Origin of the sequence: Streptomyces sp. NPDC001922 (assembly GCF_042891165.1) — a bacterium.
Taxonomy (GTDB): domain Bacteria; phylum Actinomycetota; class Actinomycetes; order Streptomycetales; family Streptomycetaceae; genus Streptomyces.
On sequence record NZ_JBIASV010000004.1, the window covers coordinates 1 to 57,367 of the forward strand.

Genomic DNA, 57,367 nt, shown 5'->3' on the forward strand with positions numbered 1-57,367 from the left:
TGTCGTTCACCACCCCCCATCCCCAACCACACCCGCGGTGGGGGGGGGGGTGGGTGGGGGGGGGGGGGCCCCCGCGGGGGGGGGGGGGGGCCGCGCCCCCCCCCCCGGGGGGGGGCCCCCCCCCCCGGGGGGGCGGGCCCCACGGCGAAGCGGAACCGGGTTACAGACCGGCGGCGGCGCGCAGCGCGTCGACGCGGTCGGTGCGCTCCCAGGTGAAGTCCGGCAGCTCACGGCCGAAGTGGCCGTACGCGGCGGTCTGGGCGTAGATCGGCCGCAGCAGGTCCAGGTCGCGGATGATGGCGGCCGGACGGAGGTCGAAGACCTCGCTGATGGCCTGCTCGATCTTCTCCACCTCGACCTGGGCGGTGCCGAAGGTCTCCACGAAGAGACCCACCGGCTCGGCCTTGCCGATCGCGTAGGCGACCTGAACCTCGCAGCGCGAGGCCAGCCCGGCGGCGACGACGTTCTTGGCGACCCAGCGCATCGCGTACGCGGCCGAGCGGTCCACCTTGGACGGGTCCTTGCCGGAGAAGGCACCGCCACCGTGACGGGACATGCCGCCGTAGGTGTCGATGATGATCTTCCGCCCGGTCAGACCGGCGTCGCCCATCGGGCCGCCGATCTCGAACCGCCCGGTCGGGTTGACCAGCAGGCGGTAGTTGTCGGTGTCGAGCTTGATGCCGTCCTCGAGGAGCTGGTTGAGGACGTGCTCCACGACGAACTCGCGGATGTCGGGTGCGAGCAGCGAGTCCAGGTCGATGTCGGAGGCGTGCTGGGAGGAGACCACGACGGTGTCCAGCCGCACGGCCTTGTCGCCGTTGTACTCGATGGTGACCTGGGTCTTGCCGTCCGGGCGCAGGTACGGGATGGTGCCGTTCTTGCGGACCTCGGAGAGCCGGCGGGACAGCCGGTGCGCCAGGTTGATCGGCAGCGGCATCAGCTCAGGCGTCTCGTCGCAGGCGTAGCCGAACATCAGGCCCTGGTCGCCGGCGCCCTGCTTGTCGAGCTCGTCCTCGTCGCCCTCGACGCGCTTCTCGTACGCGGTGTCGACACCCTGCGCGATGTCCGGGGACTGGGCACCGATGGACACCGACACTCCGCAGGAGGCTCCGTCGAAGCCCTTCTTGGAGGAGTCGTAGCCGATCTCGAGGATCTTGTTCCGCACGAGTGAGGCGATCGGCGCGTAGGCCTTCGTGGTCACCTCACCGGCGACGTGCACCAGACCGGTGGTGATCAGCGTCTCGACGGCGACCCGGGACGTCGGGTCCTCCTTGAGGAGGGCGTCGAGGATCGTGTCGCTGATCTGGTCAGCGATCTTGTCGGGGTGGCCCTCGGTCACGGACTCCGAGGTGAACAGGCGGCGGGACACATCGCTCCCTGGGGTTGCAGCGGCTGCTGTCTCATCATGACCGGACCCGTCCGGGAGCTGCGCCCGACGCGGATCCGCGGACCAGTCTATCCGGCGCTTCCGCCGGGCGGACATGGCATCTCGCTCCGTGGGCGTCCGGTGACCTGCGACACAGCTCCGGCAGGAGATGTGCGCCACGCCCTGGGGGGTGCAGATGTCGGGCGTGTCGGCCAGGATCCGGCTCCCGGCGGGGCGAAAGGGAACATATCAGCGAAAGCGTCGGCTCACCAGGTCCCACACGGTGTCGGCCAGCGCCTCCTTGGGCCCCTGCGGCACCGGCGTCTCGGTTCCGTCGGCGGCCAGGACCACGGCCTCGTTCTCCTCCGAGCCGAAGGTCCGACCCTCCCCGACCTCATTGACGACCAGCAGGTCACAGCCCTTTCGGGCCAGCTTGGCGCGCCCGTTGGCGAGGACGTCGTCGGTCTCGGCGGCGAAGCCCACGATCACCTGGCCGGACCGCGCCCGGTCCGCGGAGATCTCGGCCAGCACATCGGGATTGCGGACCAGTCCGATCGGCTCGGGCTCCTGCCCGTCCTTCTTCTTGATCTTGCCGGTGGCGTACTGCGACGGGCGGAAATCGGCCACCGCGGCGGCCATCACCACGGCGTCGGCGTCGGCGGCCGCCTTCAGCACCGCCTCCCGGAGCTGCACGGCGGTGCCCACCCGGACCACCTCGGCACCCGCCGGGTCCGGCAGGCCGGTGTCGGCGGCGACCAGGGTGACCCGCGCTCCGCGGGCGACGGCGGTGCGAGCCAGCGCGTAGCCCTGCTTGCCGGAGGAGCGGTTACCGAGGAAGCGCACCGGGTCGAGCGGCTCGCGGGTGCCGCCGGCGCTGACGACCACATGCCGTCCGGCCAGGTCGGCGGTCACCTCGGCCGCGCCGCGGGCCAGCACCCGGCGGCAGGTCTCGAAGATCTCGCCGGGGTCGGGCAGCCGGCCCTTGCCGGTGTCCACACCGGTCAGCCGGCCGACGGCGGGCTCGATGACGACGGCGCCGCGGCGGCGGAGCGTCGCGACGTTCTCCCGGGTGGCCGGGTGCTCCCACATCTCGGTGTGCATCGCCGGGGCGAAGACCACCGGACATCGGGCGGTGAGGAGGGTGTTGGTGAGCAGGTCGTCGGCGAGGCCGTGGGCGGCCTTGGCGAGCATGTCGGCGGTGGCGGGGGCGACCACGACGAGGTCGGCGGCCTGGCCGATCCGGACGTGGGGCACCTCGTGGACGGTCTCCCACACCTCGCTGGAGACGGGGTTGCCGGAGAGCGCGGACCAGGTGGCCTCGCCCACGAAGTTCAGGGCCGAGCCGGTCGGCACGACCCGTACGTCATGGCCGGTTTCGGTCAGTCGGCGCAGCAGCTCGCACGCCTTGTAGGCGGCGATTCCGCCGCTGACCCCCAGCACGACCTTCGGCTTGTCCATCCTCGCCTCTCCCGCTGCCTGGCGCCGTCCGCACGCTCCGCGTCGGCGACGCCCCTGTGACACACCACAGGCCCGGCAGTGCGCTCCCCCAGCTGACGCTGGAAACCGCTCCCTGCCGGGCCTGTGTTTCTGAAGTTCTTGGTGCTTACTGCGCCGGGCCCTCGATGGCCTCGGAGGTCAGCAGACCCGCGTTGATCTCGCGCAGCGCGATCGAGAGCGGCTTCTCGTGCACGTGGGTGTCCACGAGCGGGCCGACGTACTCGAGCAGGCCCTCGCCGAGCTGCGAGTAGTAGGCGTTGATCTGGCGGGCACGCTTGGCCGCGTAGATCACGAGGCTGTACTTCGAGTCGGTCGCCTCGAGCAGCTCATCGATCGGCGGGTTGATGATGCCCTCGGGCGCGGTGATGGAAGAGGACACGCTCTACCTTCCGAAAGGGTGGAAAAGATCAAACAACTTGCATCAAGGCTAGCAGCTCACGGGAGACGTCCTCGACCGAGGTGTTCACCAGGGTCGTATCGAACTCCGACTCCGCGGCGAGCTCGACCTTGGCGGCCTCCAGCCGGCGCTCGATGACCTCGGGGGCCTCGGTGCCCCGGCCGGTGAGCCGGCGGACCAGCTCGTCCCAGCTCGGCGGCGCCAGGAAGACCAGCTGGGCCTCGGGCATGGATTCGCGGACCAGCCGGGCACCCTGGAGGTCGATCTCCAGGAGCACCGGCTCACCCGCCTCCAGGCGGTCGAGCACGGCCCTGCGAGGGGTCCCGTAGCGGTTGCCTGCGAACTCGGCCCACTCCAGCAGTTCGCCGTTGGCGATCAGCTTGTCGAACTCTCCGTCGTCGACGAAGAAGTACTGGACACCGTCCTGCTCGCCGGGGCGCGGCTTGCGGGTGGTGGCCGAGACCGAGAGCCAGACCTCGGGGTGGGCCTTGCGCATGTGCGCGACGACCGTGCTCTTGCCGACCCCGGAGGGGCCGGAGAGCACGGTCAGCCGCGGGTGTCTGACCGGGGATGCGGGGGTCGCCCCCCGGGAGACGTCAGTACTCATGCAGCGATTATCCAGGTTCTCAGGGGTGCCTGAGAACGTCAGGCGGCGCCGCCGCCGAACTCGCGCTCCAGGGAGGCGATCTGGTTGGAGCCGAGACCGCGCACCCGGCGGCTCTCGGAGATGCCGAGCCGCTCCATGATCTGCTTGGCGCGGACCTTGCCCACGCCCGGCAGGGACTCGAGGAGCGCGGAGACCTTCATCTTGCCGATGACATCGTTCTCCTGGCCCTGCTTGATGACCTCGTGCAGGGAGGCGCCGGAGTGCTTGAGTCGATTCTTGACCTCGGCCCGCTCCCGGCGAGCCGCGGCGGCCTTTTCGAGCGCGGCTGCGCGCTGTTCAGGGGTAAGGGGCGGAAGAGCCACGCCTACGTCACCTCGGATGTCGAACTGTCGGATACGGACCGGTGAGGAACCTAGTCGCCCCACACCTGCGGAGCAACGAGCAACGCGCTTGCACGTTCGCCCCCGACGGAGACTAGCGGTCCGGACCGCTCCAGTCAGCGAGAACTTACGAAAAGTCCTGGTCAGCCTCGCTTGACTTGGACAATTCGGGCAAATCACCACTCGTTTCGGCCGAATTGTTCAACAGAGTCGGTGGCCCGTCGCCGCTATCCGGCCCCGACAGCCGCTCTGACCTCGTCCGAAAAGCGTTCCGCGGCCTCTCGCAGACCCGCCGCGCCGGGCCCCTGGCGGAGCACTCCGCGGGAGACGCTGGGCACCACGTTGCGCACCGCCGCGCCGAAGACTCCGGGGAGATCGGCGGGGGTCGCGCCCTGGGCGCCGATGCCGGGGGCCAGCAGCGGACCGTTCACCGCCAGGTCGGCACCGGCGTCGCCGAGGGTGGCGCCCACGACGGCGCCCACCGAGCCGAGCGGCTCGGCGCCGGCGTTCTCCCGGGCAATGTGGTCCAGCATCACCTGTGCGAGTGAACCGCCGGTGCTCGCGGTTGCCCGCTGCACCTCCGCGCCCTCCGGATTGGAGGTCAGCGCGAGGACGAACACGCCGGTGCCGCTCGCCCGGGCGGCGTCCAGGGCCGGGCGCAGCGAGCCGAAGCCGAGGTACGGGCTGACCGTCACCGCGTCCGAGAACAGCGGGCTCGCCGGGTCGAGGTAGGTGGCGGCGTACGCGGCCATGGTCGAGCCGATGTCGCCGCGCTTGGCGTCCATGAGGACCAGCGCGCCCGCGGCCCGGGCGTCCGCGACGGCCCGCTCCAGGACGGCGATGCCGCGGGAGCCGAACCGCTCGAAGAACGCGGACTGCGGCTTGAGGACCGCGACCCGGTCGGCGAGGGCCTCGACGACCGTGTGCGTGAAGCGCTCCAGGCCGGCGATGTCGTCGCCCAGGCCCCAGTCGGTGAGCAGCGAGGCGTGCGGGTCGATGCCGACGCAGAGCGGCCCACGGGTGTCCATGGCGCGGCGCAGCCGGGCGCCGAAGGGCTCGGAGGGATTGGTGGTCATCAGGCGGTCGCCTCACGGGTCTCGGCGCCGACGGCGTCGGCGAGCGTGGCGTAGGGGCTGGCGGCGAGGCGGGCGGCGAGCCCGCGGTGGATCTCCCGGCACCAGAAGGGGCCCTCGTAGATGAACGCGCTGTAGCCCTGGACGAGGGTGGCTCCGGCGAGGATGCGCTCCCAGACGTCGTCGGCGGTGGTGACGCCGCCGACGCCGATCAGAGTGATCCGGTCGCCGACCCGGGCGTACAGCCGGCGCAGCACCTCCAGGGAGCGGGCCTTCACCGGGGCGCCGGACAGCCCGCCGGCGCCGATCCGCTCGATCTCCTGCGCGGAGGTGGCCAGGCCCAGGCCCTCGCGGGCGATGGTGGTGTTGGTGGCGATGATGCCGTCGAGGCCGAGCTCCAGGGCGAGGTCGGCGACGGCGTCGACGTCCTCGTCGGCCAGGTCCGGAGCGATCTTGACGAGCAGCGGGACCCGGCGGTCGGTGACGGTGCGGTCGGCGGCCTCGCGCACCGCGGAGAGCAGCGGGCGCAGGTGGTCGACGGCCTGGAGGTTGCGGAGTCCGGGGGTGTTCGGCGACGAGACGTTGACGACCAGGTAGTCGGCGTGCGCGGCGAGGCGCTCGGTGGAGGTCACGTAGTCGGCGACGGCCTCGTCCTCGGGGACGACCTTGGTCTTGCCGATGTTGACGCCGACGGTCGTCGGGAAGACCGGGTTGCGGGCCGCGAGGCGGTCGGCCACCGCCGCCGACCCGTCGTTGTTGAAGCCCATCCGGTTGATCAGGGCACGGTCCGGGACCAGCCGGAAGAGGCGCTGCTTCGGGTTGCCGGGCTGGGGCTGCGCGGTGACCGTGCCGATCTCGACGTGGTCGAAGCCGAGCATCGCCATGCCGTCGATGGCCACGGCGTTCTTGTCGAAGCCGGCGGCCAGCCCGAACGGGCCGTGCATCCGCCGACCGAGGGCCGTGGTGCGCAGCGCCCGGTGGCGCGGGGCGAGCACGGCGGCCACGAAGGTGCGCAGCACCGGGATGCCGGCGACGCGCCGGATCCAGCCGAAGGCCAGGTGGTGGGCGCGCTCGGGGTCCATCCGCCGGAAGAGCAGATCGAAGAGGAGACGGTACATGGGGTGCTTTCTGCGCGGGGCCGGGGTCTCCTGCGGAGCCCGCCGGGGGTCGGTACGGGTGAGGGCACCGGGAGAGGGGGACACCGGCCGGTGTCCCCCTCTCCCGGTGCCGGGGCCGCTCGCTCGGATCATGCCGGGCTCACGGGACCCGGTGCCGCGCCACGCCGGGGCGGCGTCGGTCGTGGCTCCGCCACAACGTCCGCCGCCGCCTTGCGCTGTGCGGCACCGGGGCCCGCTCACCGTCCGGCCCGATCCGAACGACAGGCCCTAGACCTCGCGGGCCGCGGTGAGGTGTTCCGCGTGCTCCTGGAGGGAGCGGACGCCGACGTCTCCGCGGCTGAGCGCCTCGATGCCCTGGACCGCGGCGGCCAGCGCCTGCACGGTGGTCAGGCAGGGCACCCCGCGGGCCACGGCCGCCGTCCGGATGTCGTAGCCGTCGAGGCGGCCGCCGGTGCCGTACGGGGTGTTGACGATCAGGTCCACCTGCCCGTCGTGGATGAGCTGGACGATGGTCCGCTCGCCCTCCGGGCCCTCGCCCTCGCTCTGCTTGCGCACGACGGTGGCGTTGATGCCGTTGCGCTTGAGGACCTCGGCGGTGCCGGAGGTGGCGAGCAGCTCGAAGCCCATGGCGACCAGCTCGCGCGCCGGGAAGATCATCGAGCGCTTGTCGCGGTTGGCGACCGAGACGAACGCCCGCCCCTTGGTGGGCAGCGCGCCGTACGCCCCGGCCTGCGACTTGGCGTACGCCGTGCCGAAGACCGTGTCGATGCCCATGACCTCGCCGGTGGAGCGCATCTCCGGGCCGAGGACGGTGTCCACACCGCGGCCCGAGGCGTCCCGGAAGCGGCTCCACGGCATCACGGCCTCCTTGACGGAGATCGGGGCGTCCAGCGGCAGCGTGCCGCCGTCCCCGGCCGTCGGGAGCAGGCCCTCGGAGCGCAGCTCGGCGATGGTCGCGCCCAGCGAGATCCGGGCGGCGGCCTTGGCCAGCGGCACGGCCGTGGCCTTGGAGGTGAAGGGCACGGTGCGGGAGGCGCGCGGGTTGGCCTCGAGGACGTAGAGGATGTCCCCGGCCATGGCGAACTGGATGTTGATCAGTCCGCGGACGCCGACGCCCTTGGCGATGGCCTCGGTGGAGGCGCGGAGCCGCTTGATGTCGAAGCCGCCGAGGGTGATCGGGGGCAGCGCGCAGGCCGAGTCGCCGGAGTGGATACCGGCCTCCTCGATGTGCTCCATGACGCCGCCGAGGTAGAGCTCGTGGCCGTCGTAGAGGGCGTCCACGTCGATCTCGATGGCGTCGTCGAGGAACCGGTCGATGAGGACCGGGTGCTCGGAGATCAGTCCGGCGTGCCGCTCCAGGTACTCGGCCAGCGAGGGCTCGTCGTAGACGATCTCCATGCCGCGGCCGCCGAGCACGTAGGACGGGCGGACCATGACCGGGTAGCCGATCTCGGCGGCGATCTTCTCGGCCTCGTCGAAGGAGAACGCCGTGCCGTACTTCGGCGCGGGCAGCCCGGCCTCGGTGAGCACCCGGCCGAAGGCGCCTCGGTCCTCGGCGGCGTGGATGGCCTCGGGCGAGGTGCCGACGATCGGTACGCCGTTGTCCTTGAGCGCCTGGGCGAGACCCAGCGGGGTCTGGCCGCCGAGCTGGACGACGACGCCCGCGACCGGACCGGCCTGCTGCTCGGCGTGGACGATCTCCAGGACGTCCTCCAGGGTGAGCGGCTCGAAGTACAGCCGGTCGGAGGTGTCGTAGTCGGTGGAGACGGTCTCCGGGTTGCAGTTGACCATCACGGTCTCGTAGCCGGCGTCGCTCAGCGCGAAGGAGGCGTGGACGCAGGAGTAGTCGAACTCGATGCCCTGGCCGATGCGGTTGGGGCCCGAGCCGAGGATGATCACGGCGGGCTTCCCGCGCGGCGCGACCTCGGACTCCTCGTCGTAGGACGAGTAGAAGTACGGAGTCTTCGCGGCGAATTCGGCGGCGCAGGTGTCGACCGTCTTGTAGACGGGACGGACGCCGAGGGCGTGCCGGACCTCGCGGACGACGTCCTCGCGCAGCGAGCGGAGGCCGGCGATCTGCGCGTCGGAGAAGCCGTGCCGCTTGGCGTCGGCGAGCAGCTCGGGACCGAGCTTGTCGGCCGCCGCGATGTCGTCCGCGATCTCCTTGATCAGGAAGAGCTGGTCGACGAACCACGGGTCGATCTTCGTGGCGTCGAAGACCTCCTGCGGGGTGGCACCGGCCCGGATGGCCTGCATGACGGTGTTGATCCGGCCGTCGGTCGGCACCTCGGAGGCGAGCAGCAGCGCGCCCTTGTCCCCCGGGTCACCGGTGAACGCGAACTGGCTGCCCTTCTTCTCCAGCGAGCGCAGCGCCTTCTGCAGCGCCTCGGGGAAGTTCCGGCCGATGGCCATGGCCTCGCCCACCGACTTCATGGTGGTGGTGAGGGTGGCGTCGGCGGCGGGGAACTTCTCGAACGCGAACCGCGGCACCTTGACGACGACGTAGTCGAGCGTGGGCTCGAAGGACGCCGGGGTCTTCTCGGTGATGTCGTTGGGGATCTCGTCGAGGGTGTAGCCGACAGCGAGCCGGGCTGCGATCTTCGCGATCGGGAAGCCGGTGGCCTTGGAGGCCAGCGCGGAGGACCGGGAGACGCGCGGGTTCATCTCGATGACGATGACCCGGCCGTCCTCGGGGTTGACCGCGAACTGGATGTTGCAGCCGCCGGTGTCGACGCCGACCTCGCGGATGACGGCGATGCCGATGTCCCGCAGGATCTGGTACTCGCGGTCGGTCAGCGTCATCGCCGGGGCGACGGTGATCGAGTCACCGGTGTGCACGCCCATCGGGTCGAAGTTCTCGATGGAGCAGACGACCACGACGTTGTCGTGCTTGTCGCGCATCAGCTCCAGCTCGTACTCCTTCCAGCCGAGGATGGACTCCTCCAGGAGCACCTCGGTGGTGGGCGAGAGCGTCAGGCCCTGGCCGGCGATCCGGCGCAGCTCCTCCTCGTCGTGGGCGAAGCCGGAGCCGGCACCGCCCATGGTGAAGGAGGGGCGGACCACGACCGGGTAGCCGCCGAGCGTGTCGACGCCCGCGAGGACGTCGTCCATGCTGTGGCAGATGACCGAGCGGGCGGACTCGCCGTGGCCGATCTTGGCGTTGACGGCCTCGACGACCTCCTTGAACAGGTCGCGGTCCTCGCCCTTGTTGATCGCCTCGACGTTGGCGCCGATCAGCTCGACGCCGTACTTCTCGAGGGTGCCCGCCTCGTGCAGGGAGATGGCGGTGTTGAGCGCGGTCTGGCCGCCGAGGGTGGGCAGGAGCGCGTCGGGGCGCTCCTTGGCGATGATCTTCTCGACGTAGTCCGGGGTGATCGGCTCGACGTACGTGGCGTCGGCGATCTCCGGGTCGGTCATGATCGTCGCGGGGTTGGAGTTGACCAGGATGACGCGCAGGCCCTCGGACTTGAGGACGCGGCAGGCCTGGGTGCCGGAGTAGTCGAACTCGGCGGCCTGGCCGATGACGATCGGGCCGGAGCCGATGACCAGGACGGACTGGATGTCGGTGCGCTTAGGCACGCTGGCCCTCCATCAGGCTGACGAAGCGGTCGAACAGGTAGGCGGCGTCGTGCGGACCTGCGGCTGCTTCGGGGTGGTACTGGACGCTGAACGCGGGCTGGTCGAGGAGCTGGAGCCCCTCGACGACCTGGTCGTTGAGGCAGACGTGGCTGACCTGGGCCCGGCCGTAGGGGGTGTCGGAGTCGCGGTCCAGCGGGGCGTCGACGGCGAAACCGTGGTTGTGCGCGGTGACCTCGACCTTGCCGGTCGTGCGGTCCTGCACGGGCTGGTTGATGCCCCGGTGGCCGTACTTCAGCTTGAAGGTGCCGAAGCCGAGCGCGCGGCCGAGGATCTGGTTGCCGAAGCAGATGCCGAAGAGCGGGGTCTTCCGCTCCAGCACGCCCCGCATCACGGAGACCGGGTGGTCGGCGGTGGCCGGGTCACCGGGGCCGTTGGAGAAGAACACGCCGTCCGGCTGGACCGCGTAGATGTCCTCGACCGTGGCGGTGGCCGGCAGGACGTGCACCTCGATGCCGCGCTCGGCCATCCGCTGCGGGGTCATGCCCTTGATGCCGAGGTCGACCGCGGCGACGGTGAAGCGCTTGGTGCCGACCGCCGGGACGACGTACGTCTCGGTGGTGGCGACCTCGGCGCTGAGGTCCGCGCCCTTCATCTGCGGCGCGGCCTGCACCCGGGCGAGCAGCGCCGCGTCGTCGGCGGACTCCAGCGCCGGGCCGGAGAAGATGCCGACCCGCATCGCGCCGCGCTCCCGCAGGTGCCGGGTGAGGGCGCGGGTGTCGATGCCGCTGATGCCGACGACGCCCTGGGCGGTGAGCTCCTCGTCCAGGGTGCGGACGGAGCGCCAGTTGGAGGGGATCCGGGCGGGGTCGCGCACGACGTAGCCGGAGACCCAGATCCGCGCGGACTCGGCGTCCTCGTCGTTGACGCCGGTGTTGCCGACGTGCGGGGCGGTCATGACGACGACCTGGCGGTGGTACGACGGGTCGGTCAGGGTCTCCTGGTAGCCGGTCATGCCGGTGGAGAAGACGGCCTCGCCGAAGGTCTCCCCCACGGCGCCGTAGGCACTGCCGCGGAAGGTACGGCCGTCCTCCAGGACGAGTACGGCGGGGGTCCTGTCCCCCCGGGTGGAGGTGGTCATCGTGCGCCTTCCTGGTGGTGCGGTTCGGCGACGCCGGTGTCGCCGGAGAGTTCGTTCAGGGCTTCGACCCAGGCCGGGTGCTCGGCGGCGTGGTCGGAGCGGAAGCCGGAGTCGATCAGGGTGTCCGCGTGCTGCCAGGTGATCACCAGCAGCCCGCCCTCGGTGAGGACCTTGCCCGCGATGCCCTTGTCGAGCCGGGCGCCGCGCAGCGCGGCCACCGGGACGAAGAAGTCCTGGGCGCCGGGGCGGACCACGGACAGGCCCTCGGGGTGCAGGGCCAGCTCGGCCCGGCTGCGGACGCCCAGGCCGTGGGCGACGATCCGGTCGAGCCACTGCCCGGCGGTGGTGCTGCCGTGGTAGCGCCCGCTGAGGGTGCGCAGCGGCTCCCCGGCGGCGTCGGGTGCGGCCGGGAGCGCGGGGAGGCCGGACTGGAGCAGCCGGCGCCACTTCCAGCCCTCGCGCATCAGCCAGTAGACGAAGGCGATGAAGATCAGCAGGCCGACGACCCAGCCGATGCGCGCCGCCCAGTCGGTCACTTCCTGGGACTTCCGTTCGGCCGCGAGATCCGCGGCCAGAAGGGTCAGAGGTGTCACGCCAGCTTCCCGTCCACGACCGTCGCCCGGCCCCGCAGGAAGGTGTGGGTGACGCGCCCCGGCAGCTCACGGCCCTCGTACGGGGTGTTGCGGCTGCGGGAGGCGAAGCCCGCGGGGTCCACCTCACCACGGTAAGCCGGATCGACCAGCGTCAGGTTGGCGGGCTCCCCCTCGGCGACCGGACGGCCGTGCCCCTGGAGGCGGCCGATCTCCGCCGGGCGGAACGACATCCGGTCGGCGACCTGGGCCCAGTCGAGCAGTCCGGTCTCGACCATGGTGTGCTGCACGACGGAGAGCGCGGTCTCCAGGCCGACCATGCCCATGGCGGCGGCACCCCACTCGCAGTCCTTGTCCTCGTGCGGGTGCGGGGCGTGGTCGGTGGCGACGCAGTCGATCGTGCCGTCGGCGAGGGCCTCGCGCAGGGCGTGGACGTCGGCCTCGGTGCGCAGCGGCGGGTTCACCTTGTAGACGGGGTTGTAGGACCGGACCAGCTCGTCGGTGAGGAGCAGGTGGTGCGGGGTGACCTCGGCGGTCACGTTCCAGCCCTTGGACTTGGCCCAGCGGACGATCTCCACCGAGCCCGCCGTGGAGAGGTGGCAGATGTGCACCCGGGAGCCGACGTGCGCGGCGAGCAGCACGTCGCGGGCGATGATCGACTCCTCGGCGACGGCCGGCCAGCCGCCGAGCCCCAGCTCCGCGGAGACCACGCCCTCGTTCATCTGGGCGCCCTCGGTCAGCCGGGGCTCCTGGGCGTGCTGGGCGACGACGCCGTCGAAGGCCTTCACGTACTCCAGCGCCCGGCGCATGATCACCGCGTCGTCCACGCACTTGCCGTCGTCGGAGAAGACCCGGACGCCGGCCGCGGACTCGTGCATGGCGCCGAGCTCGGCGAGCTGCTTGCCCTCCAGGCCCACGGTGACGGCGCCGACGGGCTGGACGTCGCAGTAGCCGGACTCCCGGCCGAGCCGCCAGACCTGCTCGACGACGCCGGCGGTGTCGGCGACCGGGAAGGTGTTGGCCATGGCGTGGACGGCGGTGAAGCCGCCGACGGCCGCGGCGCGGGTGCCGGTGGCGACGGTCTCGGAGTCCTCACGGCCGGGCTCGCGGAGGTGGGTGTGCAGGTCGACGAGGCCGGGCAGCAGCACCTTCCCGGCGGCGTCGATCACGGTGACGTCCTCGCCGTCGGCGGTCAGGCCGGTGCCGACGGCCGCGATGACGCCGTCGGCGATGATCACGTCCTGCGGCTCGCCTCCGAGGATCTTCGCGCCGCGAATCAGGGTCTTGCTCATGGTTACTTGCTCTCCTCGGGGCGGGACTGCGGGGTGCTGACGGCCGGCTCGGAGCCGCCCAGCAGCAGGTAGAGGACGGCCATCCGGATGCTGACGCCGTTGGCGACCTGCTCGACGGCGGTGCAGCGCACGGAGTCCGCGACCTCGGCGGTGATCTCCATGCCACGGTTCATCGGGCCGGGGTGCATCACGATGGCGTGGTCGGGCATCCGCGCCATCCGGTCGGCGTCGAGGCCGTAGCGGCGGGAGTACTCGCGCTCGGTGGGGAAGAACGCGGCGTTCATCCGCTCGCGCTGGACGCGCAGCATCATCACCGCGTCGGACTTCGGGAGCACCGCGTCCAGGTCGTAGCTGATCTCGCAGGGCCAGCTGCCGACGCCGATCGGCACCAGGGTGGGCGGCGCGACCAGGGTCACCTCGGCGCCCAGGGTGTGCAGCAGATGGACGTTGGAGCGGGCGACCCGGCTGTGCAGGACGTCGCCGACGATCGTGATGCGGCGGCCGGCCAGGTCGCGGCCGGTGCCGTCCCCGGGGCCGCGGTGGTGGGTCGGGCCGCCGTCCGGGGCGCCGGCCAGGTGGCGGCGCATGGTGAAGGCGTCCAGCAGGGCCTGGGTGGGGTGTTCGTGGGTGCCGTCGCCGGCGTTGACCACGGAGCCGTTGATCCAGCCGGAGGTGGCCAGCCGGTGCGGGGCGCCGGAGGCGTGGTGGCGGATGACCACGGCGTCCGCGCCCATCGCCTCCAGGGTGAGCGCGGTGTCCTTCAGCGACTCGCCCTTGGAGACCGAGGACCCCTTGGCGGAGAAGTTGATGACATCGGCGGAGAGGCGCTTGGCGGCGGCCTCGAACGAGATGCGGGTGCGGGTCGAGTCCTCGAAGAAGAGGTTCACGACGGTACGGCCGCGCAGCGTCGGCAGCTTCTTGATCGGCCGGTCGGCGACCCGGGCCATCTCCTCGGCCGTGTCGAGGATCAGCACGGCGTCGTCGCGCGAGAGGTCGGCGGCCGAGACGAGGTGACCGGGGTTCCGGGGGCTCTCCCCGGGAAGGTGCAGCATCCGGAGTCTCCGTGGGTGAGGGAGGTGAACGGGGGTGCGCACGGGCAGCGGTCCGGAGTCCCGCCCGGAATCCGCCGTGCCGGGGGGGGCAGGAGGACGTACGGGAGGGACGGCGGGCGCTACTGCCCGTCGGCGGCCGGAGCGGTGGCCTCGGCGTCCGCGGGCGCGGCGGGCCGGACGCCGAGGAGCACGCTGTCGCGGCCGTCCTCCTCGGTGAGCTGGACCTTGACCGTCTCGCGCAGCGATGTCGGGAGGTTCTTGCCGACGTAGTCGGCACGGATGGGGAGTTCACGGTGGCCGCGGTCGACCAGGACGGCGAGCTGCACGCCGCGGGGGCGGCCGATGTCGCCGAGCGCGTCGAGCGCGGCGCGGATCGTCCGGCCGGAGAACAGCACGTCGTCGACGAGGACGACCAGCCGGCCGTCGATGTCGTCACCGGGGATCTCGGTGCGGGCGAGAGCACGGGCCGGGCGCAGCCGCAGGTCGTCCCGGTACATGGTGATGTCCAGGGAGCCGACGGGAACGGCGCGGCCGGTGATCGATTCGAGCTTGGCCGCGAGCCGGCGGGCGAGGAAGACGCCGCGGGTCGGGATGCCGAGCAGCACCACGTCGTCGGCGCCCTTGGCGCGTTCGACGATCTCGTGGGCGATGCGGGTGAGAACCCGCGCGATGTCCGGGGCCTCCAGCACGGGGCGTGCCGGTTCCACGGTCTTGGGGCCGAGTGCGTCCATACGAAACGGACCTCCTTCTCCGCCTCACGGGACGGACTTTAAAGGACGTCGAAATTACGCCGCCCACGGTACCAGGGCCGAGGAACAGGCTGGGAGGCGGCCTCCCGGAGCCGGCCCGGATCGTGCCCGGACCCCGCCCGAGCTGCGGCCCGGACCATTCGGCTTGACGAGTGAGATTACGCTGCGTAACCTCACAGTGAGTTACCAGCCTTCGTCCGGGGAGCTATATGTCCAGCGAATACGCCAAACAGCTCGGGGCCAAGCTTCGCGCCATCCGCACCCAGCAGGGGCTCTCCCTGCACGGTGTCGAGGAGAAGTCTCAGGGCCGCTGGAAGGCCGTCGTCGTCGGTTCCTACGAGCGCGGCGACCGCGCGGTGACCGTGCAGCGCCTCGCCGAGCTGGCGGACTTCTACGGGGTGCCGGTGCAGGAGCTGCTGCCGGGAACCACGCCGGGTGGTGCCGCCGAGCCGCCGCCGAAGCTGGTACTGGACCTGGAGCGCCTGGCCCACGTGCCGGCCGAGAAGGCGGGCCCGCTGCAGCGCTACGCCGCCACGATCCAGAGCCAGCGAGGCGACTACAACGGCAAGGTCCTCTCGATCCGTCAGGACGACCTGCGCACGCTTGCCGTCATCTACGACCAGTCCCCCTCGGTGCTGACCGAGCAGCTCATCAGCTGGGGTGTGCTCGACGCCGACGCACGGCGTGCGGTGCAGCACGAGGACGCCTGACCCTCGTCGATCACCGACCGGGCCCGCACGGGCCCGCCCAGCACCTCAGCAGAAACGTGCCGCCGCCGCGGGCGGAAACCTTCCGGGTCCCGCTCCGGCGGCGGTTTCGTTTTTCCGGGGCGGTGACGGCTCTCGCTGTTCCGGGGCGGTGACGGCTCTCGCTGCTGGTGCGCCTGCCGGCGGTTCACCTGGCTGCACCGCCCGCCGCCGACATGCGTCCGGGCCCGGAGCGCAGTGCGCTCCGGGCCCGGTGACGGCCGTACGGCGGCGGGGCTACGCCCTGCGCAGCGACGGCTTGAGCTCCTTGAGACGGCCCAGCAGGCCGTTCACGAAGGCCGGGGAGTCATCGGTGGAGAACTCCTTGGCGAGCTGCACCGCCTCGTCGATCACCACCGCGTCCGGGACCTCGTCCTCCCAGATGAGCTCGTGGGCGCCGAGCCGCAGAATGTTGCGGTCCACCACGGGCATCCGGTCGAGCGTCCAGCCGACCGCATAGGTGGCGATCAGTTCGTCGATCCGGTCCGCGTGCTCCGCGTACCCCTCGACCAGCTGCATCGTGTACTCGTTGACCGGCGGCTGCCGGTCGTCGGTCCGGGCCAGCCGCATCCAGTCCGCGAGCACGGTCTGCACGGACGTACCGCGCTGGTCGGACTCGAACAGAATCTGGAAGGCCCGCTTGCGGGCCTTGTTCCGGGCCGCCACGGTTACTTGTTCACCCGGCCGAGGTAATCGCCGGAACGGGTGTCGACCTTGATCTTCTCACCGGAGGTGATGAAGAGCGGGACGGCGATCTCGTAGCCGGTCTCCAGGCGGGCCGGCTTGCTGCCGCCGGTGGAGCGGTCACCCTGCACACCGGGCTCGGTGTACTCGATCACGAGCTCGACCGAGGCCGGGAGCTCGATGTAGAGCGGGGAGCCCTCGTACATGGCGACGACGGCCTCGAAGCCCTCGAGCAGGAAGCGGGCGGCGTCGCCCACGACCTCCGGCGTGATCTGGATCTGGTCGTAGGTCTCCGTGTCCATGAACACGAAGTCGCTGCCGTCCTTGTACGAGAACTGCATGCCGCGCTTGTCGACGTTGGCCGTTTCGACCTTCACGCCGGCGTTGAAGGTCTTGTCGACCACCTTGCCGGAGAGCACGTGCTTCAGCTTGGTGCGGACGAAGGCAGGGCCCTTGCCGGGCTTGACGTGCTGGAACTCGACAACGGACCAGAGCTGGCCCCCGTCGAGCTTGAGCACCATGCCGTTCTTGAGGTCGTTCGTGGATGCCACGGTTGCGGAATCTCCTGGACTGAAGCTGGTGGAACCAAAGGTGCGCGCCAGAACCCCGGGGCTCAGAGCGCGAGCAGCTCTTTGGTCGTGATGGTGAGTAGCTCGGGTCCGCCGTCCGCCTCGGGGCGGACGACGAGCGTGTCGTCGATCCGGACACCGCCCCGGCCCGGGAGGTGGACCCCCGGTTCGACGGTGACCGGCACACAAGCGTCCAGTTTACCCATGGCCGCGGGCGACAGCTCAGGGTCCTCATGGTTTTCCAGTCCCACGCCGTGTCCGGTCGACGGGGCGAGGTGCTCACCGTAACCGGCCGCGAGCAGCATCTGCCGGGCCGCGTGGTCGACCTCGCAGTACGCGGCACCGGGCGCGAGCGCCTCCCGTCCGGCCCGCTGAGCGGCGAAGACGAGGTCGTACAGCTCGATCTGCCAGGTCGCGGGGGTGCTGCCGATGACGAACGTCCGGCCCAGCTCACTGCGGTAGCCGCGGTAGTTCGCACCGAGGCAGACACAGAGGAAGTCGCCCTCCTCGACGCGCCGGTCGGTGGGCAGGTGCCCGGCCGCGCCGGCATGCGGCCCGGTGGCGACGGACGTGGGAAAGGCCGGGCCGTCGGCACCGTGGTCGACCAGCCGGCGCTCCAGCTCCAGGGCGAGGTGCCGCTCGGTGCGTCCCACCAGGATCGACTCCAGCAGCTCCCCCAGCGCCTGGTCGGCGATCTCCGCGCCGATCCGCAGACAGGCGATCTCCTCGTCGTCCTTGATCAGTCGCTGCTGCTCCACGGCGGTGCCCAGATCGGTCAGCCGGAGCCGGGGTGCCACCGCCGCCAGGGCACGGTGCCGCGCCACGGTGAGGTGGTGCTCCTCCAGTGCGAGGGTCTCGGCACCCGCCGCGGCGGCGAGCCGTGCGGCGGCGACGGCGGCGTCCTCGCCGGGAGCGGGGAGCACGAGCAGACGCAGGTCCTCGGTGACGCGGCCCTCGGCGGGGTCGCCGGAGGGCGTGTCCGGGCAGAGCAGCACGTCTTCGTCGGGGCCCAGCAGCAGAGCCGCGGCGTGCGGTGCCCCACCGGCGAGATACCGCACGTTGGGGGGACGGGAGACGAGCACGGCGGCCCGGCCGACAGCGCACCGGTCGCGCAGCTTCGAACGCCTGGCCGCGTGCACATCCGACATGGTTCGAGCGTACGAGGAGACGGTGGTCCCGGCCGCTCCGGTGCGTCCGGACGGGCGGCACGGCGGCACGGAGGCCGCCCGGCCGGAGGAGGCGGAGCGGGGCGGGGCCGGCCCCGCGGAGCGCAGCAGGCGGCATGGGCCGTCAGGTACGGGACCGTGCGGGCGGGGCCGTACGGACGGTGCCGGCCCGGCCGGGCTCCCGTCGCGTGCCGGCGGTGTCCGGGCCGCACCGAGCCCGGGGAGGACGGACCGGCCCCGTCCCCCTCGCCGCGGGCTACCAGGTCGGCGGGCTGGCGAGGCTCCGGGACAGGACGTCGTCGAGCAGGCGGGCCGTCGTGGGGACGTCGAGCTGGGAGTTGTCGATGATGGGCAGCCCCGAGCCGTACCAGCCGGCCATCTTGCCGTGGATCATGGCCACCTCCTCGTCGGAGAGCCGGCGGTTGCCGGTGCGCTCGGCGTTCCGCTCCAGGACGATCTCCAGGCCCGGCAGCAGGACGACCGGCAGGAGCCCGGGCCCCACATGCCGCTTCCAGCCCCCGAGGCCCACCGTGGGGCGGTCCGGGAAGACCGCGTCGTCGAGGATGCAGGAGATGCCGTTGGCGAGGAAGTTCCGGGCCGCGAAGCCGCAGGTGCGGCGGGCGAGACGGTACTGCGCCTCGGAGTTGTCGTTCCATCCGGACTGCGGGTCGGCGAAGCCGGAGCGGACCCATTCCCGGACGTCGTCGAGGCTGATGTGCGCGGTCGGCACCCGGCGGGTGTCCGCCCAGTGGCGGGCCACCGTCGTCTTCCCGGCGCCGGCCGGACCTATGAGGAGGACCGCGACGGGCGCATGGGTCACATCGGCGACGGCGCTGCCGGCCGCCGGGCCGGGTATCGGCACCGGGGCACCGGCGGGGAGCTGGATGTGCCCGGTGCTCTCGGGCGGCGGCACGGAGGCGTGCCGGGCCGGCGCCCCGGGTACCGGAGCGGGGGCCGCGGGCGGCTGCGGGACGGGCCCGCCGCCCGGCCAGCCCGGCTGCGGACCGGGCGCCGGATGGGGCGGCACCGGTTGCGGCGGAACGGGCGGCCCCTGCTCGGGGTGGGGCTGACCCGGGTGCGGGACGCCGGGGTGGTGCGCACCCGGGTGCGCGGGCGCGGCGCGCTCGTGGCCCTGACCCGGAGGAACCGGCCCCCAGCCGGCCGGCGGGTGGGATCCGTGGGGCGGCGGCAGCGGAGCCCCCATCGTGTGCTGCATCCGCTGACTCTCCGTCTCGTGCAGGCAACTGGCGCGTGGTCGAGCGGCCTTGCGGACCGCCCGGCCGGAACGCCGGGCGCGCGGCACCCGGTGGATCCGGCCGGACGGACCGTGAACTGGTCGCCGATGCCCCCGGTTTCGACCGGAAGCATCAGAACCGTACCCTCCCCGGCCGCTCGCCGGGTGAACGGCCGAGGAGCCACGGGAGTGCCCGGACCTGCGGTCGGTCCGCAGAAGAGAGCTTCCTGCCGCCGGACGGACGTGCCGTCAGCCGGACACTTCCTCCGCCAGCGCGCGCAGCGCCAGCCGGTACGAGCCGATCCCGAAACCCGCGACGGTTCCCGAGGCGACGGCCGCGACGACGGAGGTGTGCCGGAACTCCTCGCGCGCGTACGGGTTCGAGATGTGCACCTCGATGAGCGGGGCGGTGCGCTGCGCCGCCGCGTCCCGCATCGCGTACGAATAGTGCGTGAAGGCGCCGGGGTTGAGCACCACGGGGACCGAGCCGTCCGCGGCCTCGTGCAGCCACCGGACCATCTCGCCCTCGTCGTTGGTCTCCCGCACCTCGACCGCGAAGCCCAGTTCCTTGCCGAGCCGCGAGCACTCCTCGACCAGCCCGGCGTAGGAGGTGGCGCCGTAGACGTCGGGCTCGCGGGAGCCCAGCCGGCCCAGGTTCGGGCCGTTGAGCACCAGTACCCGCCGGGTCACTTGGAGACCTCCGCGTAGGCGGCGGCCAGGACGGCCGGGTCCGGGCCCTCCAGGACGGTCGGCTTGCCGAGGCCGTCGAGGACGATGAAGCGCAGCAGGTCCCCGCGGGACTTCTTGTCGACCTTCATGGTCTCCAGCAGCTTGGGCCACTGGTCGCCGCGGTAGGCCAGCGGCAGCCCGACGGACTCCAGGACGGTGCGGTGCCGGTCGGCCGTGGCGTCGTCCAGGCGTCCGGCGAGACGGCCCAGCTCGGCCGCGAACACCATGCCGATGGAGACCGCCGCCCCGTGCCGCCAGTTGTAGCGCTCGTTCTTCTCGATCGCGTGCGCCAGGGTGTGGCCGTAGTTGAGGATCTCCCGGAGGCCGGACTCCTTGAGGTCGGAGGAGACCACGTCGGCCTTGACCCGGATGGACCGCTCGATGAGTTCGGCGGCGTGCCGGCCCTCGGGCGTACGGGCCGCGGCCGGGTCCTCCTCGATCAGGTCCAGGATCACCGGATCCGCGATGAACCCGGCCTTGATGATCTCGGCGAGCCCGCTGATGTAGTCGTTGACGGGCAGCGAGTCGAGGCTGGCGAGGTCGCACAGCACGCCGGACGGCGGGTGGAAGGCGCCGACGAGGTTCTTGCCCTCGGCGGTGTTGATGCCGGTCTTGCCGCCGACGGCGGCGTCGACCATGCCCAGCACCGTGGTCGGCACGGCGACCCAGCGCACCCCGCGCAGCCAGGTGGCCGCGACGAAGCCCGCGAGGTCGGTGGTGGCCCCGCCGCCGACGCCGACGATCACATCGGTGCGGGTGAAGCCGGTCTGGCCGAGCGCCTTCCAGCAGTACGCTGCGACCTCGACGGTCTTGGACTCCTCGGCGTTGGGCAGCTGGATGGCGATGGCCTCGTAGCCCTGGTTCGCCAGGTCCTCGCGCAGCGCCTCGCCGGTGGCCGCCAGCGCCTCGGGGTGCAGCACCGCGACCCGCTTGGCGCCGCGTCCGATGAGCCCGGGGAGCTCGCCGAGCAGCTGACGGCCGACCAGCACCTCGTAGGGGTCCGTCCCCGCGGTGCCGCCGACCTGGATACGCGTGGGGGTCTCGCTCATGCCTTCTTCTCCTGGCTGGGGGTCCGGGGAGTGCCCTCCGCGGGGTGCCGCAACTCCAGTGCGTCGAGCACCGCTTCGGCGACCTCCTCGGGGGTGCGGTCGTCCGTGCCCACGACCACGCGGGCGACTTCGGTGTAGAGCGGCCGGCGCCGCTCCATCAGCTCGCGCCAGGTCTGCCGCGGATTGACGGCGAGCAGCGGACGGGGGGCGTTGAGGCCGACGCGCTTGACGGCCTCGCTCACCCCCACGTCGAGGAAGACGACGGGCAGCCCGGTGAGCAGGGCGCGGGTGCCCTCGTCCAGGACGGCGCCGCCGCCCAGTGCGAGGACGCCGCGGTGTTCGGCCACGGCCGTGCTCACGGCCGTCCGCTCCAGGGCGCGGAAGTGCGGCTCTCCGTTGTCGATGAAGATCTCCGGGATGGCGCGGCCGGCGGTCCGTTCGATGTCGTCGTCGGTGTCGCGGTAGCCGAGCCCGAGCCGGTCCGCGAGGAGCCGGCCGACGGTGGACTTCCCGACGCCCATGGGGCCGACCAGGACGACGGCCGGGCCCGGCGCCGCGGTCCCGCTCACCGGATCGCCAGGTGGTCGAGGAAGTTCTGCACGTTGCGGCGGGTCTCGGTCACCGAGTCGCCGCCGAACTTCTCCGCCACCGCGTCGGCCAGGACCAGGGCCACCATCGCCTCGGCGACGATGCCCGCCGCCGGGACGGCGCAGACGTCCGAGCGTTGGTGGTGGGCCTGGGTGGCCTCACCGGTGGCGACGTCGACGGTGGCCAGCGCCCGCGGCACGGTGGCGATCGGCTTCATCGCCGCCCGGACCCGCAGCAGTTCGCCGGTGGTCAGACCGCCCTCGGTGCCGCCGGAGCGGCCGGTGGTGCGCCGGATGCCGTCCTCGGTGCCGACGATCTCGTCGTGGGCCTGGGAGCCGGGGACGCGCGCCAGGTCGAAGCCGTCGCCGACCTCGACGCCCTTGATGGCCTGGATGCCCATCAGCGCGCCGGCCAGCCGGGCGTCGAGCCGGCGGTCCCAGTGCACGTGCGAGCCCAGGCCGACGGGAACGCCGTAGGCCAGCACCTCGACGACGCCGCCGAGGGTGTCACCGTCCTTGTGGGCCTGGTCGATCTCGGCGACCATCGCCTCGCTGGCGGCCGCGTCGAGGCAGCGCACCGGGTCGGCGTCCAGCTTCTCCACGTCGGCGGGGACCGGCAGCACGCCGTACGGGGCCTTGGCCGCGGCCAGCTCCACCACGTGGCTGACGATCTCGATGCCCGCGGTCTCCTTGAGGTAGGACCGGGCGACCGTGCCGAGGGCGACGCGGGCGGCGGTCTCCCGGGCGGAGGCCCGCTCCAGGATGGGCCGCGCCTCGTCGAAGCCGTACTTCTGCATGCCCGCCAGGTCGGCGTGGCCGGGACGGGGCCGGGTGAGCGGGGCGTTGCGGGCCAGCTCCGCGAGCTCGGCGGGGTCGACCGGGTCGGCCGCCATCACCTTCTCCCACTTGGGCCACTCGGTGTTGCCCACCATGACCGCGACCGGGGAACCGAGGGTGAGGCCGTGCCGGACACCGCCGATGAAGGTGACCTCGTCGCGCTCGAACTTCATCCGCGCGCCGCGCCCATAGCCGAGCCGCCGCCGGGCCAGCGCGTCCGCCACCATCTCCGTGGTGATCGGTACGCCGGCGGGGAGACCCTCCAGCGTCGCGACGAGTGCGGGGCCGTGCGACTCCCCCGCGGTCAGCCAGCGCAACCTGCTCAACGATGCTCCTCATGCCCGTGCCTCGGTGTGCGGCGCGGCCCGGGGCGGCTCACTCAGCGTGGCTGGTGGTAACCGGTCCCCGGTACGCCACCTCCGATCCTCCCACGTCGGCGGCCAGGGGCCGGACGCCGGTCCACCAGGCGGACCGCGGGTGACCACCGACGGCGGCCCGCACCCGGCACGGCGGAGGCGGAGCGGTTCAGTCCGCCGGGCTCTCCGGCCGGGCGGCGAGGGCCCGCTCCCCGGCGGCGCGCATCGCGGCCAGCGGCGCCGGCACGTGGCCGGTCATCCGCTGGACCTGGAGAACGGCCTGGTGGACGAGGAGGTCCAGGCCGCCGACGACCTCGCCGCCGCGGGCCGACCAGGCAGCGGCGAGCGCGGTCGGCCACGGCTCGTAGAGCACGTCGAACAGGGTGCCGGGACGGTCGGGGACGGCCGCGGCCAGCGCGTCGGTGGTACCGGCCGGGGTGGTGGCCACGACCAGCGGCGCGCCGAGGCCCTCGGCCGCCCGGGACCAGTCCGCCGTCCGCAGGTCCACGCCGAGCCGCTCGCCCCAGCGCCGCATCTCGGCCGCCCGGGCCTCGCTGCGCACATACGCGGTGACCTCGCCGAGGCAGATCCGGGAGAGCGCCGCGAGCGCGGAGGAGGCGGTGGCCCCGGCGCCGAGCACCGACGCCCGCTCCACCTTCTCCACCCCGTGTTCGCGCAGCGCCGCCAGCATCCCGGGGATGTCGGTGTTGTCGCCGTGCCGTCGGCCGTCCGCGCCGAAGACCACGGTGTTGACGGCCTCGACGGAGGCGGCCGTCTCACTGATGTCGTCCAGCAGCGGGATGACCACCCGCTTGAGCGGCATGGTCAGGGACAGCCCGGCCCAGTCGCCCTCCGGGAGCTCGTCCAGGAAGGCGGCCAGCCCGAGCTCGGCCACCTCGAAGCGGTCGTACGTCCAGCCGTCGAGGCCCAGGGCCTCGTAGGCGGCGCGGTGCAGGACCGGGGAGAGCGAGTGCGCGACCGGCGAGCCGAGGACCGCGGCGCGCCGGCCCGCCGGACGGTCAGCCACGGCCGGCCGCCTTGTCCTCGCGCCGGCTCTGGTTGAACTCCTCGACCAGCCGGTTGTGTTCCTCCAGCGTGCTGGCGAACTTCGTCTTCCCCTTGATGGCGACGAAGTAGTACCAGTCGCCGGACTCGGGGTTGAGCGCCGCGTTCAGGGCCTCGATCCCGGGGTTCCCGATCGGACCGGGCGTCAGGCCCTTGTAGAAGTAGGTGTTGTACGGGTCGTCGTACCTGCGGAGCTCCGCGGGGTCCAGGTCGAGCTTGCTCTGGCCCTTCAGGTAGTTGTAGGTGGAGTCGAACTCCAGACGCCCGTTGGTCTCGGTGTTGCCCGGCTTCAGCCGGTTGTAGACCACGCGCGACATCTTGCGGAAGTCGGCGTCGGTCTTGCCCTCGGCCTGGACCAGGCTGGCCACGGTGACGACGTCCAGCGGCGACTTGAGCCCCAGCTTCCGGGCGTCGCCCGCCAGGTCGTGCTTGGCGTACTCCTTCTTGGCGCGGCCCACCATCTGCCGCAGCACGTCCACCGGCTTGGTGCCCTCGGCCGCGCTGTACCGGGAGGGGTAGAGGAAGCCCTCGAGGGGGTCCTTGATGTCCGGGTCGTCGTCGGCCCACTCGGGGAGCCCGAGCTGGTCGGCCTGCTTCGCGGCGACCTTCTTGGTGGTTCCGGCCGGCACGTCGAGCTTCTTGTCGATGGCCGCGTAGATCGCGGGGGCCCGGCTGCCCTCGGGGACGATGAGCGCGTTGAAGCTCGCCGGGTCCGTCATCATCTTCACGGCTTCCGCGCCGGACATCTTCTTGTGCAGCACGTAGACGCCCGGCTGGATGTGATTGCCCTTGGGGTTCTCCCCCTGCGCCTCGACGAAGGCGCCGGCGCTCTTCACGACACCCGCCTTCTGCAGGATACTGCCCATCTCCTGGCCGAGCGCGCCCTCCGGGATCTCGACCTGCACCGTGCCGGTGCCCTGGCCCGAGTAGTCCGGTGCCGGGCCGAAGTGCTCCTGCCAGAAGTCGTAGCCCAGATAGCCGACGCCGCCGAGGACGCCCACCAGGATCACCCCGGTGAGCAGGCAGGCCGTCCCGCTGCGGCGTTTGGGACGGTCACGGCGGTCGGCGTCGTCGGAGTCCGCCTCAGCGGGCTCGTCGTCGCCCTCGACGTACCGGCCCCGGCCGCGCTCCCGGCCCTCCTGCCCGGCGAAGAACGGGTGCTCCTCCCGCGGCTCGGGCGCCGGCTCGGCGTCCGAGCCGGGCTCCGCCCCGGTGTCCGGCCCCGGGCCGTCGGCGTGCTGCGGCTCGAGCGACTGGGTCTCGAAGGGCTGGGTCTCGTGCGGCTGTCCCGGGTACTGCTGAGGCCCGCCGTACGGCTCCTCCGGGTACGGCCCGCCGGGGTGCCCCGGCTCCGCGTACGGCGGCTGCCCCGGGTGGCCGGGCTGCTGCGGCGGCGGGTAGCCGCCGGGGGTGCCGTAGAGGTCGGGGCGCTCGCCCGGGTACGGGCCGGACGGCGCGGGGCCGTACGGGTCGCCCTGGTCGCCGCCGTAGGCCATGCCCGTCGTCCGCGACGGGTCCCAGCCGTACTGCTGCTGGCCGTACTGCTGCTGCCCCGCGCCCTGACCGTACTGCTGCGCGCCGTCGTCCCACTGCGGCTGCTGCTGGTAGTGCTGCCCGCCGTCGTACGGCCCCGGGGCACCGCCCTGGGGCTGCTGCCCGTTCCACCCGTCCCCGTACAGCGGGTCGTCGGGGTGCCAGGGTTCGGAGCCTGGGCCCCGGCCGTACTCAGTCATCGATCCCCTTGCGCCGCGAGACGGCTCCCGGTGCGCCTTCTGCGCGGGCGTCCGGTCCGCCTCTTATCCGTGGCGGCCATGGAGCGCCGCCGCGTCGCGCGGAACGTTACCGTATCGCGATCAGATGACCACTTCGACGCCCTCCCCCGGGGCTTCACCCGAGGTCCGTTCGGTCTCCAGCGCGTTCTGCAGGATGATCACAGCGGCGGCCTGGTCGACCACCTTGCGGCCCTTCTTGGAGCTGACGCCCGAGGCCCGGAGCCCCTGGGCGGCCGTCACCGTGGTCATCCGCTCGTCCACCAGGCGGACCGCCACCGGGGCGATCCGCCGTGCCAGGTCCTGGGCGAAGGCCCTGACCTTGGCGGCGGCCGGGCCCTCCCCGCCGCTGAGCGAACGGGGAAGGCCCACCACGACCTCGATCGGCTCGTACTCCTCGACGATCGCCGCGAGCCGCCGCTGCGCCGCCGGGATGTCGCGCCCCGGAACGGTCTCCACCGGGGTGGCGAGGACCCCGTCGGGGTCGCACGAGGCGACCCCGATCCGGGCGTCCCCGACATCGACGGCGATCCGCCTGCCGCGGCGCATGGCCCGAGTCTCCGTCATGCCGCTTCCGCCACCCGTCCCGTCAGGCCTTCTCGGCGACGAGGCGCTCGACGGCGGCCACGGCGTCGTCGACGGCGGCCGGGTTCTGTCCGCCGCCCTGGGCCACGTCGTCCTTGCCGCCGCCACCGCCACCGAGGGTCTTGGCAGCGGTACGGACCAGCTCACCGGCCTTGATGCCGCGCTCGCGGGCGGCCTCGTTGGTGGCGATCACGGTCAGCGGGCGGCCGTTCGCCACGGTGAACAGGGCGACCACGCCCGGGCGGCCGCCGCCGATCCGCTGCCGCACGTCGAGGACGAGCTTGCGCAGGTCGTCCGCGCCGGTGCCGTCCGGCACCCGCCCGGCGGCCAGGGCCACGCCCCGGACGTCCTTGGCGCCCTCGGCGAGCCCGGCGGCGGCCTGGAGGACCTTCTCCGCGCGGAACCGCTCGATCTCCTTCTCGGCGTCCTTGAGCTTGGCGAGCATCCCGGAGATCTTCTCCGGCAGCTCCTCCGGACGGCCCTTCACCAGGTCGGTGAGCTGGGAGACGACCGTGTGCTCGCGGGCGAGGAAGTTGTAGGCGTCGACGCCGACGAGCGCCTCGACCCGGCGCACACCGGAACCGATCGACGACTCGCCGAGCAGCTTCACCAGCCCCAGCTGGGCGGTGTTGTGGACGTGGGTGCCGCCGCACAGCTCCTTGGAGAAGTCGCCGATGGTGACCACGCGGACGCGCTCGCCGTACTTCTCGCCGAACTCGGCGATGGCGCCCTGCTTCTTGGCGTCGGACATGCTCATCACCTCGGCGGTGACGTCGAGTTCGCGCGAGAGCACCTCGTTGATCCGCTGCTCGACATCGGTCAGGACCGTGCCGGGCACGGCGGCCGGCGAGCCGAAGTCGAAGCGGAAGCGGCCCGGGGCGTTCTCCGAACCGGCCTGGGCGGCGGTGGGCCCGAGGGCGTCCCGCAGCGCCTGGTGGGTGAGGTGGGTGGCGCTGTGGGCGCGGGCGATGGCCCGGCGGCGGGTGACGTCGATGTGGGCGTAGGCCGCGGAACCGACCGTGACCTCGCCGACCTGGACGACGCCCTTGTGCACGCTGACGCCCGGCACCGGCTGCTGGACGTCGCGGATCTCCACCACGGCGCCCGTGTCCAGCTTGAGCCGCCCGGTGTCGGCCTGCTGACCGCCGCCCTCGGCGTAGAACGGCGTGCGGTCGAGCACGACCTCGACCTCGTCGCCCTCGTGGGCCGCCGGCGAGGCGACGCCGTCCACCAGCAGGCCCACCACGGTGGACTCGCCCTCGGTGTCGGTGTAGCCGGTGAAGACGGTGGCACCGGAGCTGTCGGCCACCTCGCGGTAGGCGGACAGGTCGGCGTGGCCCTGCTTCTTGGCCTTGGCGTCGGCCTTGGCCCGCTCCCGCTGCTCCTTCATCAGGCGCCGGAAGCCGTCCTCGTCCACGGTCAGGCCCTGCTCGGCGGCCATCTCCAGGGTGAGGTCGATCGGGAAGCCCCAGGTGTCGTGGAGCAGGAACGCCTTGTCGCCGGGGAGCACCGTGCCGCCGGCGGACTTGGTGTCGGAGACGGCGGTGTCCAGGATGTTGGTGCCGGTCTTCAGGGTCTTGAGGAAGGCGGCCTCCTCGCCCAGCGCGACCGTCTCGACGCGCTTGCGGTCCTCGAGGAGCTCCGGGTACTGCTCGCCCATGGTCTTGACGACCACGTCGACCAGCTCGCCGACGACCGGCTCGGTGGCGCCCAGCAGGCGCATGTTCCGGATGGCGCGGCGCATGATGCGGCGCAGGACGTAGCCGCGGCCCTCGTTGCCGGGGGTGACGCCGTCGCCGATCAGCATCACGGAGGTGCGGATGTGGTCGGCGACGACGCGCAGCGACACGTCCGAGCCGTGGTCGTCGCCGTAGCGGACACCGGTGAGTTCGGTGGCCTTGTCCATGACCACGCGCAGGGTGTCGGTCTCGTACATGTTCCGCACGCCCTGCAGGATCATCGCCAGGCGCTCGAGGCCGAGGCCGGTGTCGATGTTCTTGCTGGGCAGCTCGCCGAGGATCGGGAAGCTCTCCTTGCCCGAGCCCTCGCCGCGCTCGTACTGCATGAAGACCAGGTTCCAGATCTCCACGTAGCGCTCGTCGTTGACGGCCGGGCCGCCCTCGACGCCGAACTCCGGGCCGCGGTCGTAGTTGATCTCGGAGCACGGTCCGCACGGGCCGGGCACGCCCATGGACCAGTAGTTCTCCTTCATCCCGAGCCGCTGGATGCGCTCGGCCGGCACGCCGACCACGTCGCGCCAGATCTGCTCGGCCTCGTCGTCGTCCTGGTAGACGGTGATCCAGAGGCGCTCGGGGTCCAGGCCGTAGCCGCCGTCGGCCACCGACGAGGTCAGCAGCTCCCAGGCGAACGTGATGGCGCCTTCCTTGAAGTAGTCGCCGAAGGAGAAGTTGCCGCACATCTGGAAGAACGTGCCGTGCCGGGTGGTCTTGCCGACCTCTTCGATGTCGGGCGTGCGGACACACTTCTGCACGCTCGTGGCGCGGTCGAAGGGGGGCTTCACCTCGCCCAGGAAGTAGGGCTTGAAGGGCACCATGCCCGCCGGGACCAGCAGCAGCGTCGGGTCGTCCGCGATCAGCGACGCCGACGGCACGACGGTGTGCCCTCGCTGCTCGAAGAAGCGCAGCCAGCGGCGACGGATTTCAGCCGACTCCATCAGTGGTCCTCATTCCGGTTGTACGGGTTCTTCCGTCCCAGCGCCGCCGGCCGGCGGGGCGCGGGCAGTTCTCGGTGGTCGTCCCGGGACTCGATGCCCAGGGCGTCGTTCAGTTCGGTCTCGCGCTGCGCCATGCCGTCGCGGACGTCGAGGGCGAACTCCTTGAGCCGGTGCCCCGCCTCGACGGCCTTGTCGGCCGCCTGGGCGGCGAGACTCTCCGGAGTCAGGCTGCGGAGCTTGCGGTTGACCTTGGTGGTGGCCCACACGCCGGCGGCTGCGCCCGCGGTGAACCAGAAGGTACGGCGGAACATATGCGTCAGGCCTTTCCGCCGCGGTTGCGCCGGCCCGCTCGCCGGGCCGACGGCACGGTACGTCCTACGATCACGGTACGGCGGCTCTCCGGCGCCTGCGGATCCTTCCGGCCCATCGCCCGGCGCACCGCGTAGCCGAAGGACGCGACCTTGACCAGCGGACCGCCGAAGGTGGACGCGACGGTCGAGGAGAGCGCCGAGGCGTTGGAGGTGACCTCCTGGACGTCGCTCGCGATGGCGTCGACCCGGTTGAGCTGGGTCTGCGCGGAGCGCACGGTCGCCGATGCCTCGCCGAGCAGCGGGACGGCCTGTTCGGAGACGTCCGCCACCAGCTTGGTGGTCGCTCTGAGCACCTGGGCGAGCCTCACCAGCACGACGGCGAGGAAGGACACCAGGATGGCCCAGAAGACGGCCACGAGGATCCCGGCCACCTCTCCACCGGACACAATGCACCGCTTCCCTGTTGGACGAACCCTGTGAACGATTCGGTCGCCGCCCGTCCCGGTCGCCCCCGGCCTGCGGGGACATGGGGCGGCAGGTGTCGACCTTATCGCGCCGAGCCCCCGGGCCCGTACCGGGTTTACCCGCCGGTCGGAGGCCGGACGGCCCGGCCGATTGTACGGTCCGCACCGCTCCGAGTACGCTCCGTGTTCCATGCGACGCCCCTTGCGCCCCGGCACCGCCCTCGAACTCCCTCCCTCCCCCGGCAATCTCCCCGTCGAGCTGAACCGCTTCGTCGGCCGGAAGGCGGAACTGGCCGAACTCGGCCGCCGGCTGGACCGCTCCCGGCTGGTCACCGTCACGGGCGTGGGCGGGGTCGGGAAGACCCGCATCACCCTGCGCGCCGCGCACCTGATGCAGGAACGCTTCCTCGACGGAGCCTGGCTGGTGGACCTGTCCACCCTGCACGAACCGGATCTGCTGGAGCACGCGTTCACCGAGGCGCTGGGCCTCGCCGACCACCTGGGGCGCCGGCCGCGCAGGGCGCTCGCCGAGCAACTGGCGGAACGGCGGCTGCTGATCGTCCTGGACGGCTTCGAGCACATCGTGGAGGAGTGCGCCTCGCTCGTCCGCGAGCTGCTGTGCCGGGTGCCCGGTCTGCGGGTGCTGGCGGCGGGCCGGCGGCTGCTCGGCCTGCCGGGCGAGCAGGCGTTCCCGCTCGCCCCGATGCCGGCGCCGGCGCCGGCCCGCTCCCCGCGGGGGCCGCGGGCGCTCGTCGGGGACGCCGCGGTGCTGCTCGCCGACCGCGCCTCCGCGGTGCTGCCGGGATTCACGATCACCGACGACAACCGCTGGGCCGTGGCCGAACTCTGCCACCGGCTCGACGGGATTCCGCTCGCGCTGGAGCTGGCCGCCGGACGGCTGCGCGCCCTCTCCGTCGATCAGCTGCTGCACCGGCTCGACGACCGCTTCCGGCTGCTCACCGGCGGCAGCCACGGCGCAGTGCCCCGCCACCAGACGCTGCGGACGGCCATCGGCTGGAGTCACGAACTGTGCACCCCCCGGGAGCGGCTGCTGTGGGCGCGGCTGTCGGTCTTCGCGGGCCACTTCGACCTGGAGGCCGTGGAGTACGTCTGCTCCGGACCGGACCTGCCCGCGGACGATGTGCTCGACGTGGTGACCGAGTTGGTGGCGCAGTCGGTGGTGGTGTGCGAGGACGCCCCGGGCGGCGCCCCGCCCGCCGGAGGTTCCGCGGGGGCACATGTCCGCTACCGGATGCTGGACACCGTACGGGCCTACGGCGCGTGCTGGCTCGACGCGCTGGACGACACCGCCCGGATGCGGCGCCGGCACCGCGACTGGTACATGGGCCTGGCCACCTGGTGCGAACTGGACTGGTTCAGTCCGCGCCAGGCCGAGGTGGCCGCCCGGATCGACACCGAGCTGCCCAATCTGCGGGTGGCCCTGGAGTCCAGCCTGGAGGGCGGCGAGGACGCGCACATCGGGCAGTACCTCGCGGGCACCCTGTGGTTCTTCTGGATCGGCTGCGGCCGGCTCGCGGAGGGCAGGCACTGGCTGGACCGGGCGCTGGAGCTGGACGGCGACAACGACGAGGCACGGCTGAAGGCCCTGTGGGTCGCGGGCTATGTGGCGGTGCTGCAGGGCGACACGGTCGGGGCGATCGCGGCGCTCCGGGAGTGCAGCGAGGAGGCGGAGCGCACCGGCAGCGCCCTGGCCGCGGCCTGCGCGCTGCACCGCACCGGCTGCCTCGCACTGGTCTCCGACGACATGCCGCGCGCGGAGCGGCTGATCCGCTCGGCGCTGGAGCGGTACCGGGAGATCGGCGAGCTGAACAGCAACGTCCTGACCGGGCAGGTCGAGCTGGCCATGGCGATGGCTTTCCAGGGCGATCTGTCGGGCGCGGTAGCGCTGTGCGAGAGCGTGCGGGAGATCTGCGAGGAGCACGGGGAGCGCTGGACGCTCTCCTACGCGCTGTACGTCCTGGGCTTCGCGGCCTGGACCCGGGGCGACGCCCGGGAGGCGCGCCGGCTGCTGGAGGAGTCCCTCGCCATCCACCACGCCTTCCACGACCTGGTCGGCACGGTGCTCACCCTGGAGCTGCTCGCGCTGCTCACCGCGTGCGAGGGCGCCCCGGAGGAGGCGGCCGTGCTCCAGGGTGCCGCCGGGCACCTCTGGCGGTCGGTGGGGCTGCCGCAGTTCGGCTCGCAGAGCTTCGACAGCCCGCACCGGCTGTGCGAGCAGCGGACGCGCGAGGAGCTGGGCGCGGAGCGGTACGAGGAGTGCCTGCGCGAGGGGGCCCGGCTCGATCTGGACGGGGCCGCGCTGCGGGCGCTGCGGGGCGCGGGGCGCGCCGCGCCGCTGCCCGGACCGCGCGGCGAACTGCCGACGGTGGAACCGGCCGCCACGCACGAACCCGCCGCCTCCCCCACCGCGAGCGGCGGGGAGACGGCGGGCTGAGTGGTATGCGCCTGCGTCCGCGTCAGCGGGCGTAGTACTCGACGACCAGCTGCTCGTCGCAGATCACCGGGATCTCCTTGCGGTTCGGGTCCCGGTCGAGCCGGAAGGCGAGCGCCTTCAGGTTGACCTGCAGGTAACGGGGGGTCTCACCCTCCGTGTCGTAGCCGCCCTCGCGCGCAACCTGGAACGGGTGCTTCTCACGGCTGCGCTCGCGGACCATGACGACGTCGTCCGGGCTCACCCGGAAGGACGGCTTGTCGACCTTGCGGCCGTTGACCTCGATGTGGCCGTGAACGACCATCTGGCGGGCCTGGTAGATCGTGCGGGCGATTCCCGACCGCAGGACGAGCGCGTCCAGACGGCGCTCAAGCTCGATGATCAGGGCTTCGCCCGTCTTGCCTTCGACCTTCCGAGCGCGGTCGTAGGCACGGGCCATCTGACGCTCACTGATGTCGTACTGAGCGCGCAGACGCTGCTTCTCCAGCAGACGGACCTTGTAGTCACTGTTCTGCTTCCGCCCACGACCGTGCTCGCCGGGCGGGTAGGGACGGGCCTCGAAGTACTTGACTGCCTTCGGCGTCAGGGCGATGCCGAGTGCACGCGACTTCTTGACCTTGGGACGCGACTGGTTCACGTGAACCGAACCTCCGTGTAAGTTAGGTGAGGCTTACCTTAGCGGAGGAGAACGCATGTTTCGACCTGGGAGCCCCCTGCCCGGAACCGCCCGCGCTGCGGAATCAGCAGCGGACAGCGCTCGGGTGGGTCAGCCGCGCCCCATGGACGACACCCGGCAGCCGACGGCTGCCGAGCGTGTACGAACCCTCGTGGAGTCGGACGCCTCGGCCGCATTGTGTATTCCGGGTGCGGACCTGGACGACCTGGGCGCCGCAGCGCCCGCAGCCCGTACCGTCACACCGGACGGAGACGTGCTGCTGCTGGTGCGCGGGGACTCCCCCACGGCTCGCGCCGCGGCCCACGCACAGGACGACGAGCTGACAGCAGTGATCGAAATTACTGATGTCGCGCCGGTCGCCGTACCCCATCGTATCCGGGGCCGAGGGTGGATTGCCGGGTGGCTGGCTCCTGTACCCGACGAAGAGCGCCCCGCGTGCGCGATGCTGCTGGCCGAACGGCACCCGGTGGGCGAGATCCTGGGCCTCGACGAGGCCCGGAAAAACGCTCTGACCAGCGATGATGCAGTCCGGCCCGACTGGCTGCTGCTGCGGCTGGAGGTCGGTGAGGCATGTGTCGAAGACCTCTGGGGATCCGAGTCCGCCGAGCCGGACGATCTTGCCTCGGCGCACGCGGATCCGCTGGTCGGACACGAGACCGAACTGCTCCAGCACCTCGCCTCGGCCCACTCGGACCAGGTCCGCGGTCTGTGCACGCTGCTCGGGGACCGGATGTGCGGGGTCGGCGACCGGGCCGTGCCGGTCTCCCTGGACCGCTTCGGGCTGCGGGTCCGCTTCACGGACGAGGACAACCACTCGTTCGACGCGCGCTTCGACTTCCCGGAGCCCGTGAGCGACGTCGTGGGGCTGCGCCGCGCGATGCACACGCTCTTCGAGGCGGCGCTCGAGAGCGAGTGACCGCCCGGCGGAGATCCGCGGCACCTGCCCGGAGCCGGTCAGCGGGCGCACTGCGGCGGTCCGGGGTGGCTGCCCGGCGGCGGGTGAGCGGTGCCCCTCACGGGCGCCGGGGCCCGTGGACGCCTCAGTCACCGCCCTGGCCGCCCCGCGCGGTCGCCCGGCCGTCCCCGTCGGGAGCGTCGCCACCGGGCTCCGAGGCGAGCTCCTGTGCGGCCTCCCGGCTCGGGGAGACAGGCTTCTGAGTGGCCTCCGGACCCGGTTCCTCCGCGGTCGCGGAGGACGACGGCGCGTCGGGGACATCGGGGAGCGACGGCGCGGCCGGCTCCGGGGGGTCCTCCTGCCGGGAACCGGCCTCCACCGGACCCGGCTCCGCCCGGCCCGGCTCCGCGGCCGCCGGCTCCTGCCGCTGCGTCTTCGCGGCCTTCGCGCCCTGCTCCGCCTGCTGCGGCGACTTCGTGCCGGCCTGCTGGGCCGGCTTCGCGGGCCGGTGCGGCGGGTCCGCCGGGCGCGGCTGCTCGCCCCGCAGTCGGCTGCGCACCCGCTCCGCGACGTCCGCGTACCGCGCCTCGGCGCCGTAGCGCGTCGGCTCGTAGTAGCGCTTGCCGTGCACCGCGTCGGGCGCGTACTGCTGGGCCGCGATACCGCCCGGTACGTCGTGCGGGTACACGTAGCCCTGGGCGTGGCCCAGCTTCTTGGCGCCCTGGTAGTGGCCGTCCCGCAGGTGCGTGGGCACCGGGCCCGCCAGTCCCGCCCGGACGTCCGCCAGAGCGGCGCCGATCGCCGTGGTGGCGGCGTTGGACTTGGGGGCCAGCGCGAGGGCGATGGTGGCGTGGCTGAGCGTGAGCGCGGCCTCCGGGAAGCCGATCATGGCCACCGCCTGCGCCGCGGCCACCGCGGTCTGCAGCGCCGTCGGGTCGGCCATCCCGATGTCCTCGCTGGCCGAGATCATCAGCCGTCGGGCGATGAACCGCGGGTCCTCCCCCGCCTCGATCATCCGCGCCAGGTAGTGCAGCGCGGCGTCCACGTCCGAGCCGCGGATGGACTTGATCAGCGCGCTCGCGACGTCGTAGTGCTGGTCGCCGCTGCGGTCGTACTTCACCGCCGCCCGGTCGACCGCCTCCTCCAGGGACTGCAGGGTGACCTCGTCCTCGCCCTTCGCGAGGGCGGAGCCGGCCCCGGCCTCCAGCGCGGTGAGCGCCCGCCGGGCGTCACCGCCCGCGATCCGCAGCAGATGCCCCTCGGCGTCCTCCGGGAGCCGCACCGCACCGCCCAGGCCGCGCTCGTCGGTGAGCGCCCGGTGGGCGAGCCCGCGCAGGTCGTCGTCGGTGAGCGGCTCCAGGGTGAGCAGCAGCGAGCGGGACAGCAGCGGGGAGATGACCGAGAAGTACGGGTTCTCGGTGGTGGCGGCGATCAGGGTGACCCAGCGGTTCTCCACCGCGGGCAGCAGGGAGTCCTGCTGGGCCTTGCTGAAGCGGTGGATCTCGTCGAGGAAGAGGACGGTCTCCTTGCCGTATCCGCCCGAGGCGCGGCGCGCGCCGTCGATGACCGCCCGCACCTCCTTGACCCCGGCGGTGATCGCGGAGAGCTCCACGAAGCGCTTGTTGGTGGCCTGGCTGACGACATAGGCGAGGGTCGTCTTGCCGGTGCCGGGCGGCCCCCAGAGGATCACCGACGACGGCCCGGCGGGCCCGCCGCTGCCCTCTCCGACGAGTCTGCGCAGCGGTGATCCGGGCCGCAGCAGGTGCTGCTGCCCGACGACTTCGTCGAGGGTGCGGGGACGCATCCGCACGGCCAGCGGGCTGCTGGCCGGATCCTTCTCTCGGCGGTCCTCTTCGGCGGCTGTGAACAGGTCGGGCTCCACGCCGGGAAGCCTATGACACCCCACTGACAGCGCCCCCGGGCACCGGTCTCAGGGACGGTCCGGGGGCGGCGGTGACGCGACGGCGTCGGTCGGCTCGGCGGGGCGGCGGGGCACCGCGCCGGTCCCGGCCGAGCCGGTGGGTCACATGGCCCAGAGGCGGGAGCCCCAGCGCGTCAGCACCAGCATGGCGATGACGCCGACCCAGAGCACCGACGGGACCCAGTGGAACTCCAGCAGCCCCTTGCGCAGGCCTTCCGGCACCCGCAGGAACCGGTTCCGGATGTTGTGCAGCGTGACGTAGCAGAACATCACGATGGTGGCGACCCAGGCGAGGCAGCACCAGAGGCAGAGTGCGTTGATGACGTAGAGCGACTGGTACTGCAGCCAGGTGCAGAATCCGACGCCGAAGAGCGTGCCGGCGTTCAACCCCAGCCAGAACCAGCGGGGGTAGCGCACCCGGGCGATCAGTGCCACACCGATCGCGATCACCATGCCGTAGGTCACCAGGCCGAGCATGGGGTTCGGGAATCCGAAGACCGACGCCTGCTCGCTCTCCATGATGCTGCCGCAGGAGACGATCGGGTTGAGGCTGCATCCCGGGGTGAAGGTCTTGCCCTCGGCCTTCGCCTCGAGAATCTTGATCTTGTCGATCGTGATCACCCACGCCGCGAGCAGTCCGGCGGCGCCGGTGATCACCAGCAGCCAGGCGAGGGCACGGCTGCTGCCGACCGCTCCCCCGCTGGGGTGCTCCCGGTCGTGCTCGTCGGTGGACACGTCGTCAACCACTGTCGTCGCCATATCGCCGTTCATCGCTCCCGAAGAATTGCGCCCTGCCGGACACGGCACATTGTGCCCCAATAAGGGCCGTCGGCGGACCGTCTCCACCGGACGAGGGACCCTGATCGGCCATCCTCGTCCGGTGGGCGTTCGACCGGCGTAAGAAGGCCCGTGTCAGGCCCGCCTGCCGCGCAGTTCGTCGACGATCCGGTCGGGCGCGACCGGCGACTGCTCGCCGGTCTCCAGGTCCTTCAGCTGGACGACGCCCTCGGCGAGGTCCCGCTCGCCCGCGACCAGGGCGTAGCGCGCGCCCGACCGGTTCGCGGACTTCATCGCGTTCTTCAGGCCCTTGCCGCCGAAGGCGAAGTCCGTGGCGATCCCGGCCCGGCGCAGCTCGGTGACCACGCCGAACAGCGCGCGCCGCGCCTCCTCGCCGAGCGGCACCGCGAACACCTCGGTGGCGGACGGCAGTTCCAGCTCCACACCCTCGGCCTTCAGGGCCAGAACCGTGCGGTCGACCCCGAGCGCCCAGCCGACCGACGGGAGCGCCGGGCCTCCGATCATCTCGGAGAGGCCGTCGTAGCGGCCGCCGCCGCCGACCGCGGACTGCGACCCGAGACCGTCGTGGACGAACTCGAAGGTGGTGCGGGTGTAGTAGTCCAGGCCGCGCACCAGCTTGGGGTCGTCCTCGAAGGTCACGCCGGCCGCGGTCAGCAGCTCGCGCACCTGCTCGTGGTAGGCCTTGCAGGCCTCGCACAGGTGGTCGCGCATCATCGGCGCGCCCACCAGCTGCTTCTGCACCGCGTCCCGCTTGTCGTCGAGCACCCGCAGCGGGTTGATGTCGATCCGCTTGCGGGTGTCCTCGTCGAGGTCGAGGCCGCGCAGGAAGTCCTGGAGCGCGGCCCGGTAGACCGGACGGCACTCCTTGTCGCCCAGCGAGTTGAGCAGCAGACGGAAGTTCTTCAGGCCCAGGGACCGGTAGGCGTCGACCGCGAGGATGATCAGCTCGGCGTCGAGCGCGGGGTCCTCGGAGCCGATCGCCTCGGCGCCGACCTGGGAGAAGTGCCGGTAGCGCCCGGCCTGCGGCCGCTCGTAGCGGTAGTAGGAGCCGGAGTACCAGAGCTTGACCGGCAGGTTGCCCAGCCGGTGGAGGTTGCTCTCCAGCGCCGCGCGCAGCACGGAGGCGGTTCCCTCGGGGCGCAGCGCCAGCTGGTCACCGCCCTTGGTGGTGAGCGTGTACATCTCCTTGGTGACGATGTCGGTGGACTCGCCGACACCGCGGGAGAAGAGCTCCACGCTCTCGAAACCGGGGGTCTCGATGTAGCCGTACCCGGCACGCCGCAGCGGGCCGGAGATCGCCTCGCGCACCGCGAGATAGGTCGCGGAGTCCGGCGGGATCAGGTCGTACGTGCCCTTGGGGGCCTGGAAGGTGGTCACGGGAGAAGTCTCGTCACATTCCTCGTCGCGGAGCGGCGCGGTCGGCGGCTCCGAGGCCGGCGGCCACATCCCGGAGGTACGGGTTGGTGGCGCGCTCGCGGCCGATGGTCGTCTGGGGGCCGTGGCCGGACAGCACCACGGTCGAGTCGTCGAGCGGCAGGCACACACGGGCCAGCGAATCGAGGATCTCGGCGTGGTCGCCGCCGGGCAGGTCGGTGCGTCCGATGGAGCCGGCGAAGAGCAGATCGCCCGAGAAGAACACCGACGGGATGTCGTCGCTCTCGGGCATCCGGAAGGTCACCGACCCCTTGGTATGGCCGGGCGCATGCGCGACGCCGAACTCCAGCCCCGCGAGTTCGAGCTGCGCACCGTCGGCGAGCTCGTGGAGGTCGTCCGGTTCGCCCACGGTCAGGTCACCCATCAGCTGCATGCCGATGGAGCGCCCCAGAGCCTTCTCCGGGTCGCTCAGCATGTAGCGGTCCTCGGGGTGGATCCAGGCGGGTACGTCGTGCGCGCCACAGACCGGCACGACCGACGCGACGTGGTCGATGTGCCCATGGGTGAGCACCACGGCGACCGGCTTGAGACGGTGCTTCTTCAGTGCCTCTTCGACGCCGGGGGCCGCTTCGTGGCCCGGGTCGATGATCACGCACTCCTCGCCGGCGGCGGGGGCGACCAGGTAGCAGTTGGTCCCCCAGGCCCCGGCGGGGAACCCGGCAATGAGCACGATCGTCCTTAAAAGTCGTCCGGCACAAGAATCTGAGCAGTTCAGAGCCTACCGGCGACGGTCCCGCCACAGCGAACCCGTATACGGTACGGCTCGAGTGTCCGGGGGACAGCAGACGAGACGGCTCAAGGGAGACCACCGGTGGCCACGAAGGACCAGCGGCGACGGCAACTCGCCCGGGAGAAGTTCGCACGGCAGCAGCAGCGGCGTGCCGAGCAGCACGGCAGGACACGGCGCCGGACCGTGGTGCTGGCGGCGGGCCTCGCCGTCGTCCTCGCGGCGGGTGCGGCGGTGTACGCGAGCGTGGGGCTCAGCGGCGACGGGCGGGAGGACGCGGCCGCCCCGGACCCCTCCGCCACGAGCAAGGCGCCGGATCCGTGCCGCAAGCCCGCGCCGGGCGAGCCGGGTACCCGCCAGTGGAAGAAGGAGCCGGCGCTCTCCGTCGACCGTTCCGCCGGCTACACGATGGAGCTGCGGACGACCTGCGGGGAGATCGAGGTCGCGCTGGACGCGGCGAAGGCGCCGCACACCGTCAACTCGTTCAACTTCCTGGCGGGCCGGGGCTACTTCGACCACACCCGGTGCCACCGGCTGACCGAGGGCAGCATCTTCGTGCTGCAGTGCGGCGATCCGAAGGGCACCGGCGAGGGCGGTCCGGGGTACACCGTCCCGGACGAGAACCTGAAGGACTCCCGGCTCAAGGGCGGCGTCTATCCGGCCGGGACGGTCGCCATGGCGAACCGGTACCAGGCGGGGACCGGGAAGGGCCGGGACACCGGGGGCAGCCAGTTCTTCCTGGTGTACCGGGACAGCCAGTTGCCGCCGGACTACACGCCGTTCGGCAGGATCACCGGCGGCACGGACGTGCTGAAGAAGATCGCCGACGCCGGCGCGGCCCCGCCGGACGGCAACGACAACACCGCGCCCAACGCCACCGTCGTGATCGACAAGGCGGTCGTACGCAGGTCCTGACCCGGGCGACGGTGAAATTTCGGTCGCGCTGGGCGGACAGCCGGCCTGCGGGTCGCCTATGTTTGCGTATGGCAGGGTGCCTGCTCCGACGGCTGCCGCCCTGCCCCGCGAGGGCGGGAAATGAGCAGCGTGTCGGACCGGCTCGGGCGCGGCCCGGTCCGGGCCCCTCCTCCCCGAAGGGGGCGAGGAGGGAGAACTGTGGACGATGCCCACGGGCTGCGCGCCCGTGTCGGCATCATGTGGAGGAGGCGCTGTGAGCAGCGACCCGTGGGGCCGCGTCGATGAGACGGGGACCGTGTACGTGCGTACCGCCGAGGGCGAACAGGTCGTCGGATCGTGGCAGGCGGGCACCCCCGAGGAGGCCCTGGCCTACTTCGAGCGCAAGTACGACGGCCTGGTCGTCGAGATCGGCCTCCTCGAACGCCGGGTGCGGACGACCGACCTGTCGGCCAAGGACGCGACGACGGCGATCGACCATCTGCGGCAGCAGCTCGACGAGCACCATGTCGTCGGTGACCTGGACGCGCTGCGCAAGCGGCTCGACGCACTGGTCGGCGAGGTCGAGAAGCGCCGCGAGGAGCGCAAGGCGGCCAAGGCGAAGCAGTCCGACGAGGCCCGGCACGCCAAGGAGGCGCTGGTCACCGAGGCCGAGGAGCTGGCCGCGAGCGACCACTGGAGGGTCGCGGGCGAGCGGCTGCGGGCCCTGGTCGACACCTGGAAGGGCCTGCCCCGGCTGGACCGGAAGACGGACGACGAGCTGTGGCACCGCTTCTCGCACGCCCGTTCGGCGTTCTCCAAGCGGCGGAAGGCGCACTTCGCGTCGCTGGACGCGCAGCGCGAGGAGGCCCGGAAGACCAAGGAGAAGCTGGTCACGGAGGCCGAGGCGCTGTCCGGCTCCACCGACTGGGGTCCGACGGCCGCCCGGTACCGCGAGCTGATGTCGGAGTGGAAGGCCGCGGGCCGCGCGCAGCGCGAGGCCGAGGAGGACCTGTGGAACCGCTTCCGCGGGGCCCAGGACGTGTTCTTCCAGGCGCGCGGCGAGGTGTTCGCCGAGCGGGACGCCGAGCAGCGGGAGAACCTCACCCGTAAGGAGGAGCTGGCGGTCGAGGCCGAGAAGCTCCTCCCGGTCTCGGACCTGAAGGCGGCCCGTGCGGCCTTCCGTTCGATCAACGAGCGGTGGGAGGCCGTCGGTCATGTGCCGCGGGACGCCCGTCCGAAGATCGAGGGGCGGATGCACGCGGTCGAGCGTGCGATCCAGGAGGCCGAGGAGGCCGAGTGGCGGCGGACGAACCCGGAGGCGCGGGCCCGTGCGGCGGGTCTGACCGGGCAGCTCGAAGCGGCGGTCGAGAAACTGCGCTCGCAGATCGACGCGGCCCGTGCGGCGGGCAACAACGCCAAGGCCGACAAGCTGGCGAGGGAGCTCGAGGGCCGTCAGGCGCTGCTGGACCAGGCTCTCAAGGGTCTTGAGGAGTTCGGCGGCTGACCTTCCCGGTCCGCTGCGCGAAGCGGCCCCGGTGCTCACGCACCGGGGCCGCTTCGTGTGCCGGACACCTCCGGCCGGGCGGGACTTCCGCAACACGCCCTACGAGGGCCGGCGGGCCGACGTCACTCGGTAGACGTCGTAGACGCCCTCCACGCCGCGCACCGCCTTCAGCACATGGCCCAGATGCTTGGGGTCGCCCATCTCGAAGGTGAAGCGGGAGGTCGCCACCCGGTCGCGGGACGTCTGGACGGCCGCGGACAGGATGTTGACGTGCTGGTCGGACAGCACGCGGGTGACGTCCGAGAGCAGCCGGGAGCGGTCCAGCGCCTCGACCTGGATGGCGACGAGGAAGACCGAGGACTGGGTGGGAGCCCACTCGACCTCGAGGATCCGCTCGGGCTGCTTGGAGAGCGAGTCGACGTTGACGCAGTCCTGGCGGTGCACCGAGACGCCGTTGCCACGGGTGACGAAACCCATGATCGGGTCGCCGGGCACGGGGGTGCAGCAGCGGGCCAGCTTCACCCAGACGTCGTCGACGCCCTTGACGACGACACCCGGGTCGGCGCTGGAACGCCGCTTGGTGCGGCGCTGGATCGGCGGAGTGGTCTCCGCGATGTCCTCGTTGGCCGCGTCCTCGCCACCGAGCGCCTGGACCAGCTTCTGCACGACGTTCTGCGCGGAGACGTGGTTCTCCCCGATGGCCGCGTAGAGCGAGGAGATGTCCGGGTAGCGCATCTCGTGCGCCAGGGTCACCAGCGAGTCGCCGGTGAGGATGCGCTGGATGGGCAGGTTCTGCTTGCGCATGGCGCGGACGATGGCGTCCTTGCCCTGCTCTATGGCCTCGTCGCGGCGCTCCTTGGAGAAGTGCGCGCGGATCTTGTTGCGGGCGCGGGGGGACTTGACGAAGCCGAGCCAGTCGCGGGACGGGCCCGCCCCGGCGGCTTTGGAGGTGAAGACCTCCACCAAGTCGCCGTTGTCCAGGGTGGATTCGAGCGGCACCAGCCGCCCGTTGACCCGGGCGCCGATGGTGCGGTGGCCGACCTCGGTGTGCACGGCGTACGCGAAGTCGACGGGGGTGGCTCCGGCCGGCAGCGCTATGACGTCGCCCTTGGGCGTGAAGACGAAGACCTCGTTGCGGGAGAGGTCGAAGCGCAGCGACTCCAGGAACTCGCCCGGGTCCTCCGTCTCCTTCTGCCAGTCCAGCAACTGGCGCAGCCACGCCATGTCGTTGACGGTGTCCTGGCCGCCGCCCTTGCCGGCGTTGCGCGGCACGTCGGTGCGGACCTTGGAGGCGCCCGCGACGGCTTCCTGCTTGTACTTCCAGTGCGCGGCGATGCCGTACTCGGCGCGGCGGTGCATGTCGAAGGTGCGGATCTGGAGTTCCACGGGCTTGCCGCTGGGCCCGATGACCGTCGTGTGCAGCGACTGGTACATGTTGAACTTGGGCATCGCGATGTAGTCCTTGAACCGCCCGGGCACCGGATTCCACCGTGCGTGGATGGTGCCGAGTGCCGCGTAGCAGTCGCGGACGGTGTCGACGAGGACGCGGATGCCCACCAGGTCGTAGATCTCCGCGAAGTCCCGGCCGCGGACGATCATCTTCTGGTAGACGGAGTAGTAGTGCTTCGGCCGTCCGGTGACGGTGGCCTTGATCCGGGCGGCGCGCAGGTCGCCCTGCACCTGGTCGGTGACGACCGCCAGATACTCGTCGCGCTTGGGCGCCCGCTCGGCGACCAGCCGCACGATCTCGTCGTACATCTTGGGGTAGAGGATCGCGAAGGCGAGGTCCTCCAGCTCCCACTTGATGGTGTTCATGCCCAGCCGGTGGGCCAGCGGGGCGTAGATCTCCAGGGTCTCGCGGGCCTTCTTCTCCTGCTTCTCCCGCTTGAGGTAGCGCATGGTGCGCATGTTGTGCAGGCGGTCGGCGAGCTTGATGACAAGGACGCGCGGGTCCTTGGCCATGGCGACGACCATCTTGCGCACGGTCTCGGCCTGGGCGGCCTCGCCGAACTTGACCTTGTCGAGCTTGGTGACGCCGTCGACGAGCAGGGCGACCTGGTCACCGAAGTCGCGGCGCAGGGTGTCGAGCCCGTACTCGGTGTCCTCGACGGTGTCGTGCAGCAGCCCGGCCATCAGGGTCGCCGGGTCCATGCCGAGCTCGGCGAGGATGGTGGTGACGGCGAGCGGGTGGGTGATGTACGGGTCGCCGCTCTTGCGCTTCTGGCCGCGGTGCCAGCGCTCGGCCACCTGGTACGCCTTCTCGATCTGGCGCAGCGTGGTGGATTCGATCTTGGGGTCGTTGCTCCGGACGATCCGCAGCAGCGGTTCCAGGACCGGGTTGTACGGGCTGGAGCGCTGCACGCCGAGGCGGGCGAGCCGGGCGCGGACCCGGTTGGAGGAGGCGGAGCGCGGTGCCGGGCCGTTCTGCGGGGGCCGGGCCACGGAGGCACCCGTGGTGCCCGGGCTGCCGGCCGGACGGTCGGCGGGGGCCTTCGGCCGGGACTCAGGGGTGGCCTTCACCGCGTCGGACGCCTTCTTGGCAGGCGTGTCTCCGGCCGCGGCCTCGGCCGAGGCCTTCTGCTGTCGCGCGGCTGGGGTTCCCTCCGGACTCCGTCCGGGGGAGAGCGGCTGGGCCTCGTCTGGCAAGAGCACTCCTCGTGATGGCCCTCCGTGCCGCAGGCGGACAGGGAGGGAGGTCCGGCCCCCCGATCAGGTCCGGACTGCCCATGGTATCGAGGACCCGCCGGGAACCGCGGGGCCGGGGCACGACGGAGGGGCGGGCACCGGTTCGTCTCCGGTGCCCGCCCCTCGTGTACGCGGTGCCTCAGATGGTGATCAGGGCGTCCAGCGGGGCGCCCTGGAGGGCGGACTCGATGCGCCGGCGGCCGGCCAGGAAGCCCAGCTCCATGAGCACGGCCACCCCGGCGACCTGCGCCTTCGCCCGCCGGACGAGCTCCAGCGAGGCATGGCCGGTGCCACCGGTGGCGAGGACGTCGTCGATGACCATGACCCGGTCCCCGGGCGTCAGGTCCTCGGCGTGCACCTCGATCTCGGCGCTGCCGTACTCCAGCTCGTACGCCTGCGACAGGGTCGCCCCGGGCAGCTTGCCCGCCTTGCGGACGGGGACGAAGCCGAGGCCGGCCCGTATGGCCGCGGGGGCGGCGAGGATGAAGCCCCGCGCCTCCAGGCCCATGACCTTGGTGGCGCCGTTGCGGACGCAGAGCTCCGCGAGGGCCTCGGTCAGGGCGGAGAACGCCGCCGGATCGGCGAGGAGCGGGGTGATGTCCTTGAACATCACGCCCGGCTTCGGATAGTCCGGCACGTCCCTGATCCGGGAGAGCAGCAGCTCCCGCAGCTCCGGCGTGGCGCTCATCGGCGCCCGCCCGAGGGACGGTTCCGGCCACCGCGGTCGCCGGACGCCGGCTGGGTGCGCTGGCCGACGACACCGGCCGCACCGGCGGTCTCGCCGGCCCCGTGCGCCTCGTCCTCCGCCAGTGCGTCCCCGCCCTTGGCGGCCGCCGCCTCACGCTTGGCCCGCACGCGCTTGGCCAGGGCCTTCATCTTCGGGTCGCGCTCCTTGAGATCGGCGACCAGCGGGGTCGCGATGAAGATCGAGGAGTACGCACCGGCCGCCAGACCGACGAAGAGCGACAGCGAGATGTCGTTCAGCATGCCGGCGCCGAGGACGCCGCCGCCGATGAAGAGCAGACCGGCCACCGGGAGCAGGGCCACGACCGTGGTGTTGATGGAGCGCACCAGGGTGGCGTTGAGGCTGCGGTTGGCGATCTCGCTGTACGTCCAGCGGGTCTGCTTGGTGATGCCCCTGCTGGCTTCCTTCAGACCGTCGAAGACGACGACGGTGTCGTAGAGGGAGTAGCCGAGGATGGTGAGCAGACCGATGACCGTGCCCGGGGTGACCTCGAAGCCGACGAGGGCGTAGACGCCCACGGTGATCGTGAGGTCGTGGACCAGGGCGATGAGCGCCGCCACGGCCATGCGCCACTCGAAGGCGATGGCGAGGTAGACCACCACCAGGGCCATGAAGATGCCCAGGCCCAGCCATGCCTTGTTGGCGATCTGCTCGCCCCAGCTGGGCCCGACCAGCTCGGCGTTGATGGACTGCGAGGAGATCTTGAAGTCCTTGGCCAGCTCCTCGCGGATCTGGTCCGACTTCTCGGTGCCGACGTCGGTGATCTGGATCCGCAGACCGCCGCTGCCCAGCTCCTGGACGATGGCGTCGTGGCCGGACGCCTTCTCCGCCTCCTCCCGGGCGTGGGTGGCGGAGACCGCGGTCTTGGGGGTGGTGAAGACCGCGCCGCCGGAGAACTCGATGCCCATGTTCAGACCGCGCACCGCCAGGCCCACGATGGCCACCACGGTGATCAGGATCGAGACGCCGTACCAGATCTTGCGCTTGGCGACGAAGTCGTAGCCGACCTCACCGCGGTACAGCCTGGCGCCGATGTTGCCGAGTCGCGACATCTCACGCCTCCTTCGGGTGGTCGGTACGGGCGGCGGTGCGGCGGTTGCGGCGCAGCGGCGGCTTGGCGCCGAGGCGTTTCGGGTCCAGACCGGACCAGGGGTGGCCGCTGGCGAAGAACTTGCGCTTGGCGAGGATCGTCATCAGCGGCTTGGTGAAGAGGAAGACCACGACGACGTCGAGCAGGGTGGTGAGACCCAGCGTGAACGCGAAGCCCTGCACCTTGCCGACCGTGACGGCGAACAGCACCGCGGCGGCGAGGAAGGACACGAAGTCGGAGACCAGGATGGTGCGGCGGGCCCGGGGCCAGCCGCGCTCGACCGCGGGGCGGAGCGTCCGGCCCTCGCGGATCTCGTCCCGGATCCGTTCGAAGTACACGATGAACGAGTCGGCGGTGATACCGATCGCCACGATGGCGCCGCAGACGGCCGGGAGGTTCAGCGCGAAGCCGATGGCCGGGCCGAGCAGCGTCATGATCGTGTAGGTGAGGGCCGCGGAGACCAGGAGGCTGAGGATCGCGATCAGCGACAGACCGCGGTAGTAGACCACCAGGTAGAGGACGACCAGGGCCAGACCGATGGCGCCGGCGATCAGACCCGCCTGGAGCTGCTCGCCACCGAGCGCCGCGGAGACGGTCGTGACGCTGGACTCCTCGAAGGTCAGCGGCAGCGCACCGTAGGAGAGGACGTTGGCCAGGTCCTCGGCGGTCTGCTGGGTGAAGTTGCCGGAGATCTCGGCGTTGCCGCCGGTGATGGAGGACTGGACGCTCGGCGCGGAGACGACCTGGCCGTCCAACACGATGGCGAACTGGTTCTGCGGCGCCTGCTGGGCGGCGAGCTTGCCGGTGGAGGCGGCGAACTGCTTCGAGCCCTTGTCGTTGAAGTCGAGCTGGACCAGCCAGCCGTTGCCCTGCTGGTTGTCGAAGCCGGCCTTGGCGTCGGTGACTTCGGTGCCCGCGACGTCGGACGGGCCGAGCACGTACTTCTGCTTGCCGTCGTCGCTGCACGCGATGGTGGGCTCGGAGGACTGGACGCCCTGTCCGGCCTGGGCGCGCTCCGTCGGCTTGGTGCAGTCGACCGCGGCGAGCTTCTTCTGCAGCGCGGGCGGCACGTTCGCACCGGGCTGCGGCTGCGGCACCGGGGGCGTGGAGGGCTGGGGCTTGGCGGACGGCTTGCCGGAAGGAGCGGCCTTCGGCGTGGCGTCGGCCTTCAGCGCGTCGGTGACGGCGCGGCCCTGGGTGGTCGGGCTCGCCGACGGGGACGCGGACTTCTCGGCCCCGTCACCGGTGGCGGGCTTGTCCCGGCCGGACGCCTTGTCCTTCGCGGAGGGGCTCGGGGTGGGGGCCGGGGTCTTCCCGCCGGGGGCGATCGTCAGCACGGGGCGGAAGAACAGCTGGGCGGTGGTGCCCACCTGCTTCCGGGCCTGCTTCTCGTTCGTTCCCCGGGGGATGTTGACGATGATGTTCTCTTTGCCCTGGGTCTGAACCTCGGACTCGGTGACGCCCAGGCCGTTGACACGGCGGTCGATGACGTTGACCGCGGTGTTCATGTTGGTCTGGTTGATCGCGTTCTTCTGGCCCGGCTGGTTCTTCGCCGTGAGCGTGATGCTCGTGCCACCCGCGAGGTCGATCCCCAGGCGCGGTGTGGTGTGCCCGGAGATGAAGATGCCTCCGGTCAACGCCACCATGGCGATCAGGATGAAGGCCAGGGCACGCCCCGGCCTGCCCTGGCCCCCGGAGGGCTTCCGGCCCTTCTTCGGTGCTGCCACCTTCTCGATTCTCCCTGTCCAACCGCCCCGCAGGTCATTCGCGGGCGGCCACGAAGTGTGTGTGGGGACGTACCCCCCGCCGGAGCCTAAACCGTCCGGGGGCCGCGTTGCGCGCACAGGAGGATGCCGCCCTCGGTGGAGCGGTTCCCCCGCGGGGCGCGGCGCGGCCCGCCGGAGGGCTTACTTCGCGTCGGCGTCGCCGTCCGCCTTGGCGTCCTTCGGCTCGCCCTGCTCGGCGTCCTGCGCCTTCGCGTCGGCGGCGTCGGACTTGCCGAGGTCGATCTTGGCCGAGTCGGAGCCGGTCGTGGCGGGCGCATCACCGTCGGTCAGCGTGGAGGCGTCGTCCGGAACGAACGGGCCGTCGGCCTTGAGGTCGCCCTCGGGCTCGATGCCGTGGACGATCCGGTTGTACTCGGCGTCCTCGAGGACCGCGCCGACGGAGTTCTTGGCGTAGACGGCGTGGACGCCGGGAGCGACCTCGAGGAGGACGGTGTCGTCACCGACCTCCTTGACGGTGGCGTACATGCCGCCGATCGTGCGGACGCCGGTACCCGGCTGCATCTGGTCGCGCATCTGCGCGGCCTGGCGCTGCTTGTTCTTCGCCGACCGGGTCATCAGGAACATGGCCCCGATGAGCACGATGAACGGGAGGAGAGTCACGATATTCACGGGCCGGAAATCCTTCGCACGACCGCGCGCCTACGGCGGCCTGGTCTTCGGGGATGGTTTCGGCCGTCCGCTCCGGACGGCATCGGCGGAGTCTAGGCGAGTCCGCACCGGTGGAACAACGCACAGCATGTCACCGGGGTTCCCCCCGCGGCGAGTCTCCGCGCCGTCACGGCGTGGTCACGCTCCGAACAACCCCTGCTGTCCCGCGCCGGCGCCGCCCTGCTGGGGCGGTGTCAGCCCGAGGTGCGCCCAGGCCGCGGGGGTCGCGACCCTGCCGCGGGGCGTCCGGGCGAGCAGCCCCTCGCGGACGAGGAACGGCTCGGCGACCTCCTCCACCGTCTCACGCTCCTCCCCCACCGCGACGGCGAGCGTGGACAGGCCGACGGGGCCGCCGCCGAACAGCTTGAGCAGGGCGGAGAGCACCGCGCGGTCGAGGCGGTCCAGGCCGCGGGCGTCGACCTCGTACACCCCGAGGGCCGCGACGGCCACCTCCCGGGTCACCATGCCGTCCGCCTTGACCTGTGCGTAGTCCCGGACGCGGCGGAGCAGACGGTTGGCGATCCGGGGGGTGCCGCGGGACCGGCCGGCGATCTCCGCGGCTCCCTCGGGCTCTATGCCGACGTCCAGCAGCCGGGCGGAGCGGTGGATGACGCGTTCCAGTTCGGCCGGCTCGTAGAACTCCATGTGGCCGGTGAAGCCGAAGCGGTCCCGCAGCGGCGGCGGCAGCAGCCCGGCCCGGGTGGTGGCGCCGACCAGGGTGAAGTGCGGCAGCTCCAGGGGGATGGCGGTGGCGCCCGGGCCCTTGCCGACGATCACGTCGACCCGGAAGTCCTCCATCGCCATGTAGAGCATCTCCTCGGCGGGGCGGGACATCCGGTGGATCTCGTCGAGGAACAGCACCTCCCCCTCGGTGAGTGAGGAGAGGATCGCGGCGAGGTCCCCCGCGTGCTGGATGGCGGGGCCGGAGGTGATGCGGATCGGGGCGCCCATCTCCGCGGCGATGATCATGGAAAGCGTCGTCTTGCCGAGGCCGGGCGCGCCGGAGAGCAGGACGTGGTCGGCCGTGGCGCCGCGCTGCCGGGCCGCCCGCAGCACCAGGTCGAGCTGTTCGCGGACCCGTTCCTGGCCGACGAACTCCGTCAGGTCCTTGGGCCGCAGCGCGGCCTCGATGGCCTGGTCCTCGCCATCGGCGACGGCCTCGACCAGTCGCTCCGGTGCCTCGGGGGTGGTGTCGTCCCAGTTCACTGCGGTTCGCCTCGCGATGTGGTTCGGATCTGTCGACGGTGGTCGGCGCACGGTTGCCAGGGGCCGGCGCGGTGCATCCTGCCGGGCTCGTGGCGCGCCCGGTGCCCGTGGGAGGTCTCCCTGGCACCGGAGGCCCCACGCCGATCCGGCCTGATCCCCACGCCGCGCCCCTAACGGCTGCGGTTGAGGGTCTGCAGGGCCGCGCGCAGCAGCTGCGGCACCGGCGGGGCGGTGCCCTCGGCCGTGGCCGCCTCGGCCTGCGGGGCGACGGCGTCCACCGCTTCGTCCGCCTCGCGGGTGGCGTAGCCCAGGCCGATCAGCGCGGCGTGCAGCTGGTCGCGCCAGGAGGAGGTGACGGCGCTGCCCACGCCGCGGGCCCCGGCGGGGGCTCCGAGCGGCTCGCCGAGCCGGTCCTTGAGCTCCAGCAGCAGTCGCTGGGCACCCTTCTTGCCGATGCCGGGCACGGCGGTGAGCGCCTTCTCGTCGCCGGTGGAGACGGCCCGGCGCAGCGCGTCCGGGGCGTGCACGGCGAGCATCGCCTGGGCGAGCCGGGGGCCCACGCCGCTGGCGGTCTGCAGCAGTTCGAAGACCTGCCGGGCGTCGTCGTCCGGGAAGCCGTACAGCGTGAGGGAGTCCTCGCGGACCACCAGCGAGGTGGCGATCCGGGCCTCCTGGCCGACGCGCAGTCCGGACAGGGTGTCCGGGGTGCACTGGACCACCATGCCGACGCCGCCGACCTCGACGACGGCGGAGTCCGGGGCGAGCGCGGCGACCGGGCCGCTGACGAAGGCGATCATCGGGTGGTGCCCTTCTGGGGTGCCCGGGACCGGAGGCCGGGGTGCTGGACGGAGCCGCGGCGGGCGGCCGCGTGCGCCTGCTGGAGACGGTTGACGGCGGGGGCGCGCCAGATGTGGCAGATGGCGAGCGCCAGGGCGTCGGCGGCGTCGGCCGGTCTGGGCGGCGCGTCGAGCCGCAGCAGGCGGGTGACCATCGCCCCGACCTGCGCCTTGTCGGCCCGGCCGCTGCCGGTGACGGCGGCCTTGACCTCGCTCGGCGTGTGCAGGGCGACGGGCAGCCCGCGCCGGGACGCGCAGAGCATGGCGACCGCGCTGGCCTGGGCGGTGCCCATCACCGTCCGCACGTTGTGCTGGCTGAACACCCGCTCCACGGCGACGTATTCGGGGCGGTGCTCGTCCAGCCACTGCTCGATGCCCTGCTCGATGAGGACCAGGCGCTGCCCGATCTCGGCGTCGGCCGGGGTGCGGACGACACCGACGCCGAGCATGCGCAGCGGGCGGCCCGCGACGCCGTCGACGACGCCGATTCCGCACCTGGTCAGCCCCGGGTCCACGCCCAGCACCCGCATCGCGGCCCCTCCCCTCCGGCCGTCGCTCCCGGCCTCGTTCATGTGTTCCCGCAGGTTATCGGTCGGCTCGGACAACGGCCGCGCACAACGCCGACGGGCCGACGGGGTGTCCCCGTCGGCCCGTCGCCGGATGCGGAAGTGACCGGCCGTCAGGCGTCGACCTTGGCCATGACGTCATCGGACACATCGAAGTTGGCGAAGACGTTCTGCACGTCGTCGCTGTCCTCCAGCGCGTCGATCAGCTTGAAGATCTTGCGCGCGCCGTCCTCGTCGAGCTCGACCTGCATGGTCGGGACGAAGTTGGCGTCGGCCGAGTCGTAGTCGATCTCGGCGCCCTGGAGGGCGGTGCGGACCGCGACGAGGTCGGTGGCCTCGCTGATCACCTCGAAGCTCTCACCGAGGTCGTTGACCTCCTCCGCGCCGGCGTCGAGGACCGCGCCGAGCACGTCGTCCTCGGTCAGCTCGCCCTTGGGGACGATCACTACGCCCTTGCGGTTGAAGAGGTAGGAGACGGAGCCCGGGTCGGCCATCGAACCGCCGTTGCGGGTCATGGCGACGCGGACGTCCGAGGCGGCCCGGTTGCGGTTGTCGGTGAGGCACTCGATGAGCACCGCGACACCGTTCGGCCCGTAGCCCTCGTACATGATCGTCTCGTAGTCGGCGCCGCCGGCCTCGAGGCCCGCTCCGCGCTTGACCGCGCTGTCGATGTTCTTGTTCGGGACCGAGCTCTTCTTCGCCTTCTGAATGGCGTCGTAGAGCGTGGGGTTGCCGTCCGGGTCACCGCCGCCGGTGCGGGCCGCGACCTCGATGTTCTTGATCAGCTTCGCGAAGAGCTTGCCGCGCTTGGCATCGATCACGGCCTTCTTGTGCTTCGTCGTAGCCCATTTAGAGTGGCCGGACATCCGCCTGTCTCCTTCACGTAACCAATGTTGAACGAACCCCTGTGATCCTACCGGGATCCGCTCGTCTCCTCGTGCGCGCAGGACAGCCTAGGCGCCGCGGACCATGTCCACGAACAGCCGGTGCACCCGGTGGTCGCCGGTCAGCTCCGGGTGGAACGACGTGGCCAGCACCTGCCCCTGACGCACCGCGACGATGTGCTCCTCGTGCGTGGCGAGGACCTCGACCGCGCCGCCGACCGACTCCACCCAGGGCGCCCGGATGAAGACGCCCTCGACCGGGCCTCCGTCGACGCCGGTGAAGTCCACCGCGGCCTCGAACGACTCGTTCTGCCGCCCGAAGGCGTTACGGCGCACGATCATGTCGATGCCGCCGACGGTCTCCTGGTCCTCCCGGCCGTCCAGGATCTTGTTCGCCAGCATGATCATGCCGGCGCAGGTGCCGTACGTCGGCATACCCGCGCGCACCCGCTCGCGCAGCGGCTCCAGCAGGCCGAAGGCGATCGCCAGCTTGGACATGGTGGTCGACTCGCCACCGGGGATCACCAGGCCGTCGACCTCGGCGAGTTCCTCGGCGCGGCGGACGGGGCGGGCCTGGGCGTCGGCCTCGGCGAGCGCCACGAGGTGCTCCCGGACGTCGCCCTGGAGGGCGAGGACGCCGATGACTGGGGTGGACACGGTGGGCCTCTCAAGCGATGCGTGGGGTGGACGGCCGATGGACGGCCCGCGGGCGCCGCGGGCCGTCCATCGGGGAGTCGGTGGAACCGCGGCGCGGCCGCGAACCGGCTGTCACCAACCGCGGTTGGCGTAGCGCTCCGTCTCGGGGAGGGTGTCGCAGTTGATGCCGACCATGGCCTCGCCCAGGCCGCGGGAGGCATCGGCGACGATCTTCGGGTCGTCGTAGAAGGTGGTGGCCTTCACGATCGCGGCGGCGCGCTTCGCCGGGTCGCCCGACTTGAAGATGCCGGAGCCGACGAAGACGCCCTCGGCGCCGAGCTGGCGCATCAGCGCGGCGTCGGCCGGGGTGGCGACGCCACCGGCGGAGAACAGCACGACCGGCAGCTTGCCGAGCTCCGCGACCTCCTTGACCAGCTCGTACGGGGCGCGCAGCTCCTTGGCGGCGGCGTACAGCTCGTTGTTGTCGTAGGCGCGCAGCTTGCCGATCTCGTTCTTGATCTGGCGGAGGTGGCGGACCGCCTCGACGACGTTGCCCGTGCCGGCCTCGCCCTTGGAGCGGATCATGGCCGCGCCCTCGGCGATGCGGCGCAGGGCCTCGCCCAGGTTGGTGGCACCGCAGACGAACGGGGTGGTGAAGGCGAACTTGTCGCTGTGGTTGACCTCGTCGGCCGGGGTGAGGACCTCGGACTCGTCGATGTAGTCCACACCGAGCGCCTGGAGGATCTGGGCCTCGACGAAGTGGCCGATCCGGGACTTGGCCATCACCGGGATGGAGACGGCGTTGATGATGCCGTCGATCATGTCCGGGTCGGACATCCGGGCCACGCCGCCGTCCTTGCGGATGTCGGCGGGCACCCGCTCCAGGGCCATGACCGCCACGGCACCGGCGTCCTCGGCGATCTTCGCCTGCTCCGGCGTGACGACGTCCATGATCACGCCGCCCTTGAGCTGCTCGGCCATGCCGCGCTTGACGCGCGCGGTGCCGGTCTCGGGAGTCCCGCTGGAGGCGTTGGCGGACGTGCTGGGGGGCGTGGTGGACACGGTTTGACCTCACTCGATGACGAATGTGCGATGGGCCCATCGTAGGCCCGTTCGAACCCGCCCCGGACCGGCCATCCGGTTCCGGGCGGGCCGCCGCACTGCTGCACGGACGAGACAACCCTGCCGAGCGGGTCGGCGACAAGGGCCAATCGTCCGCCGGTGGCCCGCAGGGGCCGGGGCGGCGTGGACCGCGGTCAGCGGTACGCGGCGGGTTCCGGCGAGTCGCCGCCGGGACGGTCACCGGCGGACCGGCCGGGGCGGGCGTCCTTCGCGGGCGGGCCCCGCACCGCTCAGGTCGGTCGGTCCGCGAGCGCCGCCGGGGGCTCGTCGTCCATCTCGAAGGCCAGCGGGAACGGCGCGTGTCCGGCGAGCCGGAACCAGCGCACGGTGCGGTGCCGCCGCAGCGCCCGCGCGGCCCGTACGGCGTCGTTGTGGAAGCGCCGGGCCATCGGGACGCGGCGGACGGCCGCGGCCAGCTCCCCGGCCGCCTCCTCGCCGCCCGGAGCCTCGCGCACCGCCTCGACCTGCTGGGTCTCCGCGAACACCGCCCGCAGCGCCTGGCTGAGCTCGCTCTCGGCGACCTCACGGTGCTCCTCCTCGGCCTGGCGGGCGGAGTGCGCGGCCTCGTAGAGCACGATCGACGCGGCCGGGTCGAGCACCCCGGCCGTGGCCAGTTCCTGGGCCACCGAGGCGCGGCGCAGCAGTTGGGCGTCGAGCGCGGCCCGGGCGGCGTCGATCCGGGCGTGCAGCCGGTCGAGGCGGCCGGCCGTCCAGCTGAGGTAGACGCCGACGAGGAGCAGGGCGACGGCGATCCAGATCAAGGTGCTCACGCCGGGTCACAGTACCGGCCGCCGCGGCACGCACCCGCACACGGCAGCCGGCCCGAACGCCCGGGGCGGGCCGAGCCGCGGCGGATCGTGAGGTGCGGACCCCCGGGCACCGCCTCCGTGTCCGCGCCGGCGGCGGGCCGCGGGAGCGGCGTCAGCCGCGGGCCAGCCCCAGCCGGGCGCGCAGCCCCGTGGTGCGGTCGTCGGCCGCCACCGAGGCCGCGCCGTCGGTCACCGTCTCGTAGACCGCGAGGATGTCCGCGCCGACCGTCCCCCAGTCGAACCGCCGGACGTGCCGGCTGCCCGACTCGCGCAGTTCGGCCAGGCGTGCCGGGTCGCCCAGCAGCCGCACCGCGCTGCGGGCCAGCGCGTCCGCGTCCTCGTTGGTGAACAGTTCCCCGGCCTGTCCCCCGTCGAGCACCTGGGCGAACGCGTCCAGGTCGCTGGCGAGCACCGGGGCGCCCGCGCTCATGGCCTCGACGAGGATGATCCCGAAGCTCTCGCCGCCGGTGTTCGGCGCCACGTAGAGGTCGACGCTGCGGAGCAGCCGCGCCTTGTCCTCGTCGCTGACCATGCCGAGGAACTCGACCCGGTCCCGGAACTCCGCGGGGAGCCCCGCGACGGCCTCCTCCTCGTCGCCGCGCCCGGCGACCAGCAGCCGGGTCTCCGGCCGTTGGGCGAGGATCCCGGGCAGCGCCTTCATCAGTACCGGCAGGCCCTTGCGGGGTTCGTCGATCCGGCCGATGAAGCCGATCGTCCGCCCCTCGCCCGCGGCCGGGGCGGGCCCGTCGGTGTCACCGTCGGCCTGCTGCGCGGCGGCGCGGGCGGTGTCGCCCTGCCACTCGGGCTTGGGCTCGGCGCCGGCGAAGAAGTCCACCTCGACGCCGTTGGGGATCACGACCGCGTCCCCGCCCAGGTGCTCGACGAGGGTCCGCCGGGCGTACTCGCTCACCGCGATGCGCGCGCTGATCTTCTCCAGCGCGGGCTGCAGGATCGGATACGCGGCGATCATGGCGCGGGAGCGCGGGTTCGAGGTGTGGAAGGTCGCCACGATCGGCCCCTGCGCCGCCCAGCAGGAGAGCAGCCCCAGGGACGGCGAGGTGGGCTCGTGGATGTGCAGCACCTCGAAGTCGCCGTCGTGCAGCCAGCGGCGCACCCGCGCGGCGGAGAGGAAGCCGAAGTTCAGCCGGGCCACGGAGCCGTTGTACGGCACCGGGACGGCCCGCCCGGCGGAGACCACGTACGGCGGCAGCGGGGTCTCGTCGTCCGCCGGGGCCAGGACGGACACCTCGTGGCCCAGCCGGATCAAGTGCTCGGCCAGGTCGCGGATGTGGAACTGGACGCCGCCCGGCACGTCCCACGAGTACGGGCAGACGATGCCGATCCTCACGCTGTCTCCGTTCCGGTCTCGGTCTCCGTTCCGGGGGCGGCCGGGCGGTCGGGGCGGGGCTCGAGGTCCTTGATCCACAGCCGCTGGAGCATGTGCCAGTCCTCGGGGTGCTCGGCGATGCCCGTGGCGAACACATCGGCCAGGGCCTGGGTCATCGTGGCGGTGCGCGAGGTGCGGTCGCCGCCCTCCGGCACCTCGATGGCCGGGTGGATCCGGCCGCGCATGACCGGCGTCCCGTCGTACCAGAGGGTGACGGGCAGCAGCAGCGCGCCGGTCTGCTGGGCGAGGATCGCGGGGCCGGCGGGCATCCGGGCCTCGTCGCCGAAGAACGAGACCTCGACGCCGGAGGCGGACAGGTCCCGGTCGGCGACCAGGCAGACCAGACCGCCGGCGCGCAGCCGCCGGGCGAGGGTGCCGAACGCGCTGCCGCCGCTGTGCGGCAGCACCTCCATGCCCAGTCCCTCGCGGTAGGCGACGAACCGGTCGTAGAGCGTCGCGGGCTCCAGCCGCTCGGCGACCGTGGTGAAGGGCACCCCGAGCGCGGTGGTGACCCAGGCGCCGGCGAGGTCCCAGTTGGCCAGGTGGGGCAGCGCGAGTATCACCCCGCGGCCGCTCGCCAGCCCCTCCTCCAGCAGGTGCACGTCCTTGACCTCGAAGCCGCCCGCCACCCGCTCCTTGCTCCAGGCCGGCAGCCGGAAGGACTCCATCCAGTAGCGCAGGTACGAGCGCATACCGGCCCGGGACAGCTCCGCGAGGCGCTGCGGGCCCGCGTCCGGGACGACCCGGGCGAGGTTGGACTCCAGCCGCAGCACGCCCTTGCCGCGGCGCTTCCAGACGGTGTCGGCGATCTGCCGGCCGAGCGCCGTGGCCACCGGCTCCGGCAGGTGCTTGACCGTGCCCCAGCCGAGCCCGTACAGCGCGTCGGTGATCCGGTGCTTCATGTCGCCTCACTCCCCTGTGCGGCGGCCGCGCCGTCGGCCTCCGCGGCCTCCCGGCGTACGGTGACCATCCGTTGCCCGAGCGTGACCAGACTGCCCACGGCGACGATCCACAACGCGATCGGCAGCAGGATGCCGATGTGCGGCACACCGAACGTGTGCAGCCCGGCGAGTCCGGCCGCGACCAGCGTGATCACGAGCCGTTCGGCCCGCTCCACCAGGCCGTTCACCTTCACCGGCAGGCCGATACTCTCGCCCCGCGCCTTGGTGTACGAGACGACCTGCCCGCTGGCCAGGCAGAAGATCGTGACGGCGCAGAGCAGCAGGTCGTCCCCGCGGCCCGCGTACCAGAGCGCGAGCCCACCGAAGATCGCGGCGTCCGCGACCCGGTCGAGCGTGGAGTCCAGGAAGGCACCCCACCGGCTCGACCTGCCCAACTGCCGGGCCATGTTGCCGTCCACCAGGTCCGAGAAGACGAACAGGGTGATCACAATGGTGCCCCAGAAGAGCTCCCCGCGGGGGAAGAAGGCCAGGGCACCCACCACCACACCGGTGGTCCCGGCGAGGGTCACAGCGTCCGGGCTGACCCCCAGGCGCAACAGCAGCGCGGCGAACGGTGTGAGAACACGCGTGAAAAACGCACGCGCGTACTTGTTCAGCATGGCCTTCCCGGAGGGTAGGGGGCGCCGCGCGGCCCCAGTGGCCACCGGTGGCCCCATCGTAGCCAGGCCCGCACCGGCGCACTGCGGGGCACCCGCGCCCGCTGCCGCGGGTACGACGTATGGACGCATCGTGACGGGGGTGGAAAGCTCGAAGAACGCAACAGGTGCAGACCGGGAGGCGACGCACATGGGCGACAAGACGAACACCCACCCCGGGGCCGCCGGCAGGGCGGCGACGGCCGACCGGCCCTCCGCCATTCGGAATGTGGTGCTGGTCGGCCACAGCGGCTCCGGAAAGACGACGCTGGTGGAAGCCCTCGCCCTCGCGGCGGGCGCGGTGAACCGGGCGGGCCGGGTCGAGGACGGCAGCACGCTCTCCGACTACGACGAGATCGAACACCGCCAGCAGCGTTCGGTACAGCTCTCCCTCGTTCCGGTGGA

The 57,367-nt window shown here is 72.1% G+C and carries 52 protein-coding genes and 1 pseudogene (1 of these 53 cut by a window edge); 6 read left to right on the forward strand and 47 right to left on the reverse strand.

The window, feature by feature from the left end; all coding sequences use genetic code 11:
• Positions 1–160: 160 nt before the first annotated feature.
• The 13 genes from metK to pyrR form a co-directional block, all read right to left on the reverse strand.
• Entirely contained in the window at positions 161–1,369 is a 1,209-nt protein-coding gene (gene metK, locus ACFYYR_RS07745) for a methionine adenosyltransferase (protein ID WP_388848172.1), read from the reverse strand.
• Between the two features lie 246 nt (positions 1,370–1,615).
• Positions 1,616–2,824, reverse strand: coding sequence for a bifunctional phosphopantothenoylcysteine decarboxylase/phosphopantothenate--cysteine ligase CoaBC (coaBC, locus tag ACFYYR_RS07750; protein ID WP_388848175.1), 1,209 nt, complete (start codon positions 2,822–2,824; stop codon positions 1,616–1,618).
• A 145-nt stretch (positions 2,825–2,969) separates the two neighbouring features.
• The gene (gene rpoZ / locus ACFYYR_RS07755; protein ID WP_005319902.1) at positions 2,970–3,242 is read right to left on the reverse strand and encodes a DNA-directed RNA polymerase subunit omega; all 273 of its coding nucleotides are present in this window, start codon (positions 3,240–3,242) and stop codon (positions 2,970–2,972) included.
• Positions 3,243–3,270: 28 nt separating this feature from the next.
• A complete protein-coding gene (gene gmk / locus ACFYYR_RS07760) occupies positions 3,271–3,867 on the reverse strand; it encodes a guanylate kinase (protein ID WP_351515453.1) in 597 nt (198 codons plus the stop codon).
• Positions 3,868–3,905: 38 nt separating this feature from the next.
• Positions 3,906–4,229 (reverse strand): integration host factor, encoded by a 324-nt coding sequence (locus tag ACFYYR_RS07765; RefSeq protein WP_005319887.1) that lies wholly within the window; start codon positions 4,227–4,229, stop codon positions 3,906–3,908.
• A gap of 245 nt (positions 4,230–4,474) precedes the next feature.
• Positions 4,475–5,323, reverse strand: a complete 849-nt coding sequence (gene pyrF / locus ACFYYR_RS07770) for an orotidine-5'-phosphate decarboxylase (protein ID WP_388848179.1) — start codon at positions 5,321–5,323, stop codon at positions 4,475–4,477.
• Complete coding sequence (locus ACFYYR_RS07775; RefSeq protein ID WP_388848182.1) at positions 5,323–6,438, reverse strand: quinone-dependent dihydroorotate dehydrogenase; 1,116 nt, start codon at positions 6,436–6,438, stop codon at positions 5,323–5,325. The genes pyrF and ACFYYR_RS07775 overlap by 1 nt, the downstream gene beginning before the upstream one ends.
• Before the next feature lie 267 nt (positions 6,439–6,705).
• Positions 6,706–10,017: a carbamoyl-phosphate synthase large subunit gene (gene carB / locus ACFYYR_RS07780; RefSeq protein ID WP_388848185.1), complete on the reverse strand. Its 3,312-nt coding sequence runs from the start codon at positions 10,015–10,017 to the stop codon at positions 6,706–6,708.
• Complete coding sequence (gene carA / locus ACFYYR_RS07785) at positions 10,010–11,155, reverse strand: glutamine-hydrolyzing carbamoyl-phosphate synthase small subunit (protein WP_351509166.1); 1,146 nt, start codon at positions 11,153–11,155, stop codon at positions 10,010–10,012. The genes carB and carA overlap by 8 nt, the downstream gene beginning before the upstream one ends.
• A complete protein-coding gene (locus ACFYYR_RS07790; RefSeq protein WP_388848189.1) occupies positions 11,152–11,748 on the reverse strand; it encodes a hypothetical protein in 597 nt (198 codons plus the stop codon). The genes carA and ACFYYR_RS07790 overlap by 4 nt, the downstream gene beginning before the upstream one ends.
• Positions 11,745–13,037 (reverse strand): dihydroorotase, encoded by a 1,293-nt coding sequence (locus tag ACFYYR_RS07795; RefSeq protein WP_388848192.1) that lies wholly within the window; start codon positions 13,035–13,037, stop codon positions 11,745–11,747. The genes ACFYYR_RS07790 and ACFYYR_RS07795 overlap by 4 nt, the downstream gene beginning before the upstream one ends.
• A gap of 2 nt (positions 13,038–13,039) precedes the next feature.
• Entirely contained in the window at positions 13,040–14,089 is a 1,050-nt protein-coding gene (locus tag ACFYYR_RS07800; protein WP_351509172.1) for an aspartate carbamoyltransferase catalytic subunit, read from the reverse strand.
• Positions 14,090–14,208: 119 nt separating this feature from the next.
• On the reverse strand, positions 14,209–14,820 hold the full coding sequence (pyrR, locus tag ACFYYR_RS07805; protein WP_388848195.1) for a bifunctional pyr operon transcriptional regulator/uracil phosphoribosyltransferase PyrR: 612 nt from the start codon (positions 14,818–14,820) through the stop codon (positions 14,209–14,211).
• A 227-nt stretch (positions 14,821–15,047) separates the two neighbouring features.
• Between pyrR and bldD the strand changes: the two genes are divergently transcribed.
• A complete protein-coding gene (gene bldD, locus ACFYYR_RS07810) occupies positions 15,048–15,548 on the forward strand; it encodes a transcriptional regulator BldD (protein WP_004948690.1) in 501 nt (166 codons plus the stop codon).
• A 273-nt stretch (positions 15,549–15,821) separates the two neighbouring features.
• Here the strand turns inward: bldD and nusB are convergent, their stop codons facing one another.
• From nusB to ACFYYR_RS07880, 14 genes are all read right to left on the reverse strand, one after another.
• Positions 15,822–16,250: a transcription antitermination factor NusB gene (nusB, locus tag ACFYYR_RS07815; RefSeq protein WP_351509176.1), complete on the reverse strand. Its 429-nt coding sequence runs from the start codon at positions 16,248–16,250 to the stop codon at positions 15,822–15,824.
• A gap of 2 nt (positions 16,251–16,252) precedes the next feature.
• Positions 16,253–16,819, reverse strand: a complete 567-nt coding sequence (gene efp, locus ACFYYR_RS07820; RefSeq protein ID WP_388848200.1) for an elongation factor P — start codon at positions 16,817–16,819, stop codon at positions 16,253–16,255.
• Between the two features lie 62 nt (positions 16,820–16,881).
• Entirely contained in the window at positions 16,882–17,985 is a 1,104-nt protein-coding gene (locus ACFYYR_RS07825; protein WP_388848203.1) for a M24 family metallopeptidase, read from the reverse strand.
• Positions 17,986–18,259: 274 nt separating this feature from the next.
• A complete protein-coding gene (locus ACFYYR_RS07830; RefSeq protein WP_388848206.1) occupies positions 18,260–19,219 on the reverse strand; it encodes an AAA family ATPase in 960 nt (319 codons plus the stop codon).
• Between the two features lie 267 nt (positions 19,220–19,486).
• The gene (gene aroQ, locus ACFYYR_RS07835) at positions 19,487–19,927 is read right to left on the reverse strand and encodes a type II 3-dehydroquinate dehydratase (protein WP_388848209.1); all 441 of its coding nucleotides are present in this window, start codon (positions 19,925–19,927) and stop codon (positions 19,487–19,489) included.
• The gene (aroB, locus tag ACFYYR_RS07840; RefSeq protein ID WP_388848211.1) at positions 19,924–21,015 is read right to left on the reverse strand and encodes a 3-dehydroquinate synthase; all 1,092 of its coding nucleotides are present in this window, start codon (positions 21,013–21,015) and stop codon (positions 19,924–19,926) included. Before aroB ends, aroQ begins: the two co-directional genes overlap by 4 nt.
• Complete coding sequence (locus ACFYYR_RS07845; protein ID WP_388849235.1) at positions 21,012–21,536, reverse strand: shikimate kinase; 525 nt, start codon at positions 21,534–21,536, stop codon at positions 21,012–21,014. The genes aroB and ACFYYR_RS07845 overlap by 4 nt, the downstream gene beginning before the upstream one ends.
• Before the next feature lie 44 nt (positions 21,537–21,580).
• The gene (gene aroC / locus ACFYYR_RS07850; protein ID WP_388848214.1) at positions 21,581–22,765 is read right to left on the reverse strand and encodes a chorismate synthase; all 1,185 of its coding nucleotides are present in this window, start codon (positions 22,763–22,765) and stop codon (positions 21,581–21,583) included.
• Positions 22,766–22,964: 199 nt separating this feature from the next.
• Positions 22,965–23,822: a shikimate dehydrogenase gene (locus ACFYYR_RS07855; protein WP_388848216.1), complete on the reverse strand. Its 858-nt coding sequence runs from the start codon at positions 23,820–23,822 to the stop codon at positions 22,965–22,967.
• Positions 23,815–25,593, reverse strand: coding sequence for an endolytic transglycosylase MltG (mltG, locus tag ACFYYR_RS07860; protein WP_388848219.1), 1,779 nt, complete (start codon positions 25,591–25,593; stop codon positions 23,815–23,817). Before mltG ends, ACFYYR_RS07855 begins: the two co-directional genes overlap by 8 nt.
• 120 nt (positions 25,594–25,713) lie before the next feature.
• Positions 25,714–26,178, reverse strand: coding sequence for a Holliday junction resolvase RuvX (gene ruvX / locus ACFYYR_RS07865; protein WP_351509374.1), 465 nt, complete (start codon positions 26,176–26,178; stop codon positions 25,714–25,716).
• 40 nt (positions 26,179–26,218) lie between these two features.
• Positions 26,219–28,888 (reverse strand): alanine--tRNA ligase, encoded by a 2,670-nt coding sequence (gene alaS, locus ACFYYR_RS07870; RefSeq protein ID WP_388848222.1) that lies wholly within the window; start codon positions 28,886–28,888, stop codon positions 26,219–26,221.
• Positions 28,888–29,199: a DUF6167 family protein gene (locus ACFYYR_RS07875; protein WP_351509197.1), complete on the reverse strand. Its 312-nt coding sequence runs from the start codon at positions 29,197–29,199 to the stop codon at positions 28,888–28,890. The genes alaS and ACFYYR_RS07875 overlap by 1 nt, the downstream gene beginning before the upstream one ends.
• Positions 29,200–29,204: 5 nt before the next feature.
• Positions 29,205–29,645: a DUF948 domain-containing protein gene (locus ACFYYR_RS07880; RefSeq protein WP_388848225.1), complete on the reverse strand. Its 441-nt coding sequence runs from the start codon at positions 29,643–29,645 to the stop codon at positions 29,205–29,207.
• 208 nt (positions 29,646–29,853) lie between these two features.
• Here ACFYYR_RS07880 and ACFYYR_RS07885 point away from each other — a divergent pair, with 208 nt between their 5' ends.
• Positions 29,854–32,118, forward strand: a complete 2,265-nt coding sequence (locus ACFYYR_RS07885) for an ATP-binding protein (protein ID WP_388848228.1) — start codon at positions 29,854–29,856, stop codon at positions 32,116–32,118.
• A gap of 22 nt (positions 32,119–32,140) precedes the next feature.
• Here ACFYYR_RS07885 and rpsD read toward each other — a convergent pair whose 3' ends face one another.
• The gene (gene rpsD / locus ACFYYR_RS07890; protein ID WP_351509204.1) at positions 32,141–32,752 is read right to left on the reverse strand and encodes a 30S ribosomal protein S4; all 612 of its coding nucleotides are present in this window, start codon (positions 32,750–32,752) and stop codon (positions 32,141–32,143) included.
• A gap of 55 nt (positions 32,753–32,807) precedes the next feature.
• Here rpsD and ACFYYR_RS07895 point away from each other — a divergent pair, with 55 nt between their 5' ends.
• On the forward strand, positions 32,808–33,707 hold the full coding sequence (locus ACFYYR_RS07895) for a DUF2470 domain-containing protein (protein ID WP_388848232.1): 900 nt from the start codon (positions 32,808–32,810) through the stop codon (positions 33,705–33,707).
• A 508-nt stretch (positions 33,708–34,215) separates the two neighbouring features.
• Here ACFYYR_RS07895 and ACFYYR_RS07900 read toward each other — a convergent pair.
• From ACFYYR_RS07900 to ACFYYR_RS07915, 4 genes and pseudogenes are all read right to left on the reverse strand, one after another.
• Positions 34,216–35,568, reverse strand: a pseudogene (locus ACFYYR_RS07900) (replication-associated recombination protein A); the annotation flags it as partial.
• Positions 35,569–35,709: 141 nt separating this feature from the next.
• Positions 35,710–36,366, reverse strand: coding sequence for a vitamin K epoxide reductase family protein (locus ACFYYR_RS07905; RefSeq protein ID WP_388848235.1), 657 nt, complete (start codon positions 36,364–36,366; stop codon positions 35,710–35,712).
• A 153-nt stretch (positions 36,367–36,519) separates the two neighbouring features.
• Positions 36,520–37,782, reverse strand: coding sequence for a histidine--tRNA ligase (hisS, locus tag ACFYYR_RS07910; RefSeq protein ID WP_388848238.1), 1,263 nt, complete (start codon positions 37,780–37,782; stop codon positions 36,520–36,522).
• A gap of 13 nt (positions 37,783–37,795) precedes the next feature.
• Positions 37,796–38,509 (reverse strand): MBL fold metallo-hydrolase, encoded by a 714-nt coding sequence (locus tag ACFYYR_RS07915; protein ID WP_388848241.1) that lies wholly within the window; start codon positions 38,507–38,509, stop codon positions 37,796–37,798.
• 141 nt (positions 38,510–38,650) lie between these two features.
• Between ACFYYR_RS07915 and ACFYYR_RS07920 the strand changes: the two genes are divergently transcribed.
• Both ACFYYR_RS07920 and ACFYYR_RS07925 read left to right on the forward strand, forming a co-directional pair.
• Complete coding sequence (locus ACFYYR_RS07920; protein ID WP_388848244.1) at positions 38,651–39,481, forward strand: peptidylprolyl isomerase; 831 nt, start codon at positions 38,651–38,653, stop codon at positions 39,479–39,481.
• A gap of 253 nt (positions 39,482–39,734) precedes the next feature.
• Entirely contained in the window at positions 39,735–40,964 is a 1,230-nt protein-coding gene (locus tag ACFYYR_RS07925) for a DUF349 domain-containing protein (RefSeq protein WP_388848247.1), read from the forward strand.
• Between the two features lie 99 nt (positions 40,965–41,063).
• Here ACFYYR_RS07925 and ACFYYR_RS07930 read toward each other — a convergent pair whose 3' ends face one another.
• From ACFYYR_RS07930 to pgsA, 15 genes are all read right to left on the reverse strand, one after another.
• Entirely contained in the window at positions 41,064–43,610 is a 2,547-nt protein-coding gene (locus ACFYYR_RS07930) for a RelA/SpoT family protein (protein ID WP_388848250.1), read from the reverse strand.
• A 178-nt stretch (positions 43,611–43,788) separates the two neighbouring features.
• Positions 43,789–44,337 (reverse strand): adenine phosphoribosyltransferase, encoded by a 549-nt coding sequence (locus tag ACFYYR_RS07935; protein ID WP_388848253.1) that lies wholly within the window; start codon positions 44,335–44,337, stop codon positions 43,789–43,791.
• Positions 44,334–45,446, reverse strand: coding sequence for a protein translocase subunit SecF (secF, locus tag ACFYYR_RS07940; protein WP_388848256.1), 1,113 nt, complete (start codon positions 45,444–45,446; stop codon positions 44,334–44,336). Before secF ends, ACFYYR_RS07935 begins: the two co-directional genes overlap by 4 nt.
• 1 nt (position 45,447) lies before the next feature.
• Complete coding sequence (gene secD, locus ACFYYR_RS07945) at positions 45,448–47,211, reverse strand: protein translocase subunit SecD (RefSeq protein WP_388848259.1); 1,764 nt, start codon at positions 47,209–47,211, stop codon at positions 45,448–45,450.
• A gap of 180 nt (positions 47,212–47,391) precedes the next feature.
• Entirely contained in the window at positions 47,392–47,880 is a 489-nt protein-coding gene (gene yajC / locus ACFYYR_RS07950; RefSeq protein ID WP_388848262.1) for a preprotein translocase subunit YajC, read from the reverse strand.
• A 177-nt stretch (positions 47,881–48,057) separates the two neighbouring features.
• Positions 48,058–49,125, reverse strand: coding sequence for a Holliday junction branch migration DNA helicase RuvB (ruvB, locus tag ACFYYR_RS07955; protein WP_388848265.1), 1,068 nt, complete (start codon positions 49,123–49,125; stop codon positions 48,058–48,060).
• A 170-nt stretch (positions 49,126–49,295) separates the two neighbouring features.
• Positions 49,296–49,922: a Holliday junction branch migration protein RuvA gene (ruvA, locus tag ACFYYR_RS07960; protein ID WP_388848268.1), complete on the reverse strand. Its 627-nt coding sequence runs from the start codon at positions 49,920–49,922 to the stop codon at positions 49,296–49,298.
• A complete protein-coding gene (gene ruvC / locus ACFYYR_RS07965; protein ID WP_388849240.1) occupies positions 49,919–50,491 on the reverse strand; it encodes a crossover junction endodeoxyribonuclease RuvC in 573 nt (190 codons plus the stop codon). Before ruvC ends, ruvA begins: the two co-directional genes overlap by 4 nt.
• 149 nt (positions 50,492–50,640) lie before the next feature.
• Complete coding sequence (locus ACFYYR_RS07970; protein WP_388848271.1) at positions 50,641–51,393, reverse strand: YebC/PmpR family DNA-binding transcriptional regulator; 753 nt, start codon at positions 51,391–51,393, stop codon at positions 50,641–50,643.
• A gap of 87 nt (positions 51,394–51,480) precedes the next feature.
• Positions 51,481–52,068, reverse strand: coding sequence for a pyridoxal 5'-phosphate synthase glutaminase subunit PdxT (pdxT, locus tag ACFYYR_RS07975; protein ID WP_388848274.1), 588 nt, complete (start codon positions 52,066–52,068; stop codon positions 51,481–51,483).
• A gap of 111 nt (positions 52,069–52,179) precedes the next feature.
• On the reverse strand, positions 52,180–53,109 hold the full coding sequence (gene pdxS, locus ACFYYR_RS07980; RefSeq protein ID WP_388848277.1) for a pyridoxal 5'-phosphate synthase lyase subunit PdxS: 930 nt from the start codon (positions 53,107–53,109) through the stop codon (positions 52,180–52,182).
• A 290-nt stretch (positions 53,110–53,399) separates the two neighbouring features.
• Positions 53,400–53,939, reverse strand: coding sequence for a hypothetical protein (locus ACFYYR_RS07985; protein ID WP_388848280.1), 540 nt, complete (start codon positions 53,937–53,939; stop codon positions 53,400–53,402).
• 151 nt (positions 53,940–54,090) lie between these two features.
• Positions 54,091–55,326, reverse strand: coding sequence for a glycosyltransferase family 4 protein (locus tag ACFYYR_RS07990; RefSeq protein WP_388848283.1), 1,236 nt, complete (start codon positions 55,324–55,326; stop codon positions 54,091–54,093).
• Positions 55,323–56,267, reverse strand: a complete 945-nt coding sequence (locus ACFYYR_RS07995) for a phosphatidylinositol mannoside acyltransferase (protein WP_388848286.1) — start codon at positions 56,265–56,267, stop codon at positions 55,323–55,325. The genes ACFYYR_RS07990 and ACFYYR_RS07995 overlap by 4 nt, the downstream gene beginning before the upstream one ends.
• The gene (pgsA, locus tag ACFYYR_RS08000; RefSeq protein ID WP_388849243.1) at positions 56,264–56,983 is read right to left on the reverse strand and encodes a phosphatidylinositol phosphate synthase; all 720 of its coding nucleotides are present in this window, start codon (positions 56,981–56,983) and stop codon (positions 56,264–56,266) included. The genes ACFYYR_RS07995 and pgsA overlap by 4 nt, the downstream gene beginning before the upstream one ends.
• Before the next feature lie 130 nt (positions 56,984–57,113).
• On the opposite strand from pgsA, the gene ACFYYR_RS08005 reads away from it, so the two are divergent.
• Positions 57,114–57,367: the 5' portion of an elongation factor G-like protein EF-G2 gene (locus ACFYYR_RS08005; RefSeq protein ID WP_388848289.1), read on the forward strand. Its footprint extends 1,945 nt past the window's final position; the window shows 254 of its 2,199 coding nt (coding positions 1–254); its start codon is at positions 57,114–57,116; its stop codon lies off the right edge, out of view.

Coding starts and splice junctions, on each gene's coding strand:
- ACFYYR_RS07995 (WP_388848286.1), bottom strand. CDS start 56,267: ATGAAGCACCGGATCACCGACGCGCTGTACGGGCTCGGCTGGGGCACG.
- pyrF (WP_388848179.1), bottom strand. CDS start 5,323: ATGACCACCAATCCCTCCGAGCCCTTCGGCGCCCGGCTGCGCCGCGCC.
- ACFYYR_RS07795 (WP_388848192.1), bottom strand. CDS start 13,037: ATGAGCAAGACCCTGATTCGCGGCGCGAAGATCCTCGGAGGCGAGCCG.
- ACFYYR_RS07905 (WP_388848235.1), bottom strand. CDS start 36,366: ATGGCGACGACAGTGGTTGACGACGTGTCCACCGACGAGCACGACCGG.
- ACFYYR_RS07970 (WP_388848271.1), bottom strand. CDS start 51,393: ATGTCCGGCCACTCTAAATGGGCTACGACGAAGCACAAGAAGGCCGTG.
- bldD (WP_004948690.1), top strand. CDS start 15,048: ATGTCCAGCGAATACGCCAAACAGCTCGGGGCCAAGCTTCGCGCCATC.
- ACFYYR_RS07885 (WP_388848228.1), top strand. CDS start 29,854: ATGCGACGCCCCTTGCGCCCCGGCACCGCCCTCGAACTCCCTCCCTCC.
- alaS (WP_388848222.1), bottom strand. CDS start 28,888: ATGGAGTCGGCTGAAATCCGTCGCCGCTGGCTGCGCTTCTTCGAGCAG.
- secF (WP_388848256.1), bottom strand. CDS start 45,446: ATGTCGCGACTCGGCAACATCGGCGCCAGGCTGTACCGCGGTGAGGTC.
- ACFYYR_RS07775 (WP_388848182.1), bottom strand. CDS start 6,438: ATGTACCGTCTCCTCTTCGATCTGCTCTTCCGGCGGATGGACCCCGAG.
- aroB (WP_388848211.1), bottom strand. CDS start 21,015: ATGAGCGAGACCCCCACGCGTATCCAGGTCGGCGGCACCGCGGGGACG.
- pyrR (WP_388848195.1), bottom strand. CDS start 14,820: ATGGACGCACTCGGCCCCAAGACCGTGGAACCGGCACGCCCCGTGCTG.
- ACFYYR_RS07935 (WP_388848253.1), bottom strand. CDS start 44,337: ATGAGCGCCACGCCGGAGCTGCGGGAGCTGCTGCTCTCCCGGATCAGG.
- ACFYYR_RS07875 (WP_351509197.1), bottom strand. CDS start 29,199: ATGTTCCGCCGTACCTTCTGGTTCACCGCGGGCGCAGCCGCCGGCGTG.
- ruvX (WP_351509374.1), bottom strand. CDS start 26,178: ATGCGCCGCGGCAGGCGGATCGCCGTCGATGTCGGGGACGCCCGGATC.
- ruvC (WP_388849240.1), bottom strand. CDS start 50,491: ATGCGGGTGCTGGGCGTGGACCCGGGGCTGACCAGGTGCGGAATCGGC.
- ruvA (WP_388848268.1), bottom strand. CDS start 49,922: ATGATCGCCTTCGTCAGCGGCCCGGTCGCCGCGCTCGCCCCGGACTCC.
- coaBC (WP_388848175.1), bottom strand. CDS start 2,824: ATGGACAAGCCGAAGGTCGTGCTGGGGGTCAGCGGCGGAATCGCCGCC.
- ACFYYR_RS07845 (WP_388849235.1), bottom strand. CDS start 21,536: ATGGGCGTCGGGAAGTCCACCGTCGGCCGGCTCCTCGCGGACCGGCTC.
- carA (WP_351509166.1), bottom strand. CDS start 11,155: ATGACCACCTCCACCCGGGGGGACAGGACCCCCGCCGTACTCGTCCTG.
- mltG (WP_388848219.1), bottom strand. CDS start 25,593: ATGACTGAGTACGGCCGGGGCCCAGGCTCCGAACCCTGGCACCCCGAC.
- ACFYYR_RS07800 (WP_351509172.1), bottom strand. CDS start 14,089: ATGCTGCACCTTCCCGGGGAGAGCCCCCGGAACCCCGGTCACCTCGTC.
- ACFYYR_RS07895 (WP_388848232.1), top strand. CDS start 32,808: ATGTTTCGACCTGGGAGCCCCCTGCCCGGAACCGCCCGCGCTGCGGAA.
- pgsA (WP_388849243.1), bottom strand. CDS start 56,983: ATGGGGCCACCGGTGGCCACTGGGGCCGCGCGGCGCCCCCTACCCTCC.
- gmk (WP_351515453.1), bottom strand. CDS start 3,867: ATGAGTACTGACGTCTCCCGGGGGGCGACCCCCGCATCCCCGGTCAGA.
- ACFYYR_RS07825 (WP_388848203.1), bottom strand. CDS start 17,985: ATGTCGGATGTGCACGCGGCCAGGCGTTCGAAGCTGCGCGACCGGTGC.
- ACFYYR_RS07830 (WP_388848206.1), bottom strand. CDS start 19,219: ATGCAGCACACGATGGGGGCTCCGCTGCCGCCGCCCCACGGATCCCAC.